Here is a 54568-nt window from a genome sequence, read left to right on the forward strand (position 1 = left end):
TCGTCGATTGCCCGAATTACTTTAACCGCGAAATCGGTGGCGACCTGACGGTGTTTACCGACATTGGAACCAAAGTGCCATTGCGCAGGCAATTTGATGCAGCGGTGGCCGCGCTCCCTGCGTCGGAAGGCAAGACCGCGCTGCAAAGTTGCATGAAGCTCGAAGCCAAAAAATAAAAAAAAAGCCCGCTGGTTAAAGCGGGCTTAAACTATTTTCTTGGAGGAGAATAGTGGAGACATGTGCAATTATGGTGCGCCGCCACATATTAGTCCAATTTTCGTTTTCGATAATCGTTATTCAGATTTCGTATAACTAATCTTTTACTGGTACAACGTAGTTCAGCGCCATGCGGCCACCATCAACGAAAAGCGTCTGTCCGGTCATATAGCTGGCATCGTCGCTAGCGAGGAAAGCGCATATCGAAGCGACCTCTTCCGGCTCACCGCAACGCCCCAAAGGAGTGCGCGACAAAATGGTGCGTTTTGCTTCCGGGCTGGCCAGGACCGCCTGTTTTGCCAGTTCGGTCAGGATGGTGCCGGGGCCGATGCCGTTGACACGGATGCCATAAGGCGCCAGGTTCAGCGACATGACCTTGGTCAACTGGTTCACGCCACCTTTGGACACCACGTAAGGCACCTGGTCCGGGATTGCCAGTTCCGAGTTCACGCTTGACATATTGATAATGCAGCCGCTCTGCTGCTTGACCATTTCGCGTGCCACTGCCTGGCCGCACAGGAACATGGATTTCAGGTTAATGCCAAGCACGCGGTCGAAATCGGCTTCTGCCAGGTCGAGGAAGCTGCATTTGTGGGTCACGCCGGCGTTATTGACCAGGATGTCGATGCGGCCGAAAGCAGCCAGGGTGGTAGCGACCAGCGCGTCCACGTCGGCTTTCTGGCTGACGTCAGCGGTGAAGAAGCGGGCCTGGTCGCCCAGGGCTTCGGCAGCCTGGGCTCCTTCCGGCTTGATGTCCACCAGCATGACCTTGGCCCCTTCGGTAATGAGGCGCTGGGCGCAGGCCAGGCCGATGCCCTGGGTTGCGCCGGTGACGATGGCTACTTTATTCGTTAATTTCATAGTGCTTCCGCGGTTCGGTTAGGAAGCTTATTTTAGAGGATGACCGCGTCGTTGGGCAGTTGGTTGGGGCGTGCGCCGTCGGCGGGATAGTGGCGTGCCAACAGTGTGTTGAGCTGCTCCAGTGCCGAAAGAGTGGGGGCGTGGTAGTCGCCCTGGGCGAAGCCGGTGGTCATGGTGCGGCAGATGGTTTGCCATTCGGTGTCGGCAACCAGTCTGCCGACATGGCGGTCGGCCACGATATCCACTTCGCGCGCGGCGAGGTTGATGTAGATGAGGACTCCGCAGTTTTCCTCGGTATCCCAGACGCCGTATTGCGCGAACAGGGCGCGGGCGCGCTGGCGGTTGCTGACGTTGTTGAAGGCTGAAAGGGCGTCCAGGCCCGGTTCCACGATCAGGCGCACTTCGGCGCGATGGCGTTGTTCGCCTTGCGTGATGGCTTGTTCGATCGCTTGCAGGGTGGCTGGTGGGAAGGCGCGCTTGCCCACGCTTGTGCCGCTAGTCATATGCCGCCAGGCGCGCTTGCAGCGGCCGAAGAAACTTGTCGCTTGGGTTGTCATCACCAGTCTCCCGAGGCGCCGCCGCCATCGAAGCTGCCGCCGCCGCCGCTGAAGCCACCTCCGCCGAAATCGCCGCCACCGCCCCAGCTTCCGCCGCCGCTACGGCTTGCCGCGGCACTCAGGGCATTGCCCAGCGCGGCGCCGATCAGCACGCCTGTTGCGTCCGAACCCCAGCCGCCGCGCCGCAATCCCCGGCGCGAACCGCCGCGCATCATCGGCAGGATGACGAAAACGCCAAACAGCAGCAGGGGGAAGAGCCAGCCGGCCGACCAGCCGCCGCCATCGCGCCCGCCACGTCCGCTATCGCCATCGCCCGCGTTGCGACGGCCGGCCTGGCCCGTGCCTTCATCCGGGCCGCCTGGTGACCGGGTCTCGCCAGCGCTGTCCGGAACTTTCGCGCCGCCGGTATCCGCTGCGCTGCGCGCCAAGCCCGATTCTCCGCTGCCTGGAATGCCGCCTGCCCCCGCTGCTGCCGCCATACCGGCCACGCCAGCGTTTCCAGCTGCAGCGCCGCCGGCCGCCGAGCTTTGCTGCGCGCCGCCCAGCGTAGCTCCTGGCGCTGACGCGGATGCGGTGCGCTGTCCTCCCGGCGGAGCAGGGAAGTGCTCCTTATCAAGCAAGGTCGCGATCGAGCTCACGCCGGCCGCCAGCCCACCGTAAAAATCCCCTTGTCGAAAATGCGGCGCTATCACATCCTGCAGGACGCGCTTGGACTGGGCATCCGTCAGCGTCCCCTGGACCCCGCGGCCAGCCTCTATCCTCAGCCTGCGCAGCGAAGACGGATTATCCTTGGCCACTACCAGCAGCACACCATCATCAACGCCCTTGCGTCCCAGCTTCCACGCCTCTGCCACGCGAATGCTGTACTGCTCGATCGCCTCCGGCGCCGTGGACGACACCAGCAGGATGGCAATCTGGCTGCCCGTCTTGCGCTCATAATCGGCCAACACCCCATCGAGGGACGAGCGTTGCTGGGCGGTCAACATGCCCGCCTGGTCGGTAACGCGGGCCGCGTGCGCCGGCACGGCGGCGAAGCCATCGGCCGCCTGTGCGCCGGTGACGACAAGCGCAAGCAGCGCCATGATCGCCAGCCCGATCACCACCCTCAGCCACGGCGAGCCAGGCAAGATGGTCCAGCGCCGCGCATGCTCCGCCAGCCCGCCAGTACGCCGCGCCAGGTCGCGATCGATGAGCGGATCGCTCAACCGATCCTCATCGCGGCTGGAAGCCTTGCCGCCGCCGCGGGTATGCCGAGGTGTAGTCGCCATTGCGACTCCTTACTTCTTGTTGAAGTCCACCGTGGGAGCAGTTGAAATGGATTTTTCGTTCTCGACGGTGAAGCTGGGCTTCACGTCGTAGCCGAACATCTTGGCCGTCAGGTTGGTCGGGAAGCGCCGTGCCAGGACGTTGAAGTCCTGCACCGAGGCGATATAGCGCTGGCGTGCCACGGTGATGCGGTTCTCCGTGCCTTCGAGCTGCGATTGAAGGTCGCGGAAACTGGCATCGGCCTTCAGCTCAGGGTATTTTTCAGCCACCACCATCAGCCGCGACAGGGCATTGGTCAACTCACCCTGGGCCTGCTGGAATTTCTGCAGGGCTCCCGGATTATTCAGTACTTCCGGCGTCACCTGCACACTGGTGGCCGAAGCACGGGCCCGGGTCACTGCCTCCAGCGTTTCGCGCTCGTGCGAGGCATAGCCCTTCACCGTGTTCACCAGGTTCGGGATCAGGTCGGCCCGCCGCTGGTACTGGTTGACCACCTCACCCCACTGGGCCTTGACCGCTTCGTCCTTGGCCTGGAACTCGTTGTAACCGCAGCCGGACAGCAACACCGTTGCCAGCACACCCATTGCCAAAAATTTTCGCATCATTCGCTCCTTGGAACGTATTATCGAAATATACACGCAATCAGCCGGCGGCCATGTGCGGCAATGCACACACCCGGCCCGTTATAATGTTGGGTTTGCAACGCAAAGAATAAAGAGGCCCGCTGTGACATTTATCGAAAAATTATCCGCTGCCTGGGCAGCCAACGATTCCCTGCTGTGCGTTGGCCTGGACCCGGATATGGCGCGCCTGCCTGCGCAATTCCAGAACAAGCCGCAAGGCATTGTCCAGTTCTGCACCGGGATCATCGACGCCACTGCCGACCTGGCATGTTCGTTCAAGCCGCAGATTGCCTATTTCGCGGCACTGGGCGCGGAAGACCAGCTTGAAAAAATCTGCGCTTATGCCAAGGAAAACTATCCCCACATTCCGTTGATCCTGGACGCCAAGCGCGGCGACATCGGCGCCACCGCCAAGCAGTATGCGCGCGAAGCGTTCGACCGCTATGGCGCGGATGCGGTGACCGTCAATCCGTACATGGGTTCCGACTCCGTTGAGCCTTACATGGAGTGGAGCGACCGTGGCGTGATCATCCTGTGCCGCACCTCGAATGCGGGCGGCTCGGACCTGCAGTTCCTGAAGGTGGATGGCAAGCCGCTGTACCAGCACGTGGCCAAGCTGGTGGCGGAGAAGTGGAACGCCAACGGCCAATGCGCGCTGGTGGTGGGGGCCACCTTCCCGGAAGAACTGGCGCAGGTGCGCGGGATTGTGGGCGATATGCCGCTGCTGGTGCCGGGGATTGGCGCGCAGGGCGGAGATATTGAGGCGACCGTCAAGGCGGGCCGTACTTACAACGGTACCGGCATGATGATCAATTCGTCGCGTGCGATTTTGTATGCGGCTCCGCAAGGCGCGGAAGATTTCGCGGCTGCGGCACGCCGCGTGGCGCTGGAGACGCGCGACGCGATCAATGCGCACCGCGCCTGAAACCGGCAAACCAATGTCAGACCCACAGGGTCTGACACTAGGTGTCTGACCCTGTGGGTCAGACAACGCCGTACCGGTTTCAGTAGCGCTCCGGCGCAATCATTTCTACGTATTCGTACAAAGCCCCCAGCACCTCCTGCCCCCGCTCATCGGCCTCCGCCCCCAGGCGATCCAGCTCCGAGAACAACTCATCGACAGTACGTGCCCCGCCCGCGCCCTCAAACAAGCGCGCCGCACGATGCTGCTCCCAATGCTCATGCTCCTCCTCGGACAAGGTCTGCGGGAAATTGCGCGCGCGATAGCGGAAGAACAGTTCGCCCAACCGGTCATCCTGGAAATGCGGTGACGCCGACGCCAGCTTGGCCGGATGCTCGCGCCGCAAGGATTCCAGCAAGCGCTTGTCGCCATTGCTGACAAAGCCGCCATACAAATCCTCATCGACATCCGCCGGCTCGCCGACAGGGCGCCAGAACACCTGTTCCCAGATCGCCGACATATCCGGCCCTGCCGCAGCACGCGCAGCATGGGCACGCGCCGCCTCCAGGTCCAGTCCCCAGCGCTCGGCCAGTTCCGGCCGCAGCGTCTTCAGGTTCGACACCAGCATTGGCGACTTGTTCAGGTGGATGCTCTTGATCGGCAGGCGCGTCATCCCCTCCGGCATGGCGTCGGCGCGGGTAAACATGCGGATGCGGATCGTCTCCGCATCCAGCGCAAACAGCTCCTGCGGGTCATAAGTGCAATCCCACACCAGCAGCTCATTCTTGTTGGAGGGGTGCGGCGCCAGCGGCCACACCAGCGCCAGGCAGCCGCGCTCCGCCGGGAACATGCCCGACACGTGCAGGAAAGGCTGGCGCAACTCGCGCGCCAGGTGCAGCCCGATCTCCTCGGAGACGCGGTCCTTCTTGTGCAAGGCCAGGCAGAAATCGAACAGCTTCGGATGTTTCTGGCGGATCAGGCGGGCCAGGGCAATCGTCGCGCGCACGTCGGACAAGGCATCGTGCGCGGCTTCGTGCACCAGGCCATTGGCCTTGGTCAAATGCTCAAGCTTGAAGCTCGGTTTGCCGCTATCATTAAGGGGCCACTCAATACCTTCGGGGCGCAGCGCATAGGTCATCCGCACCACATCCAGCAAATCCCAGCGCCCGCACTGGTTTTGCCACTCGCGAGCGTAGGGATCGATCAGGTTACGCCAGAACAAGAAGCGCGTCACTTCATCGTCAAAGCGGATAGTGTTGTAGCCTACGCCTATGGTGCCAGGCTCCGAAAAAGCCTTCTCGACGGTTGCCGCGAACCTGTGCTCCGGCACGCCCTGCTGCAAAGCTTGCTGTGGGGTAATGCCGGTAATCAGGCAGGCGACCGGGTCAGGCAGGTAATCGTTGGCTGGTTGGCAGAACAACATGATCGGCTCGCCGATTTCGTTCAGCTCTGCGTCCGTACGGATCGCAGCAAACTGGGCTGGGCGATCGCGGCGTGGCACGGCGCCGAAAGTTTCGTAGTCATGCCACAGGAAGGTATGGTTACTCATGGTGCAAATGTTGGTTCTCGTTATCGAATGCTGAGGCAAGGAGGACTGCTGTGTCAAATACCATTTCCGTCAATACCCGTGCCACGCCCGCCGCCGCGAGCAGCGACACGGCCATTTCGGCGTCCACCCGCGCCAAGATGCAACTGAACGTGTCGATCCTGCAGGAATCGGCCTCGGTTTCGCTGAATTCCGAAAATGATCCGCTGGCGCTGGTCTACAAATCGGCAATCACCTCGATCAACGAGCAGCTTGAGTCTGATTTCGGGCCGGATGCGATCCAGAACGCCACCGGGCAGGACAACTCGCCGGAAGGCACGGCGGGGCGCATTGTATCGCTATCGACGGCCTTCTTCAGCGCGTTCCAGCAACAGCACTCCGAGCTGGAGGGGGATGACGCCCTGAATCGCTTCATGGACACGATCAAGGGCGGCATTGAAAAAGGCTTCAAGGAAGCCCGCGATATCCTGAAAGGCCTGAAGGTGCTGGGCGGCGACATTGCCTCCAACATCGACAAGACCTACGAGCTGGTGCAGAAAGGCCTGGATGCCTTTGCTTCGAATCAAAGGCAAGCTTCCTCCACCGACGAGTCCCAAAGCGGCAAGGTGGCGTAATAAAAGTCGGGGTCAGGTCTGGCAATCCGCCATTGCGCGAAGCGCAAAGTTCCTCGAGAAGCCAGACCTGACCCCGACTTTTATTTTGCGACTTCAACGCGGTTGCGGCCGGAATCCTTGGCGCGGTAGAGGGCCGCATCGGCGGCGGCGATGAGGGCCGTTTCGTCCTGGCCGGGACCCAGTGCTGCGACGCCGAAGGAACTGGTGATGTGCGGCAGCGGCAGGCGCATGTCGCTGAAGACTATCGCGTCGCGCATGCGCTGGCACAGGCGGCCGGCCACGGCTTCGGCCACCTGCACATTCGTCTCGGGCAGCACCACCATCATTTCTTCACCTCCGTAGCGAACCGCGAAGTCGGTTGGCCGCAAGGCGCCGGTGAGCACTTGCGCGGCAGCGCGCAGGGCTTCGTCGCCTTGCAGGTGGCCGTGGCTGTCGTTGAATTTCTTGAAGTGGTCGATGTCGAGCATGATCAGCGACAGCGGCTGGCCGGTGCCCTGGGCGCTGGCGACCAGTTGCGGCAGGAAGTCGTTCAGCCAGGCGCGGTTATACAGGCCGGTCAGGCCGTCCACCATCGAGAGCTGGCGATAGAACTCGCCAAGTTTTTGGCGCTTGCGCATCTGCGCGTTGGCGGCGCGGATACGGAAGGAAAGCAGGCGTAACAGATTGCGCGCTACGCCGTTGGCGGCGTCGATCAGTTCCCACGCCAGTTCCGATTCGATCACCAGCAGTTCGCTTTGCTCCAGCGCGGTAATCGCGGCCTGGTTGGCTTCTTCGTCGAGCACAGCCTGTTCGCCGACGCTCTCGCCGGGCAGGACTTTGCTGATGGTGCCGTCGGACATGCCGGTACTCATATCGGCCGCCACCGACAAGGCGCCGCGCAGTACGATGTACAGGCGGGCGCGCTGCGGGTCTGAGACCACTTCGCCTTGTTCGACCTGCACGATCGGGCAGTCCTTCAACAATGGTGCGATGCGCAGGCTGTCGGCGCCGCGGAATAGTTGCAAGGCCTGGATCTGGTAAGCGGAAGTGCCGAAGGTGCCAATCGGTTTCAAGATGAACTTTCTTACTGCGGTATCAACAGGTGTTAATGATAGCCTAAGTGTGGTTCAATATCGGCCATGACTTTTACCGACATCCTGGGCCAGCAACATGCGGCCGCTCCAAACGCGCGCATCGTTTCGCTGGTGCCTTCGATTACCGAGCTTCTTTGCGACCTGGGCCTGGCGCCGCAACTGGTGGGCCGAACGGGTTTCTGCATCCATCCGGCGGACGTGGTGCGTAATATCCCGAAGGTCGGCGGCACCAAGGACGTCAACATCGAAAAGATCCGCAAACTGGCGCCGACCCACCTGGTGGTGAACATCGACGAAAACGAAAAGCCTACCGTCGACAAGCTTGCGGAATTCGTGCCGAATATCGTGGTCACGCATCCGATCGAGCCGCGCGATAACCTGGCGCTGTTGCAGCTGATGGGAGGCGTGTTCTGTGCGCAGGAGCGCGCGGATGCCTGGTGCGGCGAGTTCGAACGCGAACTGGCGCTAATGCAAAAAGGCCGTCCGCAGCGCGTGCTGTACTGCATCTGGAAGGACCCGTGGATGACGGTCTCGCGCGATACCTATATCGCCCGCATGCTGGCGCTGATCGGCTGGTCGGTTCCCGAGATCGGCGACGTGCGCTATCCAAGCTTCCAATGGAGCGATGCGCTGGTGCATGACGTGGACCAGGTGCTGCTGTCGTCCGAGCCTTACCGCTTTACGGAAGAACACGTGGACGCACTGGAGCGCCAGATCGGCAAGCCGGTGCAGTTGGTCGATGGGGAAATGATGTCCTGGTACGGCAGCCGTGCCCTGCAAGGTATCCGATACCTGAAAGGCCTGGCCGCCGCGGGCTAGGAATTACTCTTCAGCCTCTTCGAAGTTGGGCTGGGACGTGTGGCGTTTGCCATCGTTCAGGCGGCCCAACGCGCTGTCGATGGCTCGTTGCAGCTTGTCTGCTGCGCCGTTGATGGATTGATGCAGGGTTGCGTCGTGGTCGGTGACGGCAATCGGCTGGTAGCCGTTGACGCGCGCCTCGATCATGCAGCGGATATCTCCGTCAGAGGACTTCTGTGCATTGCCTTCGCTGAGGTGGACGTCGACGCGTCCGATGTGCTCGCCGAACCGGTGGAGTGCAGTCTTGACCACTTCTTTCACATGGTCTTCCAGGCCTGCAGTACGTTCGATGGTTTTGTCGGTGTTCACACTGATTTGCATATGCTGCTCCCGTTTGTTAACCAAAACGTGTTGCCACGCGATTTCATCATACGCCTACATCAGCGAAGCCGCCATATTCACAAATAAACCCAGGATAAGAAGATTGAAGAAGAAGCTCAGCACAGACTGGCCCAGCACCAGTTTGCGCATGGCGGGCGCTTGCACCGACACGTCCGAAGTCTGCGCGGCGACGGCAATCGTGAAGGAGAAGTACAGGAAATCCCAGTAATCGGGCTGGGTCTCGCCGCCGGGGAATGACAAGGGGCGCTGGCGCCCCTCGGCGTTGTAATACAGGTGGGCGTAATGGAAGCAGAACAAGGTGCCGACCAGGAACCAGGAGCCTACCAGCGTCACCACCACAAAGGCGTAATGCAGCCCGCGTTCATTGGCGGGCATGTCGCGCAGGCTGGCCAGTTCGCTGCTGATGGCGATCATGCTGGCGACCGTGGCGACCACCAGGCTAGCCAGGATGGTTGCTGCGCGTTCATCCTGGCGAGCGGCGATGCGCTTCACCTCGCGGTGGTCGGCGCGCATCATCATCCAGCCAACTGTGAACAGGTACATCCAGACCGAGATGTCCCAGGCAGACAGCACGCGCACCAGCGGTTTCCAGTGCGATGGCAGGAACACCCCCGCCAGTGCGCCGACCGCGATGGCGGCGCTCAGGTGCGGGCGGCTGCGAACGATGTGGTAGCGCATGCGGCCAATCTTACTACTTGTCGTGATGGGGGAAGCGGTCCATGCGCGACAGGACAGGGAAGCGCCAGGCCCAGATGCCCGTCACGGCCAGCGTGGCGACGCCGCCGAAGACCACGGCGCGCGTGAGTCCCAGCCAGCCGGCAGTGACGCCGGATTCGAATTCGCCGAGTTCGTTGGAAGCGCCAATGAACACTGCGTTCACGGCGCTGACCCGGCCACGGATTTCATCGGGCGTTTCGAACTGCACCAGCAAATGGCGGACGTAGACGCTGATCATGTCGCCGGCGCCCAGCAGCAACAGGCAGGCGAGGGCGAGCGTGAAGCTGGAGGTGGTGCCGAGGATCACGGTGCAAATGCCGTACACGGCGACGCCACCGAACATCCAGACGCCGACGCGGCGTGTAATCGGCCAGAAGGCCAGCGCAATCGAGCACAGTGCGGCGCCGGCGCCCGGCGCGGTGCGCAGCAGGCCAAGGCCGGAGGGGCCGGTGTGCAGCACGTCGTGCGCCAGCGCCGGCAGCAGGGCAGTGACGCCGCCAAACAGCACGGCGAACAGGTCGAGCGAAATTGCCCCCAGCATGATGGGGCGTGACCAGACGAAGCGCAGCCCTTCCAGCACGCTGTGCCAGGTGGCCGGCTCCTTGCGCGTGGCCTGCGGGGCGGGACGGGTCAGGCACATCAGCACCACGGCCATCAGCAGCATGACGGAAGTGACGGCGTACACCGTGGCCGGGCCATACACGTAGAGCAGGCCGCCCAGCGTCGGGCCGAGGATCACGGCGACCTGGAAGGTCGAGCTGTTCAGCGCCACTGCGCGGCTGAAGTCCTCGGTGGGGACCATGTTGACCAATACTGCCTGGCCGGCAGGGCTCGAGAAGGCGCGCGCGCTGCCGTACAGTACCAGCACCGCAAAGATAGGCCAGACGGATTCGAAGCCGCTGTGCGTGTAGCCCAGCAGCGCCAGCCCGCACACCAGTTGCGCGCCGAGGCAGGTGGCAATGATGTTGCGGCGGTTGTAGCGGTCGGCGGCATGGCCGGCGTACAGGATCAGCAGCAGGAAAGGCGCGAATTGCGCCAGGCCGATCATGCCCAGGTAGTACAGGTTCTTGGTCTGTGCATAGACTTGCCAGCCGATGGCGACGTTCTGCATTTGAACGGCGATGGTGCCGAGCAGGCGAGCTGACAAGTAGAAGGCGAAGTTGCGGTGACGGAGGACGGAGAAGCCGTTGGATGACATACGTTTGCGTGCTTGGGGAGCCGTGGAGCGCTGCGCGCCCCACGGCACGCAGCGCGGGGAAAATATCAAGGTTGCTGGAGATCCGCTTCGGACGTGAAGGCGTCTGCAAAGAACTCGTCTTCCGGCAGCTTGCAGTCCTTGACGAAATCGCGCTTGGCCGATTCAACCACGATCGGGGCGCCGCAGGCGTAGACCTGGTAGCCCGACATGTCCGGCAGGTCGTCGATCACTGCCTGGTGGACGAAGCCGGTGCGGCCGCTCCAGTTTTCTTCCGGCAGTGCATCGGAAACCACCGGCACGTACTTGAAGTGGGGCAGTTCTTGCGCCCATTGGCGGCACAGCGCGTCCATGTACAGGTCTTGGGGGCGGCGGCCGCCCCAGTACAGCGTCATCGGGCGCTTGGAGCCGCTGGCGCGTTCGTGTTCGACAATGGCCTTGATCGGCGCGAAGCCGGTGCCCGAGGCCAGCAGCACCATCGGCTTGTCGGAATCGTCGCGCACGAAGAAGGTGCCCAGCGGGCCTTCGAAGCGCAGGATATCGCGCTCCTTCATGGTGCTGAACACCTGGTCGGTGAACAGGCCTCCCGGCATGTGGCGGATGTGCAAGGTGATCGCGCCGCCTTCCGGTGCGGTGGCAATCGAGTAGGCGCGGCGCTTGCCGTCGCGCAGCAGGAATTCGAGGTACTGGCCGGCCTTGTACTGGAAGGTTTCGTTGGCAGGTAGCTGCAGCGTCAGCACCATCACGTCCGGCGCCATTTTCTCCAGAGCGTTGACGCGGGTCGGCATTTTCTTGATCGGGAATTCGCCGCTGCCGACCACTTCGCGCGCTTGCAGCACCAGGTCGGAATGCGGAATCGCACAGCAGAACAGGGACATGCCGGCTGCTTCTTCTTCCTCGCTCAGGGCGCGGCGCTGGTGCGCCTTGTGGCTGACGGAGCCCGACACCACCTTGCCCTTGCAGGAACTGCAGGCGCCATTCTTGCAGCCGTAGGGCAGGCCGACGCCGGCGCGCATGGCTGCGGCCAAAACGGTTTCATCGTCTTCGCAGGTGAATTGGTGGCCGCTAGGCTGAACAGTTATTTGGAAAGACATACAATCTTAAAAATGGAAATCAGTAAAAAATTCAACAAGCCGCGCCTGCTGGTCATTGGTTGCGGCGATGTGGGCATGCGTCTGCTGCCTTTGGTGCGCGCGCATTACCGTGTATTTGCCGTGACCAGCCAGCGCGAGCGTTTTGCCGAATTGCGTGCGGCGGGCGCCGTTCCCCTGCTGGCCAACCTGGACCAGCCCGAATCGCTGCGTCGCCTGGCCGGGCTGGCGCACCAGGTCGTGCACCTGGCTCCACCGCCGGGCGAGGGTGTGCTGGATCGGCGCACCCGCAATGTGACCGCCATTTTACCTGACCGGGCGCAAGTGGTTTATGTGAGCACCACCGGCGTGTACGGCGACCTGGGCGGGCGCTGGGCTGACGAAACCCAGACCGTTGCTCCTCGCAATACGCGGGCGCTGCGGCGGGTTGATGCGGAGCAGGTGCTGCGGGACTGGGCGTGCCGCGCGCAAGGGCGACTGGTAATCCTGCGCGTGCCGGGCATCTATGCTGCGGACCGTTTGCCAATCAAGCGCCTGGAGCAGGGAACGCCAGCGCTGCGTCCGGAAGATGACGTTTTCACCAACCATATCCACGCCGACGACCTGGCGCGTGTTGTTTTGGCGGCCTTGCGCAAAGGATTTTGTAACCGTGTGTATCACGCAGTGGATGACACGGAACTCAAAATGGGGGACTATTTCGACATGGTGGCCGATCATTTCGGCCTGCCGCGCCCTCCGCGCCTGGATCGGGCAGCACTGGCGCAGGCCGTGGCGCCAACCCTGTTGTCTTTCATGTCGGAATCGCGCAGGCTGGCGAACCGGCGCCTGAAAGAGGAGTTGCAGGTACGGCTGCAGTACCAGGATGTTGCAGCCGCCTTGAGATGCATCAAGCGCCCGTGATGCTGCCGGCGCTATCTTGTGCCAACGTCTGCCAAGGAGGGCGCCATGTATAGCCATCCCACCAAGGAACAAGTCCGTGCTTACCTGGCCCAGCGCGGCCACGCCCACCTGCCTCCGCCTTCACCCGAGGAAATCAGGCGCCGCCTTGACTGGCGTTCGGAGTACACTCCTATGCCGGCTGCCCTGATGTACCTTCCCCCCGCACTGGCCTGGATCACGTTTGCCTGGCTCTGCTTGCCGTTTACTTTAGCAATAAACGACCATCAGTAGTCTTTTTGTTAAACAAGATGAATTCCTAGCACAGCTTTGTGCGCTACAATCTATCAAAATCTCACGGCGTTAAGCGAACGGCAATAAATCGGTGTATGATACCGTCCGTGTGCCGAAAATTGCGTCAATAACGGCTTTTTCTGGCGCTCTTTGTCGAAAATTCCGCCAATAATTTTGTTGTGACCACGCAACACATTGAAAAAGTACCCAGTCATGAGCTCTCTGAAAGAAATTACTGCATCGTCGACCTACAATCCGAACCGCGTTCTGGACGCCATCATCGAAAAGCTGCAACTGAAAAATGACGCAGCCCTGTCCCGCGCGCTGGAAGTTGCTCCACCAGTGATCAGCAAGATCCGTCACAACACGCTGCCAATCGGCGCGACGATCCTGATCCGCATGCATGAAATCAGCGATTTCAGCATTCGCGAACTGCGCGAACTGATGGCGCACTGAGCTTTCGCCCGGATGTAAAAAACGGCCGCACCTGCTTGGCAGGTGGCGGCCGTTTTCATTTGCGCGCTCGATCGGGCTCAGGCAGCTGCCAGGCGAGGACGGGCGGTGTAGAACAGCGATTGCGATGCGGCCTGGGCTTCGGCGCTGACGCGGCCGGAATAGGCGGTTTTCGCTTCGGCGGCGACACGGCCGGAGTAAGCGGTTTGCGCTTCAGCCGCCACGCGGCCTGAGTAGGCCGTCTTCGCTTCGGCTGCCACGCGGCCTGAGTAAGCGACTTGCGGCGCTGCCCCCGATGCGACGCGTCCGGAGTATGCCACTTGAGGCGCGGCTTCAGCTGCCACGCGGCCCGAGTAGGCCACCGCGACACGGCCGGAGTAGGCGACCTTCGGTGCAGCTTCGGCAGCGACACGGCCCGAGTAAGCCACTTGCGGCGCGGTTTCAGCAGCGACGCGGCCGGAGTAAGCGACCTTTGGCGCCGCTTCGGCGGCGACGCGTCCCGAATAGGCGACTTGCGGCGCGGCATTCGCGGCGACACGACCCGAGTAAGCCACTTGCGGCGCGGTTTCAGCAGCGACGCGGCCGGAGTAAGCGACCTGCGGCGAAGCCTCGGCAGCGACACGGCCAGAATAGGCTACCTGCGGCGCGGCTTCAGCAGCCACACGGCCCGAATAGGCAACTTGCGGCGAAGCCTCGGCGGCGACGCGACCCGAGTAAGCGACTTGCGCGCCCGCTTCGGCAGCCACGCGGCCGGAGTAGGCCACCTGCTGGCCAGCTTCATCTGCCACGCGGCCCGAGTACGCAAGCTGGGCGCCATCCGCTGCAGCCTCGGTTGCGACACGGCCCGAATAAGCAACCGCGCTGCGGAAATAGTCTTCACCGAAGGTTTCTTCATACAGCTCCTTCATGCGGTTGCCCACGCGTTCATGCGCCTCTTCATCGTCTTCGCCGCGCAGGCCGATGTACGGGAAGTGGTGCAGGTAGTAGCCGAACACATTTTCGCAGTCGATGAAATACTTCATCGTGTCGAGGATGTGGTAGTGCCAGAAGATGTCCACGTCCATCAGCGGAGCGGTCTGCTCGTTGGGGAACATTTTCATCAGGTACAGGAAGCGACGGTATTCGAATTCGATTGCGTTAACCTTTTCCAGCGACCAGCCTTCGCCAGATTCCACATGCATCAGTTTCACCTTGATAGGTTCGAGGTCCAGGTCGGCAATAGCCTTGAAGCTTTCAGCAGAAATCATGAGTGACATCCCTTTATGGTGAGCGAATTTAAGACTGACTGAAGAGAGAGAAGACGCCGTTCTAGGGGGCTGGTGTTGTACTGCCTGGCATCTGAGGCGTTCGGAGTTGGGAACGCGTGTTGATGTAGATCAACTAGCTCAAGTATAGACATGGCCCCCGCTAATGCAAGTAACAATTCAAGCGTGCGCGGATTAAACAACACAGGAATGCTCCTTTCAAATCAATAGCTTGTCGCATCGCCAAATGTTACAAATGCATTTTTGCTGAGCTAGGGAAAGGGAGTTTGATTTGGATCAACGACGGCAGGCAAAATCCTACCGAGTGGTAAAAATGCCTAAGCGCTGAGGCGCATATCGTCGGCCGGCGCCACGCGGTAGCCGACGGGGACAGCAATGCTGACCGTGGTGCCGCCGTGTGCAAGGCTGGTGATCGAGCAGTTCCCGCCAAGCAGGCTGATGCGCTCCTCGATGCCGACCAGGCCGAACGAGCCGGCCTTGTGCCGGCTGGCCGTATTGATGCCGATGCCGTTGTCGCTGATGGTCATGCGCAGCATGCCATGCGACTGGTGCAGTTCAACGCGCACCATCGTGGCCGATGCATGCTGGTGGATATTGCTGAGCGATTCCTGCAGCACGCGGAAGAAGGCGGTTGCGCAATGATCGTCGACGCCATGATCGGCCACCGCGTCTTCAGTGAATTCGCACTTGATGCCGGAGCGCAGGCGGAACTGCGCGATCTGCCATTCCACGGCAGCCGACAGTCCGAGGTCCAGCACATTTGGCCGCAAATCGTTGATGATCTGGCGCACGCTGCGGATGGTATTGTCGATCTGGTGCAGCGTGGCGCGCGCCCGCGCATGCAATCGCGGATGGGTTTTTTCAGTGCGCGTGGCGAGGATATCGGCTTCAATGCGCAGGGCCAGCAGGTTCTGGCCCAGGTCATCGTGGATCTCGCGCGCGATACGCTTGCGCTCTTCTTCCTTGATGTGGTCCGCGTGCGCGGCCAGGCGGCGCAGGCGATGGTGCGACAGCTGCAGGCGCGCCTGGCTGTCGCGCAACTCGCGCGTCATGGCGCGCGCCAGCTTGACGGCGCGGCGGCGCGAAGAGGCCAGCGTGATAAACAATGCATAAATCAACACGCTTGCACCGAAACCCATGCTGCCTGCCAGCGCGGGCAGGTATTGATCGAAGTTCGAATACAGTGCGCGCTTCGGCACGCTGAACTGGGCATGCCACGTGCGGCCGTGGAATTGTATCGGCAGCTCGGTGACGAAATGGCCGCTGTCGGCGCCTGGCATATTGGGCTGGCTGTCGAACAGCAGGGTGGCCGCCCTGCCGATACTGCTGCTATCGCGCAGGACAACGCGCACAGCGCTTACCGGCATTTCACCGAGCGCGACGTCGACCAGGCGCGGCACGCTGAAGCCCAGGCCTACCGACCCGATGCAAGCAAGGCGCCGTTCCGCGACATTGGTAATCGGCATGCCGTTACGGTAAATGGGGATGCGCATTGCCATGCCTACGTGGCTTGGGGCGCTGCGCAAGGGGATGGGCTGGCCGGAGCTGCTCAAGGCGCCCTGGTCGCGTGCCGAGAACAGGGCGCCTGCAACGCCCGGCCGGGCTGCGATATCGAGCCCATAACGGTCGCCGAAGCCTTCGAGCGGTTCGATCAGTGTCAGCACCGCGTATTCAGGACGCTTCCCTTCAGGGTGCAGGCGGTAGGTGGGGTAGAGCTTGTCTGTGAGCTGGCGCTGGCGGGCTTCCGCCGCCGGACGTTGCTCATCCGTGTAGTACTCGGCGAAGTTGATGTTGTCGATGGCCGGGTAATTGTGTTCCAGGTCCAGGCCTTGCACGTAGCGGTGGAAGGTTTGCCTGGTGACTTCACCGCCGGCCTGGAAGTAGCTGGCCGCGGCTCGCAAGACATCGGTATATGCCTTGATACTGGTATTGATATTGAACTGCGTATTGCGGGCCTGGTTATGAAAGCGGGTGCGCGCTTCGCTCTCGACGGAGCGGGTGGCAACCGTAAACAGTCCGAGGCCGACGCCCAGCGATAGCGCAATGCCCAGCCACCACAAGGGTTTGGACGGAGAAAACAGGCTGAGCTGTAGGCGGGTCATTGCGCGACTATAAGAATTCCCACCATTCAAGGTCAAGTTGCAAAAACGCCACTTTGATTGAAATCAAACTAACAATAAAAAACCGCCCGAAGGCGGCTTTTTTGTCACAGTTCGGGTCAGTTATTTTGCCCAGCTATCTTTCAGTGTGACGATGCGGTTGAACACCGGCTTGCCTGGCTGCGACAGCACGCGGTCGGCCACGAAATAGCCGTGGCGCTCGAACTGGAAACGCTGCTCGGCGGTGGCGTCCTTCAGGCCCGGCTCCAGGTAGGCTCTGACGATTTCCAGCGCTTTCGGGTTCAGGAACTCCTTGAAGTCCTTGCCGCCGGCGTCCGGTTTCTCTTCTGTGAACAGGCGGTCGTACAGGCGCACTTCCGCTTCCAGGGCCGCTTCGGCGCTGACCCAGGTGATATTGCCCTTCACCTTGTAGGTGTCGGCGCCCGGGGTGCCGGACTTGGAGTCTTCGAAGTACTTCACGCGCACGGCGGTGACCTTGCCGCTTTCATCCTTGTCGTAGCCTGTGCATTCGGCCACGAAGCCGTACTTCAGGCGCACGCGGGCGCCTGGCTGGTCGCCGACCGGAGGGGTGAAGCGGAAGTAGCCCTTGGTCGGCACTTCCATGAAGTCTTCTTCTTCGATCCACAGTTCGCGGGTGAACGGGAAGGTGCGGTGACCCAGCTCAGGGTGGTGCGGGTGGACCGGCGAGGTGCACTCGACCGACTGGCCTTCCGGGAAGTTCTCGACGATCAGCTTCAGCGGGCGCAGTACGGCGATGGCTCGCGGGGCTTTCGGGTCCAGGTCTTCACGCACGGCGCCTTCCAGCACGCCGAAGTCGATCCAGCCGTCGGACTTGGTCACGCCGGTGCGCTCGCACATCAGCTGGATGCCCTCCGGGGTGAAGCCGCGGCGGCGCATGCCGGCCATGGTCGGCAGGCGCGGGTCGTCCCAGCCGTCCACGATGCCTTCTTCCACCATCTGGCGCAGCTTGCGCTTGGAGGTGACGATGTAGGTCAGGTTCAGGCGTGCGAATTCGTACTGGTGCGGCACCGGCTTCTTGAAAAAGCCACCCTCGGACAGGGTTTCCAGCAGCCAGTCGTAGAACGGGCGGTGATCCTGGAATTCCAGGGTGCAGATCGAGTGCGTGATGTTTTCCAGCGCGTCCGAAATCGGGTGCGTGTAGTCGTACATCGGGTAGATACACCAGTCGTCGCCCGTGCGGTGGTGGTGGGCGTGGCGGATGCGGTAGATCGCCGGGTCGCGCATGTTCATGTTCGGCGAGGACATCGCGTCTTCGCTGATCTTGGCGCGCAGTGCGTGCTCACCGTCCTTGTATTTGCCCGCCTTCATGTCGCGGAACAGTTGCAGGTTTTCTTCCACCGAACGGTTGCGGAACGGGGAATTGGTGCCGGCGACGCCGAAACCGCCGCGGGTATTTTTCATTTCCTCGGCGCTCTGGCTGTCCACGTAAGCCTTGCCGACCTTGATCAGGTATTCGGCCATTTCATACAACTTGTCGAAGTAGTCGGAGGCGTAATACAGGTGTTCGCCGGCGCCTACCGGGCCTTTGTAGTTCCAGTCGAAACCGAGCCAGCGCACGCTGTCGATGATGGAATCGACGTACTCCTGTTCTTCTTTTTCAGGATTGGTGTCGTCGAAACGCAGGTGGCAGCGGCCGCCGAAATCGCGCGCCAGGCCGAAGTTGGTGTAGATGGACTTGGCGTGGCCGACGTGCAGGTAGCCGTTTGGCTCTGGCGGGAAGCGGGTGATGACCGGCGGCAGGCCTTCGCGGGTATGCGCGCCGGAGGCCAGGTCGGCTTCAACGATATTGCGCAGGAAATTGGGCGCTGGGGCGTGGGTTTTGTCGTTGCTCATGTATGTTTTAGTCTTTAAAACCGGTAAACCAGGGTCTGACCCGCAGGGTCAGACCCTGTCAGCTCCACCGCCTGGGGCTTGGATTGAAACCCAACCCCCAGCCGTTGAACAGACAGGGTCAGACCCTTGGGTCTGACCCAGGTTTACCGGTTTTAGGGTGATATTCAGCGTAAACAGGGCATTTTATAGGATAATTCGACATTACGCGTTTAAAAACCGGCCCGGAGTTGCAATATGGAAAATTTATATAATGTGCTCGGTGTCGCGCCCAATGCCTCTGACGAGGAAATCAAGAAGGTCTATCGTTCCCTGGCGATGCGTTTCCACCCGGACCGCAACCAGGAACCGGGCGCCGACGCCCGCTTCAAGGCCATCGTCAAAGCTTATGAAGTGTTGTCCGACCCCGAAAAACGGGAAGAATACAACCAGAGTGTGCACCACCGCATCATCATCGACCCGGAAGCGGAGGCCTACCAACAGTGGCGTTCCATCTTCAGCGTCAACGGCGTGACGATCCCCGCCGCCTGAATCAACAGAAAGACAGCAGCAAATGAGAAAAGTACACCCAGAGTTCGCCTACCAGGCGCGCGAACTGGAAGGGCAGATCGAGGGCATCCTCGGCGATCCGCCTGACCACAAGAATTACAAGAAGATGGTCGAAGCCCTGCGCACCGAATACGTGAACGGCGGCGGCATCGACGATTTGAACATGATGGCTTTCGCCCTGGTGGACGTGATCGAATTCCACGACCCGAAGGCAGCTTTTGCCGACGCCGAGGATTTCGAATACGGCGATCCGGCCCGCGTGTTCGGCGCCGCCACCTGCCCGAAGGCGCAAGGCCTGCTGGAAGCGCTGGAAGAGAACCACCCGGACCTGGCGCGCCAGGCCATCATCACCGCGCTGCTGCACAAGCATCCGCGCATGTGGGACGACGAGGACACTTCGCTCGACCGCCTGGCTGAAGGCGACGAGGGCGATGATGAAGACGATTACGCGGATGATGTCGCAACCGACGACTTCACCGGCATCTTTGACCAGCAGGAGGATTGAGCATGACCGACAAGAATCTGCCAGCCATTCGCAAGCAGGTCACCGAACTCGTTCTGGCGGGCTCCCTGGAGCACGCCGAGCGCGCTTTTGCCGAAGCAGCGGATACCCACGGCGACCTGGCCGTGGTCGAAGTGCTGCAGGAGCTGCCGCCGCACGTGACGGCGCTGCACATGTCCGGCTTCGACGGCGGCAAGATGTCGCTGGCGACCCTGCTGGTGCCGCCGAAGCAGTGGGCCGAAAGCCTGGCCTACATCGCCGCCACCTGGCCGGACGACATGATCGAAGACGATCCAGAGCGTATCGCCGAATCGCTGTTCGCCCACATGCACGGCGTGATCTTCGGCACCGAAGATGAAGAGCGCCGTGCCGAACTGCTGAAAGAAGCGTCGGCTACCGACTGGGGCTGCACCGCGTTCGCGATCCTGTTCTCGCTGGCGCCGAAGGAGGTGCTGGAGGTTGCGGGCGAAGTGATCTCGAAAGGTGCCTACCTGACCGGCCAGACTTCGTCCGACAACGACATCGTTCCCGTTGCCGTCGCCCTGGCGCAAGCCAATGAAGACGGCTGGGACCGTGCGCTGTTCGAATTGTTCCCGGAATTCCGCCACAGCGCCGACCTGGCCGATGCGGAATTCAGCGACGATCCGGACGAAGAGCCCGAGCACCTGCAGCGCTCCACCAAGGAGCTGCTGTACCGCCTGCGCAAGCAAGTGCCGACCACCCGCAGTGGCACCGGCCGCGAACGCGCACGCCGCTCGATCGGTACGGGGATCTTCGGCTGATGCTGCCCGCACTCGTCAAAGAAAGCCTGCCGCGACTGACCCGCGCCATCAAACTGCTGCCAGGCGACGACCGCGAAGATGCGGCCAGCATCCTGGCGGAAGAGTTGAGCGGCATCACAGCCATGGTCGCGGACAAGTTCACCAACAACCGCACTGCGGAAGGCATCCAGAAGGCAGTCAACCTGACGGTTGGCGGCGTGTCGCTCGGCCTGGAGCAGGTGCTGACCGTCGATTCCGACGAGCTGGCGCTGGACTACCTGGTGGAGCAGGGCGCTGAGCTGGCCTTCCAGGCGGGCTTCCGCCAGTTGAAAGACCTGGCTGCGATGCCGGAAGATACGCTGATTGGAGAGTACGACAACGACCCGATGTATGCACAGCGCCGCCTGCGCGACCTGTTCTTCGACATCTGCTTCACCGAGCCCGGCGCCAACTGGGATGGACCATCCAAGTACCAGGCGCAGTTGAAGCAGCGCCAGGAAGTGCAAGCCGTGGTGCGCCTGGCGAACTGGCTGCGCCGCCACAACCTGGAAGGCGCAATCAAGGACCCGGACCTGAACGCGGAAGGCGTGATCGCGCTGGCGATCATCTTCGCGGTGGAAGGTGGTGGCCGCATCGTCGCCCGCACCGGCCAGAAGGAGTTCGAACGCTTCGTGAAGGCTGTGCGCAAGGCCAAGCCAGATTACGAAGCGGGCTGGCAAGCGCTGGTCGCAGCGGTGCCCGAGCAGCATCACCCGGTCCTGCTGCATCGCATCGACCTGTACCGCCGCACCTGCACCGTGCTGCAGAAGCTGCCGGGCCGCTACGCAATGAAGACGCTGTGGACCGAGCTGGAAAACTACGCCGGCTCCGAGCTCGACGCCGACTACGATTGATAAACTGGACCAGCGCCAGACGAGCATGCGTGTCTGACCCTGTGGGTCAGACACCGGTTTACCGGTTCTCCTCCAGCGCCACCCGGACAAACGCCTCCACCAACGCCCCGCCATCCCCCCGCCGCTGCGCCAATTGCAGCGAAGTGACCGCCCCCGCATCATCCAGCGGCCGGAACACCACTCCCTCCAGATGCATCGACTGGAACGGCGAAGGCAGCACCGACACCCCAATCCCCGCCGCAACCAGCCCGATAATGGTTGCCGCCTCGCCCGCTTCCATGGCCACCTGCGGCACGAAGCCCGCCGACCGGCACATGCCCAGAATGGCGTGATTGATGCCCACGCCAGACTCCTTCGGATACATTACCCACGGCAGCTCCGCCAGGTCAGCCACCTTGATCATGCGCTTGCGCGCCAATGGCGAATCGCTCGCAAGCACCAGCAACAGCGCATCGCGGCGCAGCGTCGTCAGCTCCAGGTGCTCCGGCAAAGCCACCTCCGGCGGCCGCACGAAACCAAGATCTATCTTGCGAGCCTCCAGGGCATCGATTTGATGCAGCGTCGTCATCTCATGCAAGGTAAGCGCCACGTCCGGATAAAGCTGGCGATAGCGGCGGATCGCGCGCGCAAACAGCGGCGTGAAAGGCGTGGAAAACGTAAAGCCCACACGCAGTTCGCCAGCCTCGCCACGCTGCGCCCGGCGCGCCCGCTTGGCCGCGCGCTCGGATTGCGCCAGGATGGCCCGCGCATCTTCAAGAAACAGCTTGCCGGCTTCGGTAAGGCGCACCCAGCGCTTGCTGCGATCGAAGAGGCGCGCCCCCACTTCCGCTTCCAGCGCCTGGATTTGTTGTGATAGGGGCGGCTGGCCGATATGCAGCCGCTCAGCCGCGCGAGTGAAGCTCAGTTCCTCGGCCACAGCCACGAAATAGCGCAGATGACGCAATTCCATAATATGTTGAAGCGATTAATAACGCCTTAAATATATATTGGACGGTAATACAGGGCAATCCTAAGATGAATTCACGATGAAAGCCCTCAGCCACCCCACCAATCGCGCCATGTTCTTTGGCGGCTTTTCCTGCTTCGCGCTGTTGTACTGCGTGCAACCCTTGATGCCGCTGCTATCCAGCGAATTTGCGCTGACGCCCGCGCAGAGCAGCCTGTCCTTGTCGCTGGCCACGGCGGCGATGGCAGTCTCGCTGCTCGCGTCGAGCGCCATTTCCGACCGCTTCGGCCGCAAGCCCCTGATGGTGGGAGCGCTCGCGATCTCCGCGATCATGACTTTGCTGTGCGCTCTGGCCGATGGATACGGCCAACTGCTTGTCGCGCGGGTTTTGCTCGGTGTGGCGCTGGGCGGCATGCCAGCCGTCGCCATGGCATACCTGGCAGAGGAGATCGAACCCGAATCCTTGGGGCTATCGATGGGTCTTTACATCAGCGGCAGTGCGTTCGGCGGGATGGTCGGGCGCATGGTGACATCGATACTGAGCGACTTTTTCTCCTGGCGCGTGGCGCTGGTGGCGATGGGCGCGGCCGGAGTATTGGCTGCAGTCGAATTCTGGCGCAGTCTGCCGGAGTCGCGCCGTTTCCACCCGTCGCCCGGAGGCTGGCGCGCGCTGCCAGAGAATGCGCTCCGCCACCTGCGCGATGACGGCCTGCCTTGGCTGTTCACCCTGGCCTTCCTGTTAATGGGTTGTATGGTCAGCGCCTACAACTACATCAGTTACCGCCTGCTGGCCGTGCCGTTCGAGCTGCGTCAAAGTGTGGTGGGTGGAGTTTCGTTTCTGTACCTGCTGGGGATTTTCAGTTCGGTCTGGGCAGGCAAGCTGGCGGACCGTTACGGCCGCAAGGGCGTGCTGTACCTGGTTCTCAGCTTAATGCTGACAGGCATTGTGTTGACCTTGTCGAGCTGCTTGCCGCTGGTAATCGCCGGGCTGGCCCTGTTCACCTTCGCTTTCTTTGCAGCGCATTCCATGACAAGCAGCTGGGTCGGCCGACGTGCTCGCGGGGCGGCATTGGCATCCGCGCTATACCTGTTCTTCTACTACCTCGGCTCCAGCGTGATTGGCTGGGCTGCAGGAATACTGTGGGGAAAGGCAGGATGGGCGGGCGTGGTGCTGTTGCTTGCAAGCTGCCTCGTCGCAGCTGTCGCGATCGCAATCCACCTGCGCCGGTTGACGCCAATCGCGCCAATGTTGAGCCAGATCAAAGCTGAGGCAGGGTGATTGAACCGCCGAGCGCGAACGGTCTCCAAGTCCCACCGGCACGCTGGGTGCCGTTTTGAGCGAGGAGATCATCATGATGCACGATCGAGAAATCCGTATCAGGCTCAGCAACATCCAAATGGCTGTCAGCCAGGCCGCGCAAGCCCTGTCGGCCGAGCGCCACCTGACCGGCGAGCTGCGCGATACGATCCAGAAGCTGGACCGCCGCTCCGACGACATCAGCGAAATGCTGGTGAGTGAAGACTACGCCAACGTACCCAAGTTGGTAGACGACATGGAAATGCTCGGCGCCCGGGCCCGGCGCGTCTGCGCCAGCGAGCGCATGCAAGTGACGCCCGAGATGAAAGCCGCAGTCAACTTCATGCATCGCGAACTATTCGACTTCAAGCAGCACCTGCACTAAAGGCGTACCAGCCGAGCCCGTGTCACACCATGGGGTCACACCCCAGGTGTGACACAGGCTCTTCCGCACTGCGGTTGGGCTCGTGTCACTCTCGGGGTGTGACCCCAAGGTGTGACACGGGCTCGGCCGTAACGCGTTACAGGATGCCTTTGGCGCGCAGGGAGGCGATGTCGGCCTCGCTGCGGCCGAGGACTTCGCGCAGCACTTCGTCGGTGTGCTGGCCAAGCAGGGGCGGGGCCATGTCGGTTTCTGCGGGACTGGCGCTCAGGCGCATTGGGTTGCGCACCAGTTTCACTTTGCCGGCGGTCGGGTGGGCTGTTTCAATCATCATGCCGCGCGCTTGCACTTGCGGGTTCTTGAATACGTCGTGCAGGTCGTTGATTGGGCCGCATGGCACGCCTACCGCTTCCAGCTGTTCGATCCACCAGTCGCGCGGTTGCGACTTCACCATGTCAGCCAGGATCGGCACCAGCTCGTCGCGGTTCTTCACGCGCAGTGGATTGGTGGCGTAGCGTTCGTGTGTGGCCAGGTCGGGGCGGCCGCCCACTTCCACGAATTTCTGATACTGGCCGTCGTTGCCGGTGGCGACGATGATGTAGCCGTCGGCGCAGGCGAAGGTCTGGTACGGCACGATGTTGGCGTGGGCGTTGCCCCAGCGCTTGGGCGCTTTGCCGCTATTCAGGTAGTTGGAGCCCATATTGGCCAACATCGCGACCTGCACGTCCAGCAGCGCCATGTCGATATATTGACCTTCGCCGGTCCGGTCGCGGTGGGTCAGGGCGGCCAAAATTGCGATGGTGGAGTACATGCCGGTCATCAGGTCGGTCAGGGCCACGCCGGCTTTCTGCGGGCCGCCGCCCGGCAGGTCGTCGCGCTCGCCGGTGACGGACATCAAACCGCCCATGCCCTGGATCAGGAAGTCGTAGCCGGCGCGGTGTGCGTAGGGGCCGTCCTGGCCAAAGCCGGTTACGGAGCAGTAGACCAGGTCCGGCTTGACGGCCTTCAGCGATTCATAATCCAGGCCATATTTTTTCAGCTGGCCGACCTTGTAGTTTTCCAGCACCACGTCGGCGTGCCTGGCCAGTTCGCGGATCAGGGCCTGGCCCTCCGGCTTGGAGATGTCGCAGGTGACCGAGCGCTTGCCGCGGTTGGCGGACAGGTAGTAGGCGGCTTCGGTGGTGTCGGCGCCGGAGGCGTCCTTGGCGTAGGGAGGACCCCAGGCGCGGGTGTCGTCGCCGCTGCCCGGCCGCTCGATCTTGATCACGTCCGCGCCCAGGTCGGCGAGGTTCTGCGAGCACCAGGGGCCGGCCAGCACGCGGCTTAAATCCAGTACGCGAATGTGTCCAAGGGCCTTCGGGGTCATGTTGTCTTCTTCCTACTGTTTTCAGGGAGCGTTAGCTTAACGCATCCAACCGTGTTAGTGTCTTAATCCTATGTGGCCCTACCCAAAAATCGTTGCGCATCGCGGAGGCGGCACGCTGGCTCCGGAAAACACCATCGCCGGCTTGCGTGCCGGCCTGGCTTATGGTTTCCGCGCGGTGGAATTCGACGTCATGCTGTCATCCGATGGCATTGGCGTGGTGATGCATGATCCGCACTTTGGCCGCACGATCTATGGCGATGGCTATGTGCCGAACTTTTCGGCAGCCGAATTGGCGAAGATGGATGCCGGGCGATGGTTCGGCCCTGAGTTCCGCGGTGAGCCAGTGCCTTTGTTCCTGGAGTGGGTCGACTACTGCAAAGAGCATAAGATCTGGATGAATATCGAGATCAAGCCGGCTGAAGGCCATGATGAGGCGACCGGCCGTTGGGTGGCGCAGACTGCGCGTGCCCGTTTCGCTGCCGAGGTGGCGGCCGGCGATCCGGCGTCAATGCCTTTGCTCTCGTCCTTCAGCATGCCGGCCTTGGCGGCGGCGCGCGATGCTGCGCCCGAACTACCGCGGGCTTGTCTGTTTGATAAAATTCCCCCCAATTGGCTGGAAACGGCGCGCGACCTTGGCGCGGTGGCGATCCATACCAACCACAAATACCTGACACCGGACCAGGCAAGAGCGGTGAAGGCAGCAGGCCTGGGCCTGTTTTGCTATACCGTCAATACGCCGGAACGAGCGCGGGAAATCCTCGCGCTCGGCGTAGACGCCTTCTGCACCGACCGCATCGACTTGATCGGGCCGGACTTCGCTTGATAAATGGGGACGCACCCCATCTAGAGGAAATTTCCCTCTAAATGGGATACGTCCCCATTTATCAGGCGAACTGTTCACGTATAATCAACCCTTTGCACCAGCCTGCAACCTACCTTTTACGACATGAAATCTGCTGAAATTCGCGAAAAGTTCCTGAAATTCTTCGAATCCAAGGGCCATACGATTGTCCGTTCCAGCCCGCTGGTGCCAGGCAACGACCCGACCCTGCTGTTGACCAACTCCGGCATGGTGCAGTTCAAGGATGTGTTCCTGGGCCAGGATGTGCGCCCGTATTCCCGTGCCACCACCGTGCAGCGCTGCGTGCGCGCCGGCGGCAAGCATAACGACCTGGAAAACGTCGGCTACACCGCGCGTCACCACACCTTCTTCGAAATGCTGGGCAATTTCAGCTTCGGCGACTATTTCAAGCGCGATGCCATCCAATACGCGTGGGAGCTGCTGACCAAGGTCTATGGCCTGCCGCCTGAGAAGCTGACCGTCACCGTCTACATCGAGGACGACGAAGCCTACGATATCTGGGCCAACGAAATCGGCGTGCCGAAAGAGCGCATCATCCGCATCGGCGACAACAAGGGTTCGCGTTACGCGTCGGACAACTTCTGGCAGATGGCCGACACCGGCCCATGCGGTCCTTGCACCGAGATCTTCTACGACCACGGCGCCGACATCTGGGGCGGTCCTCCGGGCTCGGACCAGGAAGACGGCGACCGCTTCATCGAAATCTGGAACCTGGTGTTCATGCAGTTCAACCGCGACGAAGCGGGCGTGATGCACAAGCTGCCGAAGCCTTGCGTGGATACCGGCATGGGCATGGAGCGCCTGGCTGCCGTCCTGCAGCACGTGCACTCGAACTATGAGATCGATTCCTTCCAGGCCCTGATCAAGGCTGCCGCCCGCGAAACCGGCGCGACCGACCTGGAAAACAAATCGCTGCGCGTGATCGCCGACCACATCCGCGCTGCCGCTTTCATGATCGTCGACGGCATCATCCCTGGCCCTGAAGGCCACGGCTATGTCCTGCGCCGCATCATCCGCCGCGCACTGCGTCACGGCCACAAACTGGGCCAGACCAAAGCCTTCTTCTACAAGCTGGTGGCAGACCTGAACACCGAAATGGGCGTTGCCTATCCTGAGCTGGCGGAAGCCAAGGACCGCGTGGCCCAGGTGCTGAAGGCGGAAGAGGAGCGTTTCGGCGAGACCCTGGAAAACGGCATGAAGATCCTGGAAGCCCAACTGGCCAAGGATCCGAAGAACCTGGATGGTGCTACCGCCTTCACCCTGTACGACACCTACGGCTTCCCACTGGACCTGACCGCCGACATTTGCCGCGAACGCGAAGTGACGCTGGACGAAGCAGGCTTCAACGTCGCCATGGAAGCACAGAAGCAGAAGGCGCGCGAAGGCGGCAAGTTCAAGAAGATGGCTGCCAACGTTGAATACTCCGGCGAGAAGAACAAGTTCGTCGGCTATGACCAGCTGCTGCATGACTCGAAAGTGATCGCCCTGTACGCCAACGGCGCGCCGGTGCAGGAACTGAAGACCGGCGAGCAGGGCATCGTCGTGCTGGATACCACCCCGTTCTACGCCGAATCCGGCGGCCAGGTGGGCGACCAGGGCCTGATCACCGGCGCCACCGGTCGCTTCGACGTGGAAGACACGCTGAAGATCCAGGCGGATGTGTTCGGCCACCACGGCGTGGTGGCACAGGGTTCGCTGAAAGTGGGCGACGCTGTCGGCGCTGCTGTGGACCAGCATTCGCGCGGCCGCACCATCCGTAACCACTCGGCGACCCACCTGATGCACAAGGCCCTGCGCGAAGTGCTGGGCTCCCACGTGGCGCAGAAAGGCTCGCTGGTTGATCCGGACAAGGCGCGTTTCGACTTCTCCCACACCCAGCCGATGACCGCCGAGGAAATCGCCAAGGTGGAAGCCATCGTCAACGCCGAGATCCTGGCCAATGCTGCGACCCAGTCGCACCACATGTCCTTCGACGACGCCGTGAAGCATGGCGCCATGGCGCTGTTCGGCGAGAAGTACGGCGACGAAGTGCGCGTGATGGACATCGGTTCCTCGAAAGAGCTGTGCGGCGGCGTGCACGTGCACCGCACCGGCGATATCGGCCTGTTCAAGATCGTATCGGAAGGCGGCGTTGCTGCCGGTATCCGCCGCGTGGAAGCCGTGACCGGCGAAGGCGCCTTGGCGCTGGTGCAGGGCATGGCTCGCAAGCTGAACGAAGCTGCTGCCGCGCTTAAGTCGAACCCGGAAGAACTGACTTCCAAGATCGCCGCCGTGCAAGACCAGGTGAAGTCGCTGGAAAAAGAACTGGCTGCGTTGAAGTCCAAGCTGGCTTCCGGCCAGGGCGACGAACTGGTCAACAAGGCGGTCGACGTCAAGGGCCTGAAGGTGCTGGCTGCAACCATGGAAGGCGCCGACGTGACCGCGCTGCGCGAAACCATGGACAAGCTGAAAGACAAGCTGAAGTCCGCTGCCATCGTGCTGGCTTCCGTCAATGACGGCAAGGTCAGCCTGATCGCCGGCGTGACGGCGGACTCGATCGGCAAGGTCAAGGCCGGCGAGCTGGTCAACTTCGTTGCACAACAAGTGGGCGGCAAGGGCGGTGGACGTCCTGACATGGCGCAAGCCGGCGGCACCAATCCGGATGCACTGCCAGGTGCTCTCGGTGGCGTTGCAGCATGGGTGGAGTCGCGTATCTAAAAGCTGCCAGGGGCCCGCGCTTCCTAGTGCGGGCCTTTCCGACATTGCAAGGTCGTTGTGATTTTGCAACGCAACATTAACTATTTTGGTGCAGTGCGTCAGACGCACAAAATTGGAGTAGTATGTCGGAACCAGTTGTACAGAAGCGAGATATTGATGAGCGAAACTCTTACTCTCGAGTCCGAGACCATGGAATTTCATAAGGACCTCGACGCCCGCGGCCTGAATTGCCCGCTGCCTATTCTGAAAGCCAAGAAAGCCTTGGCGGAATTGGAAAGCGGCCAGGTGTTGCGTATCGTGGCTACCGATCCAGGGTCAGTGCGTGACTTCCAGGCCTTTGCCAAGCAGACTGGCAATGCACTCTTGTCCTACGTCCAGCAGGGCACTGAATTTACGTTTTTGATGCGCCGCAAGTAAAAACTGCGGTATGCTACCGGTTGCTGATTTTCGGCGCCGGATTGTACTTAAAAAACGCACGACCGTGCTTTTATTCGATAAGTGATATCGAATTCCAATATAATCTAGCCCACTAATTTTACTTATCTCTTTTTCAAAGGCACACCTATGAAAGTCCTGGTACCTGTCAAGCGCGTCGTCGACTTCAACGTGAAAGTGCGCGTCAAATCCGACGGCACTGGCGTAGATATCGCCAACGTCAAAATGTCGATGAACCCGTTCGACGAGATTGCACTGGAAGAAGCGACCCGCCTGAAAGAAGCTGGCAAAGTAACCGAGGTGGTTGCCGTGTCCGCCGGCGTGGCGCAGTGCCAGGAAACCCTGCGCACCGGCATGGCGATCGGCGCCGACCGCGGCATCCTGATCGAAACCGGCGTTGAACTGGAGCCGCTGGCAGTGGCCAAGCTGCTGAAGGCCGTTGCCGACAAAGAGCAACCGCAACTGATCATCCTGGGCAAGCAGGCTATCGACGACGACTCCAACCAGGTTGGCCAGATGCTGGCAGCGCTGCTGGGCTGGCCGCAAGCGACCTTCGCTTCGAAGGTTGAGCTGGGCGACGGCAAAGTCACCGTGACCCGCGAAGTGGACGGCGGCCTGGAAACCCTGGCGCTGCAACTGCCAGCCATCGTGACCACCGACCTGCGCCTGAACGAGCCGCGCTATGTGACCCTGCCTAACATCATGAAGGCGAAGAAGAAGCCGCTGGATACCGTCAAGCCGGAAGACCTGGGCGTCGACGTGACCCCGCGCCTGAAAACCCTGAAAGTGGCCGAGCCTGCCAAGCGTTCCGCTGGTATCAAAGTGCCTGACGTAGCGACCCTGGTGTCCAAGCTGCGCACCGAAGCTAAAGTCATCTAATTATTTGCTAAAACCGGAACTGCAGGTGTCTGACCCATTGGGTCAGACACCGGTCTGCCGGTTTTCACTCAAGGAAAAAATATCATGGTCGCACTCGTAATCGCAGAACACGACAACGCATCCCTGAAGGGCAGCACCCTCCACACCGTTACCGCCGCCGCCAAATGCGCAGGCGAAGTGCACGTGCTGGTCGCTGGCTCGAACGCCGGCGCCGCTGCTGCCGCCGCTGCCAGGATCGCCGGCGTCACCAAAGTGCTGCACGCAGACGCAGCTTACTTCGCTGACGGCCTGGCCGAAAACGTCTCCGAGCAGATCCTGGCGATCGCTGGTGGCTACACCCACATCCTGGCTCCGGCAACCGCTTACGGCAAGAACATCCTGCCGCGCGTTGCCGCCAAGCTGGACGTGGCTCAGATCTCCGAAATCACCAAGGTTGACGCGCCTGATACCTTCGAGCGCCCAATCTACGCCGGTAATGCGATCGCCTACGTGCAATCGTCGGACAAGGTCAAGGTGATCACCGTACGTAGCACCGGCTTCGACGCTGCCGCTGCCGAAGGCGGTTCCGCTGCTGTGGAAACCGTGGCTGCAGCAGCTGATTTCGGCAAGTCCGCTTTCGTTGGCCGCGAAGTGGCCAAGTCGGACCGTCCGGAACTGACCGCTGCCAAGATCATCGTTTCCGGTGGCCGCGGCATGGGCTCCGCTGACGCCTTCAAGATCCTGGAACCACTGGCCGACAAGCTGAACGCCGCCATGGGCGCATCGCGCGCTGCGGTGGACGCAGGTTTCGTGCCGAACGACTGGCAGGTTGGCCAGACCGGCAAGATCGTTGCTCCTTCCCTCTACATCGCCGTCGGTATCTCCGGCGCGATCCAGCACCTGGCTGGCATGAAGGACTCCAAGGTCATCGTGGCTGTGAACAAAGACCCTGAAGCTCCAATCTTCTCCGTTGCCGACTACGGCATCGTGGGCGACCTGTTCGAGGTTGTGCCTCAACTGGTCAAGGAACTGGGTTAAACCGGTAAAGCAGTGTCAGACCCTCAGGGTCTGACACTGGGTCGCGACGGCCGCCTGATCGGGGTCTGACCCTTGGGTCAGACCCCGTTTTTCAGGTTTCTGGAGATTTTTGGAGACATCAATGAGCTATCAAGCCCCAATGAAAGACATGCTGTTCGTGATGAACGAACTGGCAAACCTGGCTGGCGTGTCCGCGCTGCCAGGCTGTGAAGATGCAAACGCGGAAACCGCGGAAGCCGTGCTGGAAGAAAACGCGAAGTTCGTGAGCGGCGTGATCGCCCCGCTGAACCACGCGGCTGACAAGGAACCAAGCTCCTGGGCCGACGGCAAGGTAACCACCTCGAAAGGCTTCAAGGAAGCCTTCAAGCAGTTCGCGGAGGCCGGCTGGCAAGGCCTGCAGCACCCGACGGAATTCGGCGGCCAGGGCCTGCCGAAGCTGATCGGCACCCCGTGCGTGGAAATGCTGCACGGCTCGAACCTGTCGTTCGCGCTGGTGGCGCTGCTGTCCGACGGCGCGATCGAAGCGCTGCTGACCGCCGGTTCCGACGAGCAGAAGGCGACCTACCTGGAGCCGCTGGTGACCGGCAAGTGGACCGGCACCATGAACCTGACCGAGCCGCAGGCCGGCTCCGACCTGGCTGCCGTGCGCACCCGCGCCGTGCCGCAGGGCGACGGCACCTACAAAGTATTCGGCACCAAGATCTTCATCACCTACGGTGAGCACGACATGGCCGAGAACATCATTCACCTGGTGCTGGCGCGTACTCCTGATGCGCCTCCGGGCGTGAAGGGCATCTCGCTGTTCATCGTGCCGAAGTTCATGGTCAACGCCGACGGTTCGCTGGGCGAGCGCAACGACGCGCACTGCGTGTCGATCGAGCACAAGCTGGGCATCAAGGCTTCCCCGACCGCCGTGCTGCAATTCGGCGACAATGGCGGCGCCGTTGGCTACCTGGTGGGCGAAGAGAACCGCGGCCTGGAATACATGTTCATCATGATGAACGCGGCCCGCTTCGGCGTCGGCATGCAGGGCGTGGGCCTGGCGGAACGCGCTTACCAGCAGGCTGTGACTTTCGCCAAGGACCGCGTGCAATCCCGCGACCTGAACGGCTCTCCAGCCGGCGTGGCGATCATCAACCATCCGGACGTGCGCCGCATGCTGATGTCGATGCGCGCCCAGACCGAAGCGGCGCGTGCGCTGGCTTACGTGGCTGCCGGCATTCACGACGTGGCTCATCACCACGCCGATGCGGAAGTCCGCGCTGCGAACCAGGCTGTCTACGAATACCTGGTGCCGATCGTGAAGGGTTGGTCGACCGAGATGTCCGAGAACGTGACCCGCGACGGCGTGCAGGTGCACGGTGGCATGGGCTTCATCGAAGAAACCGGCGCGGCGCAGCACTACCGCGACGCCAAGATCCTGACCATCTATGAAGGCACCACCGCGATCCAGGCCAATGACCTGATCGGCCGCAAGACCGTGCGCGATGGCGGCGCTTTGGCCAAGTCGATCATTGCCCAGGTGCGTGCGACTGCCGAAGAACTGGCTGGCGTGAACAGTCCTGACTTCGCGGCGATCCGCAAGCACCTGGTGCAGGGCGCCGACGACCTGGAAGCAGTGGTGGACTTCGTCGTCAACCACGCCAAGTCGGATATCAAGGGCGTGTTCTCCGGCTCCGTGATGTACCTGAAGCTGGCCGGTATCGTGTTCGGCGGCTGGCAGATGGGCCGTGCTGCGCTGATCGCGCAGTCCAAGCTGTCGGCAGGGGAGGGCGATGCTTCGTTCTTCCACGCCAAGATCGTGACCGCGCGTTTCTTCGCGGACCACATCCTGTCCGGTTCCACCGGCATGCGCACCGCCATTGTTGATGGCAGCGCCGGTGTGCTGGGCCTGGACGTCGAGCAGTTCTAAGCCAGAACCATGGTGTCTGACCCAATGGGTCAGACACCGCTTTGCCGGTTCTGCAGTTCATGCGCAAGGAGCCACTCCTTGCGCGCCAATCCCCCTCCGTATCCCGTCAGCGAACCATCCTTGCCGATAATCCGGTGGCAGGGAATGATGATCGCAATCCGGTTCGCCCCATTCGCTCCAGCTACCGCCCGCACCGAGTTGGGTGCACCCAGGCGCGCTGCCAGGTCGGCATAATGCGTCACTTCCCCGAACTTCATTGCGCGCAAGGCATCCCAGACGCCGCGCTGGAAATCGCTGCCCGGTGCGTCCAGCGCCACGCTGAACTGCTGACGTTTGCCTTCGAAGTATTCCGCGATCTGGGTCTCGGCTTCTCGCGTGTGTGCGTTTTCTCCGGCCAGGATGCGCGCCTTGAACAGGCGCTGCAAATCGCGGAACTCGGTTTCCAGCATGCGTCGGTCGGTGAATTCCAGTAAGCACACGCCGTTCTCGCTGGCGCAGACAAACATTGGCCCAAGCGGCGTCGCAAAGCGGTGCAGCACTAGTTGCTGTGCGCCCTGGCTGGGCGCATTGCCGGTCATCTTCTTGTAGGTATAGGCGAAGCCGCTGAGCGATTCGTAACCGCTGTCGAGCGCTACTTCGGTGGCGCTGCGACCCTCCTTCAGTTCCGTCATGGCCAGGTTGATGCGCAACATGCGCTGGTAGGCCTGGAAGCTGAAACCGTGGTGTTTCTTGAACCAGCGCCGCACCAGTTCCGGGCTGATGCCCAGTTCGCGCAGTTCGGCATCCTGGATGCGCCGCTTGGGATGTTCCCGCACCAGCGCGACTGCGCGGGCGACTTGCGGCGGCACGTCGGGTGCATTTTCGGTCGGGCGGCACACCTTGCAGGGGCGGAAGCCAAGCGCCAGCGGCTCCTTGATGTCGGAGAAAAAGTCGACATTTTCCGCCTTCGGTTTGCGCGCGCGGCAGGTCGGCAGGCAGAAGATGCCGGTGGTCTTGACCGCTGCATAAAAAGCGCCGACATGCTCGGGCGAGCGCGCGACCAGGGCCTGGTAGCAGCGCTGGATGTCGGCGGGATCAGTGAATTTCATCGGCGAACAGGGGCGAGAAGGATTGCTGGTGGCGGGTCGACTCAAGCATGGCCTGCAGTTGCCGCGTCATGGCGCCGTGCACGAAGTTGCCCATGCTGAAACGGGCGGCAGCATACGCGCGGCCACGGGCAACGGTTTCCTCAAGCGCCGCGGCGCGCCAGGCAAAGAAAAATAGAGGCATGAAATGGATTCCGGTTGCAGTGATGGCTGGAGCTTAGCGAGGCTCCAGCTTTGGCGACAACCGAAAAACAGACGACTATTTTTATGCCGGGCGTTACAGTCCTTTCTTTGCCAGTTCGGCGATTTCGTAATCGCCGTCATCGACCAGGCGCTCCCCTCCAGGCGTCAAACCCAATCCCAGGGTGCGCCCCAGCGACAGCAACTGGCTCTGTCCTGCGGCCTTGCGCACCGGCTCCAGCATGTAGACCGGATCGGCAAACGCTTCCGCCGGCGTGATGATCTTCCAGCCCATTTCCTTGAACTGTGCCAGCACGTCGTCCAGCCACAGCGCGTTGAGCAGGTTGTGGTGCAGCAGCAGGACTTGCGAAATATCGCGCCCCTGCAGTTGCTGCGACAGCTCGCGGTAAGCCAGCGCGCGTTGCCTGACGTGGGTCAGGTAAGCGGTCCGGATAGCGCTGATGTCGGCATTTGGATCCTTCTTCAGTACTTGCTCCAGCTTTTCGTTAAGGCGCCAATCGCTGGTGTCCAGGCTCACGCGAGCGTTGCGGTAACCATGGTCGCGCAGGAAGGTGCGCATGCCGTCGATCTTTTCAGGCGTGTTCCCCTCGCGCAGGTAAGTGAAGCGCAGCCATTTCTGGTAGCCGGGCTGGGTGCTGATCAAGCGGTCGCATTCCATCACCTGGCGCTGGTACTCGGCCAGTGGGATTCTTTCCAGGTCCGGATGGGTCACGGTGTGATTGCCGATGGCATGGCCCGCCTTGCTCCAGGCTTGCAGCAGCGGCAGGCCTTGCGGCGTGTTGGCGCCGAAGCCGGAGGTGACGAACAGCGCGGCCTGCACGCGGTGCTTGGCCAGCGCATCCAGAATGGCCTGGTTGCGTTCCGGGGCCGACATGCGGGGCGTGCTGCCTGCGTTCGGACCATCATCGATCGTGATGGCTACCGATTGCGCTTGCGCTGCGCTGGCAGCGGCCAGTGCAGCGGCGGCGAGAAGGCGGCGCATCATGCGGCACCCAATGCGTCAATGACGGCCTGGTAGACGCGTACGGGTTCCTCAGAGATGCGGTTCAATACGTACAGGAAGTACTCCTTTCCAAAAACTGCGTATTCACGCGTCGGAAATCCGGCGTCGCGCAGGTGGGCGATGTTCTGCTCGCCCAAGCCTATCAGGGATTCGAATTCATAGGGGCCTGCGGCGATGCCTTCTGCGCGGATCATCGCCGTCAGCTCATCCTGGATCGCCCGGTCATGCGTGGCAATCGAACATTTGTGGCCGCTGCGCAGCAACAGTGCGGCATAGCGGCGATAGGCCAATGCCAGTTCGGGACTATTGCGGGGATAAGCAATTTCCACCGGTTCGAACATCGCGCCTTTGACCAGGCGGATGCGGCCGGGATGGCGCAGCAGCGCGGGGAGATCGTTGGCGGTGCGATGCAGCTTGGCCGGTACCGTGATGCCGACGTTCGACAGGCCATCCTTTTCGTGCAGGCGGCCGTAGATCTCGTAAATGCCGGACGTGCGGTCCGAGGCCTCCATCGAGATCATCACTTCCTGCCCGATTTCACTGGCGGCGCGCGCGATGCGGCGCGCGTTCTGGTAGCCCAGTTCGGGATCGACCAGCGAGCCGACGTGGGACAAGTCGAAGGAGATCGAGCAATCAAGACGCTGCTCGCCGATGGCCTGGACCAGCTGCAAGAAGACGCCAGTCTCCGCATTGGCGAAGGCTTCGTTACGCACGCTCTCGCCCATGTATTCGGCGGAAGCGCGGTGCCCGTTCTGGTTGATCATGGCAGCGCGCACGATCGCGTCCGACACGGTGCTGCCGGCAACGTAGCGCTGCGACACGCGGTCCATGTAAGGGCGCAGCAGCGGGTCTTCGAGGAATCGGGCCTTGGCATCTTCATTGACGGCCAGTTCGCGCAAGGCGCTGGCCGCCCGGTCGACCAGGGGTTGCCACTGGGGCGGGAAATGCGGCGTGGTATTGTCTGTCACGGTGTCTCCTTGCGCGTTTGGACGTTGTATATTAGCTAAAATTTCAATATGGAGCCGGCCATGGATGCTTCAACCCTCATGCTGTTCGTGCCTGCCTGTTTTGCGCTGAACATGGCGCCGGGGCCGAACAACCTGCTATCGGTCAGCAATGCCACGCGCTATGGCTTTCGGCGCTCCTGCCTGGCTGGTGCCGGGCGACTGGTGGCATTTGCGGGAATGATCGCCTTGGCATCGGCAGGGCTGGCAGCGGTGCTGCATACTTCGGAGCTGCTGTTCTACGGGATCAAGACCGTCGGCGCGATCTACTTGTTATACCTGGCCTGGCAATTGTGGCGCGCGCAGCCGGGCGTGCAGGTGGACAACGCTGCGTCGGCGCCAGGCTGGTGGCAATTGGCGCGGCAGGAGTTTTTTGTCGCATCGGGCAATCCGAAAGCGATCCTGATCTTCACGGCGTTCTTGCCGCAGTTCGTCGATCCCGCCGGGCCGGTAGGCGCACAGTTCTTTGTGCTCGGGGTGTTGTTCCTGCTGCTGGAAGTGGTGGCGCTGGCAGCTTACGCCTGGATGGGCGCACGCCTGCAGAGGTGGTTTGCGCAACCGCGCGGGAAGAGGGTATTCAACCGGATTTGCGCCGGCCTGCTGGCCGGCGCGGGGATGGGCTTACTGCTGTCGCGAAGGACTTAGATGCGGTTCAGGCCGCCGTGCTCGCGCTTGACGTGGTCGCCGTTACGCAGGTTTGGATCGTTCTTCAGGACGACGGTGCCGACCTTGCCGGTTTCGTAGCGGACAGTCACGTGCCATTCCTTGACCTTGTTCATCTTGCCTTCGATCTTCTTGCCAGCGTAAGCGCCGCCTGCAGCGCCAGCAACGGTGGCCAGGGTCTTGCCGGTGCCGCCGCCAACCTGGTGGCCCAGCAGGCCGCCAGCAATACCGCCGGCAACGATGCCGGCTGCGCTGCCTTCGCCGTCTTTTTCGATCATTTTCACTGCGGTCACAGTGCCGCATTCAGCGCAAACAGCGCGCTTTGGCTGTGCGTAAGCGCCAGTCACCGTTACGGCCAGGATGGCTGGCAAGAGGAATTTAATTACTTTCATATGGGTTCTCCAAAAGCGTTGTGGTGTTGGTGAGTATAGGCCATTAGTTTCCTTCTGGAATGCTAATTTGTGACAAGGCGTTGCAGAGGCTAGTTTGAAGGAGCGGCTATAATTGCGGATTGTTAATGCTTTTCATTGATTTCCACCATGATTGGCCAATCATCCGCGCGAATCGCAATTCTTGTGCCTTGTTACAATCGGGCGCTTTTCATGGGATGGCGCACCTTGATGACCATCTTGCGCCTGATTAAGTCGGTGCGTCCGTTGGCATTTTTTGGCTTACCCGGCCCATGGAAACTAAGGGCGTGAGCCAGTTCCTGCGCTTTGGCATCAATGGAGTTGCCGGTGCGGGGGCCGACATGGGCGCTTTGTACCTGGCGCTGGCGTTGGGTTCGGGGCCGTACCTGGGGCGCCTGCTGTCTTTTCTGTTTGCGGTCTGGGTCACCTGGCGGCTGAACCGGCGGTTTACTTTCCGTGCCACGGAATCGGTTTGGCGTGAGTGGTGGCGCTATTTGATGGTCATGCTTGGCGGCGGCGTGATCAACCTGGGCACCTATATGGTGCTGTTGCAGTTTTTGCCTGAAGCGCGCTGGGCACCGGCCGTTGGCGTGGTGGCTGGCTCGCTGGCCGGCATGACTTTCAACTTCATTTCCGCAAAATATTTCGTATTTCGTGAGCTCCATGATTAATAAACTCGTCTACACGCTATCGCATTATTTCGCCTTACTGATCTTCCTGGGGGCATGCTGGGGAGTTGGCCGCGCCATGCTTTGCCGCTGGGCGTCGGAGGTAATCCAGCAGGAACCCGAAGAAGCCCTGCAATGGCATGCCATTGCAGCCACGCTCGGCATGGGACTGTACATATGCGTACTGCAATGGCTGGCTATCGCCGGACAGTTGCGCATGATTCCACTGGTATTGGTGCTGGTGCTCGGCCTCGGTCTATGCCTGGCTGAATGGCGTGCGCTGCAGGGCCGCTGGTGGGCCGCCATGGTTCCGCAATGGCGTGAAGCAAACTGGCCTGCGCGCGGCACCGCCTTGCTGATTGCCTTGATGGTTTTCCCGACCCTCGTCGCTCCTTTGTGTCCGCCAATAGTATGGGATGAGGTGATGTACCACCTGCCGCACGCTCAGGAATGGGCTCGGAGCGGCAGGCTGACTGTCAATGACTGGCTGCGATATCCGTGGTTTCCCTATAATGCAAACCTGCTGTTTGCCGGAGCCATGATCGCCTATGACGATGTGATGACCCACCTGATCAGCGCACTGATGGCGTGGCTTACCACCGTTTTGGTATATGTCACCGGCAAACGTTACGCTGGCCAAGGTGTCGCCAGCATCGCCACCCTTATCTACCTGTATTTGACGCGCAGCCTGTACGATAACGCGATGGTCGATGCCGCCGTCACGCTATTCATTTTTGCGGGCTGCCTGGTCTTCTATCGTTGGCAGCAGCAACCTCAGCGGCGCGCATTGCTGGCGATGGCTTGCTTCTTGTTGGGCGTTGCCGTCGGCATCAAGTACCAGGCGTTGCAGTTACTCCCCGTGCCGGCGATCGTTTTGTTGGTGCGGACACGTTCCCCGCGAGACTGGCTCATCGCGGCGGTCGCGCTGCTCCTGCCTTGCGCATACTGGTACGCCCGGAATTATGTGCTGACCGGTGACCCAGTCAATCCAATCGGTGGCAAGCTATTTGGTTTTAGCGATTGGAACCTGGGGGATTTCCAGCATCAATTCGAAGATCTCAAACGCAACGAGGGGTGGCCGGTGTGGTTTATCTGGCCAGCATTGTTGGCGCCTGTGATCGCCAGCGTGCGCCGCTTGCCAGGCGTGCGTGCCGGAAGCATGCTGGCGGCTCTCAGCATTACGTTGTGGTTGCTGAGCTCGCATTACCCGCGCTACCTGATGCCGCTCTATCCTGTCCTGGCACTGTTGGCGGCTGCAGTCTGGTACTGGCTTTTTGTCGCCGTATGGAAGCTGCTGGCCCGTGGGGAAACGTCGAAGCTGCAAAGCAAGGCGGTCGCAGTTTGTGTCGCCTTGGGGCTCCTGGCCGTTCTGCCAGGTGCACTTAAAACCGTACACAGGACCTGGAAGCTTGTTTCGCCGACAACTGCTGCCCGCGAGGCGGTTTTGCAGCAGAGGATTACCGGCTATCCAATGCTGGTCTATCTGCGCGAGCATCCGATGGGCCGTACCTACCAGTTTGGCCTGGAGGACTCAATCTATTACGCTCCACCGCGAACGGGCGGTGACCATTTTGGCCCGGGGCGCTATCGCGATCACGCCGATCTGCCTCCTGCTGACCTGGCCAAAGCCTTGCGTCGTTCCGGTTACGCCAGCCTGTTGATCCATACGGTGCGTTGGCCGGGCATCGAGACCAAGCCGGGATTCGCGCAGTTCTTTACGCTGGTACATCGGGACGGCCCGGTTTCCTTGTACCGGATTGCAGAACCTGCGCCGAGCGCCGCGCCGGCCAATTAACCGTAGATGCCGCCGGTGTAGAGCAGGTCGAACAGGCGTGCGATGGCGGCGATCAGGCCGAAGGCGCCAAACATCAGGGCGGCGACCAGCACGATCGCCAGCGGCCAGCGCGAGTTCGATTGCTTGCCGCTGCCAGCGTTGAAGGTGGCGTCCCACTTCTCGTCGGGCATCAGGCCCAGCACGAGGGCTTCGAGGACGCCGGCCAGGATCGACAGGATCAACGGCAGCAGCAGGAAGTAGGGATCGGCTTTCGGCCATAATGCAAACACGGCTGCGACGCCGAGCAGGCTGGCGGCGTGCAGCCAGCCCCATTTGTCAGCCAGGCCGCGCAGGTAGAAGCGGTGCAGGCCGATGCCGCCGGCAACAGCGGCGAGCAGGGTGGCGAATGTTTTGTTCTTGTGTAAAACAGACATGATTGCAGCCGAGAAGTCCGAAAAACCGGCAGTATCGCACAACAAAGCTGTTGCCGACGAGGCCAGTTCAGGGGATAATCCCGGATTGTCCAATTCCCCACCAATTTGATTAATCTTGCCGGTTGGAGTTAAAGCGCGCTATAATTTGCGGCTTTTTCCGACTCAGCACACTTTTTTGGAATTATTATGGTCGTTATTCGTTTAGCTCGTGGTGGCGCCAAGAAGCGTCCTTTCTACAACATCGTTGCAACCGATTCCCGCAATCGTCGTGACGGCCGTTTCGTAGAGCGTATCGGCTTCTTCAACCCAATGGCTACCGGCCAAGCAGAAACCTTCCGCGTTGCTGCTGACCGTCTGGCTTACTGGCAAGGCGTTGGCGCTCAGCTGTCCCCAGCTGTTGCCAAGCTGGTTGCTGGCCAGAAGGCTGCTTAATAGTAGCTTCAAGTTTTGAGCAGCAAGACCGCATCTGGGGCGCAAGCCCCGGCTGACCTGGTTCAGGTTGGCTTTGTTTCTGGTGCCTACGGCATCACCGGCGGGGTCCGTGTCCGACCCTTCTCCACCGAAGCAGATGCGCTGCTGCATGCCACCACCTGGTGGCTCGACAAGCCAAGCCTGCGTGACGTTGAAGTCAAGCGGGCTAAGCTGCATGGTGGCGACGTGGTCACCACGATCGTCGGGATGACGGACCGTAACGAAGCAGAAGCGCTGAAGGGTGCATCGGTGTTCGTGTCGCGCGCCGATTTCCCGCAGCTGGAAGACGATGAATACTACTGGGGCGACCTGATCGGCCTGGCAGTTCAGAATCAACAAGGCGAGAGCCTTGGCACGGTCGCGGACATGATGAGCAACGGACCTCAGTCCATCCTGCGCGTCGAGTACGAGGCCGAAGGTAAGGCGCAAGAGCGCCTGATCCCGTTTGTAAGCCAGTTTGTTATCAAGGTGGACAAGGACGCGAAGCAGATCATCGTGGACTGGGGCCTGGATTACTAATCCGGAACCGCACAATGCAATTCGACGTCATTACCCTGTTCCCTGAGATGTTCGCTGCCTTGACGCAGTCCGGCGTGACCCGCCGCGCGTTCGAGCAGAAGCGCTGGGGCCTGTCGTTGTGGAATCCGCGCGATTTCACCACCGACAACCACCGCACCGTGGATGACCGCCCATACGGCGGCGGCCCGGGGATGGTGATGCTGGCCAAGCCGCTGGAACACACCATCGCGGCCGCGAAGCAGCGCCAGGTGGTTTCCGGCCTGCCGGCGCCGCGCGTGGTGTACATGTCGCCGCAAGGCAAGCAGCTGACGCACGAACGCGTGATGCAGCTGAAGCAGGAGCCCGGCCTCGTGATCCTGTGCGGCCGTTACGAAGCGGTGGACCAGCGTTTGCTGGACCGCTGCGTCGATGAAGAAATCAGCCTCGGCGATTTCGTGCTGTCCGGCGGCGAGCTGCCTGCCATGGCCCTGATGGATGCCGTGGTGCGCCAGCTGCCAGGCGTGCTGAATACCGATGCCTCCGCAGTCGAAGACTCCTTCGTCAACGGCTTGCTGGATTCGCCGCACTATACGCGGCCAGAAATTTATGAAGGCGAGGCCGTGCCGCCCGTGCTGTTGGGCGGTAACCACGCCGAGATCGAGAAGTGGCGCCGCGAGCGCATGCTGGAGGCGACGGCGCGCAAGCGTCCCGACCTGCTGGTGAAGGCCCGCGAAGCCGGCCTGCTCTCGAAGAAGGACGAAAAGTTTTTGACGGGTTTATAAAAACCCGTTGTAGTACCGTGGCAGGCATGTTGCCTGCCGTGTTTCAACCCCATCCTCTACCGGGCATCTTTTTGGCGCCGGCAAGATGGTAATAGGAGTTTTAAAATGAACCTGATCCAGCAACTGGAACAAGAAGAAATCGCTCGCCTGGGCAAGAACATCCCTGAGTTCGCCCCTGGCGATACCGTGGTTGTCAACGTGAACGTAGTCGAAGGCACCCGCAAGCGCGCCCAGGCTTACGAAGGCGTTGTTATCGCCCGTCGTAACCGTGGCCTGAACTCGAACTTCATCGTTCGTAAAATCTCGTCCGGCGAAGGCGTTGAGCGTACCTTCCAGCTGTACTCCCCACTGATCGCTTCGATCGAAGTGAAGCGTCGTGGTGACGTTCGCCGCGCCAAGCTGTACTACCTGCGTGAGCGTTCGGGCAAGTCCGCACGTATCAAGGAAAAACTGCCAAACCGCAAAGTTGCGGCAACCGCAGCGTAATCCATACCCCGGTATCGGATTCGGAAAGGACGCCTTCGGGCGTCCTTTTTTTTCAGCTTGGTACAATGCCGCCTATGCCAAAAACACCTTTCGACCCGACTCAGCTACCGATTGAAGCGATTGCCGGCGAAGCCGCGGTGCTGCTGGAGCATCTTGCGCCGGATTGGCTGCGCCAGCGTTTTGCGCAGCCGCCGGAATGGACGCCCGAACCATCCGAGCCGCCGCTTGGCCTGCATCGCGGCGAGCCGACACCGGCTTCCGTGCTGGTGCCCTTGGTGCTGCGCGAGGACGGCGTCTACCTGCTGCTGACGATGCGCACGGCGCATTTGAACGATCATGCAGGGCAGGTGGCGTTTCCCGGCGGCCGTGCCGAGCCTGCCGATGCGGATGCGATCGACACGGCGCTGCGCGAAACCGAGGAGGAGATTGGCCTGGATCGCCGCCATATCGACGTGATCGGCACGCTGCCCTTGTATTACACCGGCACCGGCTATGCAGTGACCCCGGTGGTGGGGCTGGTGACGCCGCCGTTCGAACTGAAGGCCGATCCGTTCGAGGTGGCGGAGATCTTCGAGGTGCCGTTCCAGTTCCTGATGGATGGCGCCAACCACCAGCGCCTGGCGGCCGAACTTCCGAATGGCCGCCGCACTTTTTACGCAATGCCATACCAGAACTATTTTATCTGGGGCGCAACGGCCGGCATGCTGCGCAACCTGTTTCATTTCTTGCGCGCATAAGCTATCGTAGCGGGCATTGTGGTACTGCTAATCAAAGGATTTAGATGACTTTTCTCTCCATTCTCGTGGCCTTGCTGTTTGAGCAACTGAAGCCCCTGCGAGCGGACAACCCGATCTGGGCTGAATTCAAGCGCCTGGCCGTACGCATGGAGCAGTGGTTCAATGCCGGGCATGCGAGCCACGGCCGCATAGGCTGGTTCCTGCTGGTTGGCGCGCTGACGCTGCCGGCCGGCCTGGTGTACTGGCTGTTGCTGCGCTATAACCTGATACTGGCTGCCTTTGCCTGGAATGTGCTGATTGTTTACCTGACACTGGGCTTTCGCCATTACAGCCATTACTTCACGTCGATCCAGCTCGCGCTGAACGCGGGCGACGAGAGCCAGGCGCGTGCGCTGCTCGCAGAGTGGTGCAAGATCGACACCGTCGGCATGGAGCTGACCGAGATTTCCCGCATCGCCGTGGAAAAAGCGCTGGTCACTACCCACCGCAATGTATTCGGCGTGTTCTTCTGGTTCCTGATGCCGCTCGGTCCTTGCGGCGCCATCCTGTACCGCGTATCCGAATACCTGGCGCGCGCCTGGAACGAGCCGGAACACATGCGCCAGGAAGCTTTCGGCATCTTTGCCGCCAAGGCCTTCTACTGGATCGACTGGGTCCCGGCGCGCCTGACTGCCGTAGCTTTCGCCGTGGTCGGCAATTTTGAAGACGCGATCTACGCCTGGCGCAATTTCGCCCACCGCTGGAAGGATGAGGCGATCGGCATCATCCTGTCGGCCGGCGGCGGCGCCATGGGGGTGCGCCTCGGTACCCCGAATGAAAATGCGGCCAAGATCATCCCGTCCGATGCGGCGACCGTGGATATCAGCGACATGGAAGTGGACCAGCTGCCGGGCGACGAGCCGGGCGTGCGCGCCCTGCAAAGCACGGTCGGCCTGGTATGGCGCGCGTTGTTGCTGTGGATGATGCTGCTGCTGTTGCTGTCCGGAGCGGTGTGGCTCGGCTAAAATGACCTGAACCCGGAGCCCCGTTCAAGTCTTCTATAAGATATAATACTGGGGTTCCTTACAGCAACCGGGTTTCAGGTATATGGCCAGCGAGTTCTTCATTCTTGGGCTTACGACCGACGGCAAACAATTCCGTCCAAGCGACTGGGCGGAACGACTGGCCGGCGTGCTGGCGTGCTTCCGCCCGGAAGGCTCTGGCGGCCGCCACGCCCACCTGCAGTTCTCGCCTTACGTCACGCCGACCGTCGTCAATGGCATCAAGGCCGTCGTCGTCAACGAAGGCCTGCGCGAAATCCAGCCGATGGCTTATAACTTCGTTAAGGAATTCGCCAAGGATAACAAGCTGCAGGTCGTCGAGGCTTGTCTGATACCTGACGAAAAAGCTTAAGTGTCGTAGGATAGGGTTTTGCCAACATGAGCAGAACCCCATGCAAATCAAATACGTCGCAGCGCTGCTGCTGACCGCTTCTTCAGCTTTCGCCCAGACCTTGCCCGCCGGTGTCGCCAAAGGCCCTTCGGTCGAAGGCATCACCGAATACCGCCTGCCCAACGGGCTCAAAGTCCTGCTGTTCCCCGATGCATCGAAACCGACGGTGACCGTCAACGTTACCTACCTGGTCGGCTCGCGCCATGAGAACTATGGCGAGACCGGCATGGCGCACTTGCTGGAGCACCTGATGTTCAAGGGCGCGCCTAACCATCGCAATATCCCGCAGCAGTTCTCCGAACGCGGCATGGAATTCAACGGCACCACTTCGCTGGACCGCACCAACTACTACGAAGTATTCCAGGCCAGCCCGGAAAACCTGAAGTGGGCGCTGGACATGGAAGCTGAGCGCATGACCAAATCCTTCATCGCCAAGAAGGACCTGGATTCGGAAATGACCGTGGTGCGCAACGAGTACGAGAGCGGCGAGAACAGCCCGTTCGAAGTGCTGTACAAGCGCCTGGAAAGCATTGCTTACGACTGGCATAGCTACGGTCGTTCCACCATCGGCAACCGCAGCGATATCGAGAACGTCAAGATCGAGAACCTGCAAGCCTTCTATCGCACCTACTACCAGCCGGATAACGCGGTGCTGCTGGTGGCAGGCAAGTTCGATCCTTCGCAAACGCTGGCCTGGATCAGCAAGACTTTCGGCGCGATCCCGAAGCCGAAGCGCAAGCTGCCGCAATTCTGGACCGTGGAGCCGACCCAGGACGGCGAGCGCCAGTACGCAGTGCACCGCAAGGGCGACGTGCAGATCGTCCTGGTGGGCTACAAGATTCCATCGGGCCTGCATAACGACGCCGATCCGCTGGCCTTCATGGGCCAGGTGCTGGGCGACACGCCAAACGGCCGCCTGCACAAGCAGCTGGTCGAAACCGGCAAGGCGGCACAGGTGTTTGCCATGACCCAGCCCGGCATTGCGCCAAGCCTCCAAGTGTTCGGCGCCGTGGTGAAGATGGGGCAGCCGATCGGGTCGGTGCGCGATGAGCTGATTGCCGCAGTGGAGGGCTTTGCCAAGGCGCCGCCGACCGAAGAGGAAATGGAGCGCACGCGCCGCGAATACAGCAACTCGATTGAAAAGGCGCTGAACAATCCGCAGCAGGTGGGCGTGGCCCTGAGCGACCATATTGCTCTGGGAGACTGGCGGCTGCTGTTCCAGGGCCGCGATGGACTCGCGTCCATCACTTCGGCGCAGGTCGCAGAAGCGGCAGGGCGCTACATGAAGCGCGATAACCGCACTGTCGGTACCTTCGTTCCTGACGACGCGCCTCAGCGCGCGGAAATCGGCGCGGCGCCGACGGCGGCCGAACTGCTCAAGGACTACAAGGGCAAGGCTAGCGCACTGACGTCCGAGAATTTCGATCCGAGCCAGGACAACATCATGGCGCGCACGGAGCTCAAGGAAATCGGCAATCTGAAGCTGGCGCTGCTGCCGAAGAAGAATCGCGGCGAGACCGTGGCGTTGGACATGCGACTCCATTGGGGCGACGAAAAGAACCAGTTCGGCAAGCAGATGCTGTCGGCGGCAGCGGACCAGATGCTGGCGCGCGGCACCAGCAAATATTCGCGTGCGCAACTGGCCGATGCGATGTCGAAGCTGAAGATGAGCGGTTCGCTGTACCACTTTGAAACGACGCGCGAGCACCTGCCTGCCGCGCTGCGCCTGGTGGCGCATGTGCTGAAAGACGCTTCATTCCCCGAGACGGAGTTCGAGCAGATGCGCCAGCAATGGATCGTCGGCATCGAGGCTTCGCGCAACGACCCGCAGGCGATGGCCGGCAGGAAGCTGGCCGAATACTTCGACCATTGGCCGAAAGGCGATCCGCGCAGCGTGATGACGCTCGACGAACAGGTCGAGGCGGTCAAGGCGATGAAGCTGGCCGATGTGAAGGCTTACCACGCCGAGTTCTACGGCACCTCGCGCGGCGAGCTGTCGGTGGTAGGGGATTTCGACAAGGCTGAACTGGTCAAGGTGGCGAGCGAGGAACTGGCGGGCTGGCAAAGCAAGGCCGCTTACACGCCGATCCTGGACAAGCATGTCGAGAAGGCGCCGACCCGCATCACGCTGGATGCACCGGACAAGGAAAACGGCATGTTCGCGGCGCGCATCAACATCCCGCTGCGCACGGATGACCCGGACTACGCCGCACTGGAGGTGGCGAACTACATCTTCGGCAATGGCGGCCTGAAGTCGCGCCTGATGGACCGGATTCGCCAGAAGGAAGGCTTGTCCTACGGCGGCGGCTCGTCCCTCGATGCGGGCGACCGCGACGATGCGGGCGGCTTGACCATTGAAGCGATCGCAGCGCCGCAGAACATGGTCAAGCTGGAAGCTGCCGTTCGCCAGGAACTGGAGCGCGCCGTGAAGAGCGGCTTCACCGCTGCCGAAGTGGCAGGCGCCAAATCGGGCCTGATGCAGCAGCGCGTGCAGAACCGTTCGAAGGATGACGTGGTGGCTGGCGCCTGGTCGCACTTCCGCTACCTGGATCGCACTTTCGTGTGGAGCAAGGAGTATGAGGCGAAGCTGAAGGTGTTGACTGCGGAGCAGGTGAGCGCGGCCTTCCGCAAGCATATCGATCCTGCCAAGCTGTCGGTGGTGATCGCCAGCGACGCATCGAAAGCCAAGCGATGAAAAGGGCGCTTGCATTGATACTGGCGCTGGCGGCGGGCACTGCGCTGGCCGGTCCTCCGAACCAGTTATACCTGATCAAGCCGGACGGAAACGCTGCGCCGCTTGCGCGCATCGTTTCCGGCGGTTTCGAGTCCCTGAGCCTGGGCGACGACGAAACGGGCAAGCCGCCGCGCTCACTGCATGTCTATCTCGGCGCCCGGCATGCGGGCAAGGTCAAGGTCGGGGCGGCAGCAAGCCCTGACGACAGCGGCTGCAGCGATGGCGAAAGCCTGGCCCTCGCGCCACTGGCCGGCAGTGAGGTGCCGGGCAGCGGCCTGGCCACATCGCGGCCATTGACCTTGCGGCCGGCACGTCCTGAAATTGCCTTGACGCCGACAGACCTGCGAGGGCTTTCCCAGCTTGCCAGTGCGTGGATGGAAAAGCACGGCGTCAAGCGCAAAGATCGTATTGCCGCATTAAAGACACTGGAGGCGAACGACGCCGGCCAGGCCGTGGCGGTATCGATCAACTACGACAATATCGATGCGAACCAGATGGTGACCCTGTTCTTCCTGGCTGAAAAGCGGGCGGGCGGGGAATTTTCAATGGTGTATGAAGACTCTTACGTCGGTCCTCATGGCGAGGCGGAAAAGGCGAACAAGAAGTACCTGGAACACCTGGACCTTGATGCGGATGGCGTGGATGAAGTCGTGATTTCCGGCAGCGCTTATGAGTCCTGGTTCTACAGCATACTGAAACGGCAGGGCGGCAAATGGGTGGCGGTTCACTCCCAGGACGGCGGCGGTTGCTGAGCATCAGGGCGTGCTGAGCTCCGCCACGAAATCGTACATATCGCCGCGGAAGATCGAGCGGCAGAATTCCACTGCGCGGCCATCGCGCAGGAAGCCAAGGCGTTCGACGGCCAGGCCGGCGTCGCCTTCCTTGGCCTGCAGCAGCTTGGCCTGTTCGCCTGTCAGCAACAGGGCGGACAGGCGCTGCAGCGCGCGTACCGGCCTGTGGCCCGCCGCTTCCAGCGCCTCGTACATCGACACATCCACTGATTCCAGCGACGGCAGCGCATCGGCAACGATGGTCGCGTACTCGACGCACATCGGCACTTCGTCCGCAAAGCGGATGCGGTGATAGCGGTAGACCGGTGCGCCCGGGCTAAGCCGCAGGCGCAGCGCCTCTTCCGGCGTTACCGTGCCTTCCGATTTCTTCAGCCACACGCTGCGCGGGGTACGGCCGCGCGAACGCATATCCTCCGAGAAGGACGTCAGCTTGGCGAAGTTCTTTTCAATGCGGGTGTTGATGAAATTGCCGGAACCTGGCCGCCGCACGAGCAAGCCTTCGTCCACCAGGCCGTCGATGGCCTTGCGTACTGTGATGCGGGAGATATTCAGGTCGGCCGCCAGCACACGTTCGGCAGGCAGGGCCTCGTCGGGGCCGAACACATGCAGGTTGATCGCTTCACGCAAGGCGCGTTGCAGAAGCTGGTAAAGCGGCTGGCTACTGGTCTGCACCAGGTCTTGCATGATCTGCGCGAGCGATGCCATTTAGTCTCCCTTTGTGTGCGGCTGATAATACCAAAAAAAGACCTTATGACCAGCGGTATGCTGCCACCTGCATCCGGCTCCCTCCTTGGATAGCGCTAACAGCAGGGCTTTCTGGCCAAAGTGGTATGTCTTTTCAGTACAACATATGAAAAAAATATGCAAATTGGTAGTGTTCTGGTATTCAATCGGGGTATATTGGCGTCCAATTGGTTTGAACGTGGTTTTAGAAACTGGTAACAACAGACCGGGCTTTGAGACAGCCCATACTTAGGGGGAGTAAATGAACCGCAATATGACACCGATCGCGACTGCAGTCGCCATCCTGACCGCCACCACCGGCATGGCGCAAGCACAGCAGGCTGCTCCGGCCGAGCAGAACGTCGTGATCGTGACCGGCGTGCGTGCCGCACTGGCACAATCGATCAACCAGAAGCGCAACGCCGACTCGCTGGTTGAAGTGATTACCGCTGAAGACGTGGGCAAGATGCCGGACAAGAGCGTGGCCGACTCGCTGCAGCGCGTGCCGGGCGTATCGGTTGCCACGGCCGGCGGTTCGGAAGGCGGCTTCGGCGAGAACGACCGCGTCAGCCTGAAGGGCACTCCCTCCAACCTGGCGCTGACCACCCTGAATGGCCACACCGTGTCGAGCGGCGACTGGTACATCTCCAACATCACCAATGGTGGCCGCTCCGTCAGCTACTCGATGTTCCCATCGGAGCTGATCGGCCGCGTGACCGTGCACAAATCTTCGCAGGCCAACCTGATCGAAGGCGGCGCATCCGGCAACGTCGACATTGAAACCCGCAAGCCTCTGAGCTTCAAGGATCCGCTGACCCTGATGGGCGCCGTGACCGGCGTGTACAGCGAAGGCTCCAAGAAGACCGATGCGCAGTTCAGCGCTCTGGGCAACTGGAAAAATGAACAGAACAACGTGGGCGTGCTGGTCCAGCTGTTCGATGAAAAGCGTACCCTGCGCCGCATCGGCCAGGAATTCCTGTGGTGGGACAAGCTGAGCGCAGGCTATGCGCCGCAGTGGGTGGCCGCCAATCCTGAAGTGGAAGGCAAGTACATCTCCCTGCTGACCGGTACCGCCATGTTCAACCAGGAGCGCGAGCGCAAGGGCGGCATGATCGACGTGCAGGTCAAGGTCAACAAGGAGTTTGACTTCGACATCAACGGCTTCTACACCCGCCTGGATGCGGACAATATCAACGCCAACTTCATGCTGGCGCCATACCAGCCGCTGACCAACAACTGGTCCGGCGTGGGCGGCGTGATTCCTTCCAAGTGGACCGTCACCGGCGACACCATCACTTCGATCACCTTCCCAAGCACCTGCCCGGTGGCGGACTGCTCGAAGATGGGCCCGTCGGTGCAAGACATCATTGCCCGTCCTGGCTCCTATAGCGATTCGAAGTTCGTCAACTTCGACTTCAACTACCGTCCTACCCAGGACCTGAAATTCAAGGGCCAGATCGGCACCACCCGCGGCACCGGCTACGCCCGCGACTACGGCTACGAAGCCTGGCTGGCTTATTCGGGCAGCAGCCTGACCACCCACGGCCTGGATTCGCCAGCCACCGTGACCGTGGATAACGCCGGCACCTTCAACCCGCGTACCGGCGCCGACTTCTTCGGTGGCTGGGCTTCCGACGTGACCGCGAAAGACAAGGAAACCTACGGCCAGATCGACGGCCAGTACAAGACCCAGTGGAATGGCGTGCCAACCCTGCATTTCGGCGTGCGCAACGCGAACCACGAGCGCTCCCTGACCTGGCTGGGCGGTACCGTTGCAGCTGCAGGTTCGCAGCTGGCCAACCGTCCTACCGGCTTGACCAGCTTCCCGAGCAGCCCTCTGCCTAACCTGCTGAGCAATGCGTGGACCTTCGATGCCGAGTCGATGAAGGCCTGGGGCGACAAGTATGTCAGCTTCGCCAACCACGCCTATCAGAGCGAATTCCTGATCAAGGAAAAGGCCACGGCAGCCTACGTGATGGGTGACCTGGAGTTCGGCAACTTCGGCGGTAACGTCGGCGTGCGCTTCGTGAAGACCAAGATCGACGTCGACAACGGTTCGCCGAACAATGTGTGGAACCCGACCCACAGCTCCAACACCTATAACGACTTCCTGCCAAGCATCAACCTGTACACCAACCTGACGCCGGACCTGAAACTGCGCGGTGCCGCCAGCCGTACCCTGGCTCGTCCAGACTTCGGTTCGCTGGGTGCACTGAGCCTGAACGACCTGACCTTCTCCGGTTCCGGCGGCAACCCGAACCTGCGCCCGATCATGTCGAACAACGTCGATGTGGGCCTGGAATGGTACTTCATGCCGAAGTCCCTGCTGGGCATGAACATCTACAACATGAACATGGGTTCTTACGTGACCTTCGGTTCCTCGAAGGCTGACTTCTTCAACCAGTCGGTTGGCAAGATCACCACCTACAACATGAGCTCCGCAGTGAACACCAAGGCCCGTGTACGTGGCGTGGAACTGCAGTATGTACAGGACCTGGGCAACGGTTTCGGCCTGAACGCGAACTACACCTATGCCGACGGCAAGGAAACCGCCGCAGCGCCGAAATCGGCCTGTGCCGACCTGGGTGACTGCAGCATGATCGGCACTTCGAAGAACTCCTATAACCTGGGCGTGTTCTACGAGACCAGCAAGTTCAGCGCGCGCATCAACTACAGCTACCGTTCGGCTTTCCTGAATGGCCTGGACCGCAACAGCGCAATCTACCAGGATGACGTAGGCACCCTGTCCGCAGCCCTGAACTACAACCTGACCGACAACATCACGCTGTCGTTGGAAGGCAAGGACTTGAACGATCCGACCCTGAAGTCCTACGCAACGTCCCGTGACCAGCCACGCGCGTTCTACAAGAACGGCAAGCAGATCTTCTTCGGCGTGCGCGGCAAGATGTAAATGATCCCGATGTGAGAGTGTTATGGCAGGGTTCCTCCGGGGCCCTGCCTTTTTTGTATCCGGAGTTCGAATGCGTAAAGTAATGCTGGCGGTGCTCGCCGCCTTCTCGACTGTTGCCGTCGCGGCGCCGGCAGTCGTCCATAGCCCCTATAAATACCTGTCGCCGTGGGATCCTGCGCAGGGCGTCCAGACCTGGGCCTTCGCAAGCGGCGAATGCGGCGAAGAGCGTTGGGGCGAGGTTGACGGCGCCGCTGTCGCAGCAGCCAACGTGTCGCGCTTCGTCCAGGCTGGCGTTGGCTATATCGTTTCGACAGGAGGGCAGGGCAATATCTTCACCTGCGCCACTGACGAGGGCATGGAGCTGTTCGTGTCGCGCTATATGTCGCCACAGCTGATTGGCTTTGATTTCGATATCGAACATGGCCAGACGGCCGCGCAAATCGATTCGCTGGTGGCGCGCATCGCCCTGGCGCAGAGGGCGCATCCGCAACTGCGGTTCAGTTTCACCATTGCCACCCATGCCGCTTCGGACGGCAGCGCGCGCAGCCTGAATGAAACGGGAGAACAGGTGCTGGCCGCCTTGCGCACGCATGGCGTGCAGGATTACGTGCTGAACCTGATGGTGATGGATTTCGGGCCGGCCAGCCGTAGAGTATGCGTAGTGCGGCGTGCCCGCTGCGATATGGCCGCTTCCGCCATCCAGGCCGCGCAAAATGTACATCACAAGTACAAAGTGCCGTTCGCACAGATTGAACTGACACCCATGATTGGTGTGAACGATGTGGCGGAAAATGTCTACACCCTGGACGATGCGCGCGCCACAGTTACTGCCGTGCGCAAGATGGGCATGGCGGGAGTCCATTTCTGGTCGCTTGACCGCGACCAGCCTTGCGGCAAGCCGTCCAAGGGGGCGGAAGCGAATTGCAGCTCGATGGCGAACGTAGCGGCGGGCTCCTACCGGCGCATCCTGGCGCCGGCTGCGGCAATTCCGCGGGAGGCTTCACAATGACTGCCGCAGCCCGTTACCAGTCTCTGGACGTCCTGCGCGGCCTGACGGTCGCGTTGATGATTATCGTGAATACGCCGGGTGACTGGAGCCACGTCTACTCTCCCTTGTTGCATGCGCCCTGGCACGGGTTCACGCTGACTGATTGGGTATTTCCGAGTTTCCTGTTCGTCGTTGGTAACGCGCTTGCGTTCACGCTTCCGCGCTATGAAGGCATGGGTGGCGCGGCCGTGCTGGCCAGGATTGCCAAGAGGACCATTACCATCGTTGCCCTCGGCCTGCTGCTATGCCTATTGCCCAAGCTGGGCGGGCCTTTAAGCGAGGTGCGCCTGCCGGGCGTGTTGCAGCGCATAGGCCTGTGCTTCGGCATCGCCGCGCTGGTGCTGCATTATCTCGGCGAGCGTGGTGCAGTGGTGTTCAGTGTCGTCGCTTTGCTCGGCCACTGGCTGGTCATGGCGCTGTTTGGTGACTATAGCCTCGAAGGCAATGCAGGCCGGGCTGTCGACCTTTGGATATTTGGCGCAGGCCACCTGTACCAAGGGGAGGGCCTTCCCTTCGATCCGGAAGGCCTGCTCGGAACTTTGCCCGCCACGGTAAATGTCATCGGGGGATATTTCGCAGGCCGCTACCTGCGCGGGCATGGCGCGACCGTGCGAACGCTCGGTGTGCTGGCCGGCGCTGGCGTCGTGCTGTCGGTATTGGCGCTGTGCTGGGCTCCGCTGCTGCCGATCAATAAGAAACTGTGGACTGGCAGTTACGTGCTTCTGTCGACCGGTACCGCGCTGCTCGTGCTGGTGGCGCTAGCGTGGATCATCGAAGTACGCGGCGCCAGGCGCTGGACCTACTTCTTCGAAGTGTTCGGCAAAAACACGCTGTTCATCTACATGCTGTCGCAAGTGGCTGTGGTAGCACTGGACAAAACCGGCACTTACGCGCCCTTGGCCGCAGCGCTGGAGCCGGTCGGCAGCCCTAGAGCCGCCTCGCTGGCGTTTGCGCTGCTTTTCATGCTTGCCTGCTGGCTGGTGGGCTATTGGCTGGACAAACGGAAAATCTACATCAAGGTGTAGTTTTCACGAACTCGAGGCGATTGTTTTCATATTTCCATTCGTTGTACGGTCCGAAGACTCGCAAGTTTTCCGGACTAACGGAAATCTGCTGCGCGCGCTTCAGTCGCCTGGACAGCGTTCCATCGCTTGGCGGGCCACTGGCCGGCCTGAACGAATCAAGCTTATACAGGCGTTGTCCATCAACGCTCACCATGGCCAGGGCGATCTCGCGCGGCGCTGGACTGAAGTAAATGCGCCTGACAGTCGTGTTTCGGTCCTGCAGATAGACACCGTCGTTGTGCCACTTTGCAAAAAAATAGTCGTCACATGCAGCCTTCGGCGTGTGCTTCCATTCACAGGCGAGCAGGATTTTCACATGGCGGTCATCCAGCCTTTTGATGGAGATGTGCGCCTTGTTATAGCCCCATTTGTCTGGTGACGAATGAAGGCTGTATTCGCCTTCCAGCTCCTGCAATGGGGAGCGTGGCGCGTT

The 54568-nt window shown here is 61.3% G+C and carries 57 protein-coding genes (2 of these 57 only partly in view); 34 read left to right on the forward strand and 23 right to left on the reverse strand.

Annotation, left to right across the window (positions count from 1 at the left end; genetic code table 11):
• Positions 1 to 176, forward strand: the end of a protein-coding gene (locus ACN9MW_RS09300; protein ID WP_426170135.1) for a hypothetical protein. The gene continues 262 nt to the left of window position 1, outside the view; 176 of the gene's 438 nt are visible here — the last part of the coding sequence; the start codon falls outside the window, past its left edge; its stop codon occupies positions 174 to 176.
• Between the two features lie 136 nt (positions 177 to 312).
• Here the strand turns inward: ACN9MW_RS09300 and ACN9MW_RS09305 are convergent, their stop codons facing one another.
• The 4 genes from ACN9MW_RS09305 to ACN9MW_RS09320 are packed head-to-tail and all read right to left on the reverse strand — an operon-like array spanning position 313 to position 3505.
• Positions 313 to 1077, reverse strand: coding sequence for an SDR family NAD(P)-dependent oxidoreductase (locus ACN9MW_RS09305; RefSeq protein WP_426170138.1), 765 nt, complete (start codon positions 1075 to 1077; stop codon positions 313 to 315).
• A gap of 32 nt (positions 1078 to 1109) precedes the next feature.
• On the reverse strand, positions 1110 to 1634 hold the full coding sequence (locus ACN9MW_RS09310) for a TPM domain-containing protein (RefSeq protein ID WP_426170141.1): 525 nt from the start codon (positions 1632 to 1634) through the stop codon (positions 1110 to 1112).
• Positions 1634 to 2902 (reverse strand): TPM domain-containing protein, encoded by a 1269-nt coding sequence (locus tag ACN9MW_RS09315; RefSeq protein ID WP_426170143.1) that lies wholly within the window; start codon positions 2900 to 2902, stop codon positions 1634 to 1636. The genes ACN9MW_RS09310 and ACN9MW_RS09315 overlap by 1 nt, the downstream gene beginning before the upstream one ends.
• A gap of 9 nt (positions 2903 to 2911) precedes the next feature.
• Positions 2912 to 3505 (reverse strand): LemA family protein, encoded by a 594-nt coding sequence (locus tag ACN9MW_RS09320; RefSeq protein WP_426170145.1) that lies wholly within the window; start codon positions 3503 to 3505, stop codon positions 2912 to 2914.
• 121 nt (positions 3506 to 3626) lie between these two features.
• Here ACN9MW_RS09320 and pyrF point away from each other — a divergent pair, with 121 nt between their 5' ends.
• The gene (gene pyrF, locus ACN9MW_RS09325; RefSeq protein WP_426170149.1) at positions 3627 to 4448 is read left to right on the forward strand and encodes an orotidine-5'-phosphate decarboxylase; all 822 of its coding nucleotides are present in this window, start codon (positions 3627 to 3629) and stop codon (positions 4446 to 4448) included.
• A gap of 79 nt (positions 4449 to 4527) precedes the next feature.
• Here pyrF and sbcB read toward each other — a convergent pair whose 3' ends face one another.
• Complete coding sequence (gene sbcB, locus ACN9MW_RS09330; protein ID WP_426170152.1) at positions 4528 to 5973, reverse strand: exodeoxyribonuclease I; 1446 nt, start codon at positions 5971 to 5973, stop codon at positions 4528 to 4530.
• A gap of 50 nt (positions 5974 to 6023) precedes the next feature.
• On the opposite strand from sbcB, the gene ACN9MW_RS09335 reads away from it, so the two are divergent.
• Entirely contained in the window at positions 6024 to 6584 is a 561-nt protein-coding gene (locus tag ACN9MW_RS09335) for a DUF5610 domain-containing protein (RefSeq protein ID WP_426170155.1), read from the forward strand.
• An 80-nt stretch (positions 6585 to 6664) separates the two neighbouring features.
• Here ACN9MW_RS09335 and ACN9MW_RS09340 read toward each other — a convergent pair whose 3' ends face one another.
• Complete coding sequence (locus tag ACN9MW_RS09340; protein ID WP_426170157.1) at positions 6665 to 7636, reverse strand: diguanylate cyclase; 972 nt, start codon at positions 7634 to 7636, stop codon at positions 6665 to 6667.
• Between the two features lie 66 nt (positions 7637 to 7702).
• Between ACN9MW_RS09340 and ACN9MW_RS09345 the strand changes: the two genes are divergently transcribed.
• Positions 7703 to 8476 carry a helical backbone metal receptor gene (locus ACN9MW_RS09345; protein ID WP_426170159.1) on the forward strand — a complete coding sequence of 258 codons (774 nt, stop codon included), beginning with the start codon at positions 7703 to 7705 and terminating at the stop codon, positions 8474 to 8476.
• A 3-nt stretch (positions 8477 to 8479) separates the two neighbouring features.
• Here the strand turns inward: ACN9MW_RS09345 and ACN9MW_RS09350 are convergent, their stop codons facing one another.
• From ACN9MW_RS09350 to ACN9MW_RS09365, 4 genes are all read right to left on the reverse strand, one after another.
• Positions 8480 to 8836, reverse strand: coding sequence for an HPF/RaiA family ribosome-associated protein (locus ACN9MW_RS09350; protein ID WP_426170162.1), 357 nt, complete (start codon positions 8834 to 8836; stop codon positions 8480 to 8482).
• A 54-nt stretch (positions 8837 to 8890) separates the two neighbouring features.
• Positions 8891 to 9535, reverse strand: a complete 645-nt coding sequence (locus tag ACN9MW_RS09355) for a DUF1345 domain-containing protein (protein WP_426170165.1) — start codon at positions 9533 to 9535, stop codon at positions 8891 to 8893.
• Positions 9536 to 9548: 13 nt separating this feature from the next.
• Entirely contained in the window at positions 9549 to 10772 is a 1224-nt protein-coding gene (locus ACN9MW_RS09360; RefSeq protein ID WP_426170167.1) for an MFS transporter, read from the reverse strand.
• A gap of 65 nt (positions 10773 to 10837) precedes the next feature.
• A complete protein-coding gene (locus tag ACN9MW_RS09365) occupies positions 10838 to 11863 on the reverse strand; it encodes a CDP-6-deoxy-delta-3,4-glucoseen reductase (RefSeq protein WP_426170170.1) in 1026 nt (341 codons plus the stop codon).
• A 12-nt stretch (positions 11864 to 11875) separates the two neighbouring features.
• Between ACN9MW_RS09365 and ACN9MW_RS09370 the strand changes: the two genes are divergently transcribed.
• The 3 genes from ACN9MW_RS09370 to ACN9MW_RS09380 all read left to right on the forward strand — a co-directional run bounded on the left by ACN9MW_RS09370 (position 11876) and on the right by ACN9MW_RS09380 (position 13486).
• Positions 11876 to 12760 carry an SDR family oxidoreductase gene (locus ACN9MW_RS09370; protein ID WP_426170173.1) on the forward strand — a complete coding sequence of 295 codons (885 nt, stop codon included), beginning with the start codon at positions 11876 to 11878 and terminating at the stop codon, positions 12758 to 12760.
• A 45-nt stretch (positions 12761 to 12805) separates the two neighbouring features.
• The gene (locus ACN9MW_RS09375) at positions 12806 to 13030 is read left to right on the forward strand and encodes a hypothetical protein (RefSeq protein ID WP_426170175.1); all 225 of its coding nucleotides are present in this window, start codon (positions 12806 to 12808) and stop codon (positions 13028 to 13030) included.
• A 213-nt stretch (positions 13031 to 13243) separates the two neighbouring features.
• Positions 13244 to 13486, forward strand: a complete 243-nt coding sequence (locus ACN9MW_RS09380; RefSeq protein WP_130315086.1) for a hypothetical protein — start codon at positions 13244 to 13246, stop codon at positions 13484 to 13486.
• Positions 13487 to 13563: 77 nt separating this feature from the next.
• On the opposite strand, the gene ACN9MW_RS09385 is transcribed toward ACN9MW_RS09380, so the two are convergent.
• The 3 genes from ACN9MW_RS09385 to ACN9MW_RS09395 all read right to left on the reverse strand — a co-directional run bounded on the left by ACN9MW_RS09385 (position 13564) and on the right by ACN9MW_RS09395 (position 18722).
• On the reverse strand, positions 13564 to 14730 hold the full coding sequence (locus tag ACN9MW_RS09385; protein WP_426170178.1) for a glycine-rich domain-containing protein-like: 1167 nt from the start codon (positions 14728 to 14730) through the stop codon (positions 13564 to 13566).
• 335 nt (positions 14731 to 15065) lie between these two features.
• The gene (locus tag ACN9MW_RS09390) at positions 15066 to 16850 is read right to left on the reverse strand and encodes a CHASE domain-containing protein (RefSeq protein WP_426170181.1); all 1785 of its coding nucleotides are present in this window, start codon (positions 16848 to 16850) and stop codon (positions 15066 to 15068) included.
• 120 nt (positions 16851 to 16970) lie between these two features.
• Positions 16971 to 18722 (reverse strand): glutamine--tRNA ligase/YqeY domain fusion protein, encoded by a 1752-nt coding sequence (locus ACN9MW_RS09395; protein ID WP_426170183.1) that lies wholly within the window; start codon positions 18720 to 18722, stop codon positions 16971 to 16973.
• A gap of 234 nt (positions 18723 to 18956) precedes the next feature.
• On the opposite strand from ACN9MW_RS09395, the gene ACN9MW_RS09400 reads away from it, so the two are divergent.
• Genes ACN9MW_RS09400 through ACN9MW_RS09415 form a run of 4 tightly spaced genes read left to right on the forward strand, consistent with a single transcriptional unit; the run spans position 18957 to position 21424 of the window.
• The gene (locus tag ACN9MW_RS09400; RefSeq protein ID WP_426170185.1) at positions 18957 to 19250 is read left to right on the forward strand and encodes a DnaJ domain-containing protein; all 294 of its coding nucleotides are present in this window, start codon (positions 18957 to 18959) and stop codon (positions 19248 to 19250) included.
• A gap of 22 nt (positions 19251 to 19272) precedes the next feature.
• Positions 19273 to 19773, forward strand: coding sequence for a hypothetical protein (locus ACN9MW_RS09405; RefSeq protein WP_426170186.1), 501 nt, complete (start codon positions 19273 to 19275; stop codon positions 19771 to 19773).
• A 2-nt stretch (positions 19774 to 19775) separates the two neighbouring features.
• A complete protein-coding gene (locus ACN9MW_RS09410) occupies positions 19776 to 20552 on the forward strand; it encodes a hypothetical protein (protein WP_426170189.1) in 777 nt (258 codons plus the stop codon).
• The gene (locus ACN9MW_RS09415; protein ID WP_426170191.1) at positions 20552 to 21424 is read left to right on the forward strand and encodes a hypothetical protein; all 873 of its coding nucleotides are present in this window, start codon (positions 20552 to 20554) and stop codon (positions 21422 to 21424) included. Before ACN9MW_RS09410 ends, ACN9MW_RS09415 begins: the two co-directional genes overlap by 1 nt.
• A 58-nt stretch (positions 21425 to 21482) precedes the next feature.
• On the opposite strand, the gene ACN9MW_RS09420 is transcribed toward ACN9MW_RS09415, so the two are convergent.
• Entirely contained in the window at positions 21483 to 22373 is an 891-nt protein-coding gene (locus ACN9MW_RS09420) for a LysR family transcriptional regulator (RefSeq protein ID WP_426170194.1), read from the reverse strand.
• Positions 22374 to 22449: 76 nt separating this feature from the next.
• Here ACN9MW_RS09420 and ACN9MW_RS09425 point away from each other — a divergent pair, with 76 nt between their 5' ends.
• Positions 22450 to 23649, forward strand: a complete 1200-nt coding sequence (locus tag ACN9MW_RS09425) for an MFS transporter (protein WP_426170196.1) — start codon at positions 22450 to 22452, stop codon at positions 23647 to 23649.
• 73 nt (positions 23650 to 23722) lie between these two features.
• Positions 23723 to 24052: a hypothetical protein gene (locus tag ACN9MW_RS09430; protein ID WP_130315077.1), complete on the forward strand. Its 330-nt coding sequence runs from the start codon at positions 23723 to 23725 to the stop codon at positions 24050 to 24052.
• A 136-nt stretch (positions 24053 to 24188) separates the two neighbouring features.
• Here the strand turns inward: ACN9MW_RS09430 and ACN9MW_RS09435 are convergent, their stop codons facing one another.
• On the reverse strand, positions 24189 to 25415 hold the full coding sequence (locus ACN9MW_RS09435) for a CaiB/BaiF CoA transferase family protein (RefSeq protein WP_426170199.1): 1227 nt from the start codon (positions 25413 to 25415) through the stop codon (positions 24189 to 24191).
• Between the two features lie 70 nt (positions 25416 to 25485).
• Here ACN9MW_RS09435 and ugpQ point away from each other — a divergent pair, with 70 nt between their 5' ends.
• From ugpQ to ACN9MW_RS09465, 6 genes are all read left to right on the forward strand, one after another.
• Entirely contained in the window at positions 25486 to 26238 is a 753-nt protein-coding gene (ugpQ, locus tag ACN9MW_RS09440) for a glycerophosphodiester phosphodiesterase (RefSeq protein WP_426170202.1), read from the forward strand.
• 123 nt (positions 26239 to 26361) lie between these two features.
• Positions 26362 to 28974 (forward strand): alanine--tRNA ligase, encoded by a 2613-nt coding sequence (alaS, locus tag ACN9MW_RS09445; protein ID WP_426170204.1) that lies wholly within the window; start codon positions 26362 to 26364, stop codon positions 28972 to 28974.
• Positions 28975 to 29163: 189 nt separating this feature from the next.
• Positions 29164 to 29391 carry a sulfurtransferase TusA family protein gene (locus tag ACN9MW_RS09450; protein WP_426172164.1) on the forward strand — a complete coding sequence of 76 codons (228 nt, stop codon included), beginning with the start codon at positions 29164 to 29166 and terminating at the stop codon, positions 29389 to 29391.
• A 147-nt stretch (positions 29392 to 29538) separates the two neighbouring features.
• Positions 29539 to 30288: an electron transfer flavoprotein subunit beta/FixA family protein gene (locus ACN9MW_RS09455; protein WP_426170206.1), complete on the forward strand. Its 750-nt coding sequence runs from the start codon at positions 29539 to 29541 to the stop codon at positions 30286 to 30288.
• 84 nt (positions 30289 to 30372) lie between these two features.
• A complete protein-coding gene (locus ACN9MW_RS09460) occupies positions 30373 to 31305 on the forward strand; it encodes an electron transfer flavoprotein subunit alpha/FixB family protein (RefSeq protein WP_426170209.1) in 933 nt (310 codons plus the stop codon).
• A gap of 121 nt (positions 31306 to 31426) precedes the next feature.
• Positions 31427 to 33217 (forward strand): acyl-CoA dehydrogenase, encoded by a 1791-nt coding sequence (locus ACN9MW_RS09465; RefSeq protein ID WP_426170211.1) that lies wholly within the window; start codon positions 31427 to 31429, stop codon positions 33215 to 33217.
• 29 nt (positions 33218 to 33246) lie between these two features.
• On the opposite strand, the gene ACN9MW_RS09470 is transcribed toward ACN9MW_RS09465, so the two are convergent.
• The 4 genes from ACN9MW_RS09470 to ACN9MW_RS09485 form a co-directional block, all read right to left on the reverse strand.
• A complete protein-coding gene (locus ACN9MW_RS09470; protein ID WP_426170214.1) occupies positions 33247 to 34305 on the reverse strand; it encodes a bifunctional transcriptional activator/DNA repair enzyme AdaA in 1059 nt (352 codons plus the stop codon).
• Positions 34292 to 34486, reverse strand: coding sequence for a hypothetical protein (locus tag ACN9MW_RS09475; RefSeq protein ID WP_426170216.1), 195 nt, complete (start codon positions 34484 to 34486; stop codon positions 34292 to 34294). The genes ACN9MW_RS09470 and ACN9MW_RS09475 overlap by 14 nt, the downstream gene beginning before the upstream one ends.
• A gap of 93 nt (positions 34487 to 34579) precedes the next feature.
• Positions 34580 to 35488, reverse strand: a complete 909-nt coding sequence (locus tag ACN9MW_RS09480) for a polysaccharide deacetylase family protein (RefSeq protein ID WP_426170219.1) — start codon at positions 35486 to 35488, stop codon at positions 34580 to 34582.
• A complete protein-coding gene (locus tag ACN9MW_RS09485) occupies positions 35485 to 36474 on the reverse strand; it encodes a proline dehydrogenase family protein (protein WP_426170222.1) in 990 nt (329 codons plus the stop codon). Before ACN9MW_RS09485 ends, ACN9MW_RS09480 begins: the two co-directional genes overlap by 4 nt.
• A 60-nt stretch (positions 36475 to 36534) precedes the next feature.
• Between ACN9MW_RS09485 and ACN9MW_RS09490 the strand changes: the two genes are divergently transcribed.
• The gene (locus ACN9MW_RS09490; protein ID WP_426170224.1) at positions 36535 to 37155 is read left to right on the forward strand and encodes a LysE family translocator; all 621 of its coding nucleotides are present in this window, start codon (positions 36535 to 36537) and stop codon (positions 37153 to 37155) included.
• On the opposite strand, the gene ACN9MW_RS09495 is transcribed toward ACN9MW_RS09490, so the two are convergent.
• Positions 37152 to 37565 carry a glycine zipper 2TM domain-containing protein gene (locus tag ACN9MW_RS09495; protein ID WP_426170227.1) on the reverse strand — a complete coding sequence of 138 codons (414 nt, stop codon included), beginning with the start codon at positions 37563 to 37565 and terminating at the stop codon, positions 37152 to 37154. The two genes, ACN9MW_RS09490 and ACN9MW_RS09495, sit on opposite strands and share 4 nt — an antisense overlap.
• Before the next feature lie 305 nt (positions 37566 to 37870).
• Here ACN9MW_RS09495 and ACN9MW_RS09500 point away from each other — a divergent pair, with 305 nt between their 5' ends.
• Entirely contained in the window at positions 37871 to 38254 is a 384-nt protein-coding gene (locus ACN9MW_RS09500; RefSeq protein WP_426170230.1) for a GtrA family protein, read from the forward strand.
• Positions 38247 to 40046: an ArnT family glycosyltransferase gene (locus ACN9MW_RS09505; RefSeq protein WP_426170232.1), complete on the forward strand. Its 1800-nt coding sequence runs from the start codon at positions 38247 to 38249 to the stop codon at positions 40044 to 40046. The genes ACN9MW_RS09500 and ACN9MW_RS09505 overlap by 8 nt, the downstream gene beginning before the upstream one ends.
• Here the strand turns inward: ACN9MW_RS09505 and ACN9MW_RS09510 are convergent.
• Entirely contained in the window at positions 40043 to 40459 is a 417-nt protein-coding gene (locus ACN9MW_RS09510; protein WP_426170235.1) for a hypothetical protein, read from the reverse strand. The genes ACN9MW_RS09505 and ACN9MW_RS09510 overlap by 4 nt on opposite strands.
• Before the next feature lie 186 nt (positions 40460 to 40645).
• On the opposite strand from ACN9MW_RS09510, the gene rpsP reads away from it, so the two are divergent.
• The 9 genes from rpsP (at position 40646) to ACN9MW_RS09555 (ending at position 48350) form a co-directional block, all read left to right on the forward strand.
• The gene (gene rpsP, locus ACN9MW_RS09515) at positions 40646 to 40891 is read left to right on the forward strand and encodes a 30S ribosomal protein S16 (RefSeq protein ID WP_057261569.1); all 246 of its coding nucleotides are present in this window, start codon (positions 40646 to 40648) and stop codon (positions 40889 to 40891) included.
• A gap of 15 nt (positions 40892 to 40906) precedes the next feature.
• Positions 40907 to 41449 (forward strand): ribosome maturation factor RimM, encoded by a 543-nt coding sequence (rimM, locus tag ACN9MW_RS09520; RefSeq protein WP_426170238.1) that lies wholly within the window; start codon positions 40907 to 40909, stop codon positions 41447 to 41449.
• 14 nt (positions 41450 to 41463) lie between these two features.
• Positions 41464 to 42210 (forward strand): tRNA (guanosine(37)-N1)-methyltransferase TrmD, encoded by a 747-nt coding sequence (trmD, locus tag ACN9MW_RS09525; protein ID WP_426170241.1) that lies wholly within the window; start codon positions 41464 to 41466, stop codon positions 42208 to 42210.
• Positions 42211 to 42315: 105 nt separating this feature from the next.
• Entirely contained in the window at positions 42316 to 42696 is a 381-nt protein-coding gene (rplS, locus tag ACN9MW_RS09530) for a 50S ribosomal protein L19 (RefSeq protein ID WP_426170243.1), read from the forward strand.
• A gap of 74 nt (positions 42697 to 42770) precedes the next feature.
• On the forward strand, positions 42771 to 43433 hold the full coding sequence (locus ACN9MW_RS09535; RefSeq protein WP_426170246.1) for a CoA pyrophosphatase: 663 nt from the start codon (positions 42771 to 42773) through the stop codon (positions 43431 to 43433).
• A gap of 44 nt (positions 43434 to 43477) precedes the next feature.
• Complete coding sequence (locus ACN9MW_RS09540; protein WP_426170248.1) at positions 43478 to 44437, forward strand: CobD/CbiB family protein; 960 nt, start codon at positions 43478 to 43480, stop codon at positions 44435 to 44437.
• An 82-nt stretch (positions 44438 to 44519) separates the two neighbouring features.
• On the forward strand, positions 44520 to 44825 hold the full coding sequence (locus tag ACN9MW_RS09545; protein WP_055936782.1) for a DUF3579 domain-containing protein: 306 nt from the start codon (positions 44520 to 44522) through the stop codon (positions 44823 to 44825).
• Positions 44826 to 44865: 40 nt separating this feature from the next.
• Positions 44866 to 47559 carry a M16 family metallopeptidase gene (locus ACN9MW_RS09550; protein WP_426170251.1) on the forward strand — a complete coding sequence of 898 codons (2694 nt, stop codon included), beginning with the start codon at positions 44866 to 44868 and terminating at the stop codon, positions 47557 to 47559.
• Positions 47556 to 48350 (forward strand): hypothetical protein, encoded by a 795-nt coding sequence (locus tag ACN9MW_RS09555; protein ID WP_426170253.1) that lies wholly within the window; start codon positions 47556 to 47558, stop codon positions 48348 to 48350. Before ACN9MW_RS09550 ends, ACN9MW_RS09555 begins: the two co-directional genes overlap by 4 nt.
• A gap of 3 nt (positions 48351 to 48353) precedes the next feature.
• Here the strand turns inward: ACN9MW_RS09555 and ACN9MW_RS09560 are convergent, their stop codons facing one another.
• Entirely contained in the window at positions 48354 to 49094 is a 741-nt protein-coding gene (locus tag ACN9MW_RS09560; protein ID WP_426170256.1) for a GntR family transcriptional regulator, read from the reverse strand.
• Between the two features lie 280 nt (positions 49095 to 49374).
• Between ACN9MW_RS09560 and ACN9MW_RS09565 the strand changes: the two genes are divergently transcribed.
• The 3 genes from ACN9MW_RS09565 (at position 49375) to ACN9MW_RS09575 (ending at position 54096) form a co-directional block, all read left to right on the forward strand.
• Positions 49375 to 52023 carry a TonB-dependent receptor gene (locus tag ACN9MW_RS09565; protein ID WP_426170258.1) on the forward strand — a complete coding sequence of 883 codons (2649 nt, stop codon included), beginning with the start codon at positions 49375 to 49377 and terminating at the stop codon, positions 52021 to 52023.
• Positions 52024 to 52093: 70 nt separating this feature from the next.
• Positions 52094 to 53032 (forward strand): glycosyl hydrolase, encoded by a 939-nt coding sequence (locus ACN9MW_RS09570; RefSeq protein WP_426170261.1) that lies wholly within the window; start codon positions 52094 to 52096, stop codon positions 53030 to 53032.
• Complete coding sequence (locus ACN9MW_RS09575) at positions 53029 to 54096, forward strand: acyltransferase family protein (RefSeq protein WP_426170263.1); 1068 nt, start codon at positions 53029 to 53031, stop codon at positions 54094 to 54096. The genes ACN9MW_RS09570 and ACN9MW_RS09575 overlap by 4 nt, the downstream gene beginning before the upstream one ends.
• Here the strand turns inward: ACN9MW_RS09575 and ACN9MW_RS09580 are convergent.
• Positions 54086 to 54568, reverse strand: partial view of a M949_RS01915 family surface polysaccharide biosynthesis protein gene (locus tag ACN9MW_RS09580; RefSeq protein ID WP_426170265.1) — the 3' end only. Its footprint extends 582 nt past the window's final position; 483 of the gene's 1065 nt are visible here — the last part of the coding sequence; its start codon lies off the right edge, out of view — the gene reads right to left on this strand; the stop codon is at positions 54086 to 54088. The genes ACN9MW_RS09575 and ACN9MW_RS09580 overlap by 11 nt on opposite strands.

The sequence above is a fragment of the Pseudoduganella sp. R-34 genome, assembly GCF_049904655.1.
GTDB lineage: Bacteria > Pseudomonadota > Gammaproteobacteria > Burkholderiales > Burkholderiaceae_D > Rugamonas.

Excerpts from the sequence above, each read along its gene's own strand:
- ACN9MW_RS09305 (WP_426170138.1), bottom strand. The coding sequence starts at position 1,077 with ATGAAATTAACGAATAAAGTAGCCATCGTCACCGGCGCAACCCAGGGC.
- ACN9MW_RS09310 (WP_426170141.1), bottom strand. The coding sequence starts at position 1,634 with ATGACAACCCAAGCGACAAGTTTCTTCGGCCGCTGCAAGCGCGCCTGG.
- ACN9MW_RS09315 (WP_426170143.1), bottom strand. The coding sequence starts at position 2,902 with ATGGCGACTACACCTCGGCATACCCGCGGCGGCGGCAAGGCTTCCAGC.
- ACN9MW_RS09320 (WP_426170145.1), bottom strand. The coding sequence starts at position 3,505 with ATGATGCGAAAATTTTTGGCAATGGGTGTGCTGGCAACGGTGTTGCTG.
- sbcB (WP_426170152.1), bottom strand. The coding sequence starts at position 5,973 with ATGAGTAACCATACCTTCCTGTGGCATGACTACGAAACTTTCGGCGCC.
- ACN9MW_RS09345 (WP_426170159.1), top strand. The coding sequence starts at position 7,703 with ATGACTTTTACCGACATCCTGGGCCAGCAACATGCGGCCGCTCCAAAC.
- ACN9MW_RS09350 (WP_426170162.1), bottom strand. The coding sequence starts at position 8,836 with ATGCAAATCAGTGTGAACACCGACAAAACCATCGAACGTACTGCAGGC.
- ACN9MW_RS09355 (WP_426170165.1), bottom strand. The coding sequence starts at position 9,535 with ATGCGCTACCACATCGTTCGCAGCCGCCCGCACCTGAGCGCCGCCATC.
- ACN9MW_RS09360 (WP_426170167.1), bottom strand. The coding sequence starts at position 10,772 with ATGTCATCCAACGGCTTCTCCGTCCTCCGTCACCGCAACTTCGCCTTC.
- ACN9MW_RS09365 (WP_426170170.1), bottom strand. The coding sequence starts at position 11,863 with ATGTCTTTCCAAATAACTGTTCAGCCTAGCGGCCACCAATTCACCTGC.
- ACN9MW_RS09370 (WP_426170173.1), top strand. The coding sequence starts at position 11,876 with ATGGAAATCAGTAAAAAATTCAACAAGCCGCGCCTGCTGGTCATTGGT.
- ACN9MW_RS09375 (WP_426170175.1), top strand. The coding sequence starts at position 12,806 with ATGTATAGCCATCCCACCAAGGAACAAGTCCGTGCTTACCTGGCCCAG.
- ACN9MW_RS09380 (WP_130315086.1), top strand. The coding sequence starts at position 13,244 with ATGAGCTCTCTGAAAGAAATTACTGCATCGTCGACCTACAATCCGAAC.
- ACN9MW_RS09385 (WP_426170178.1), bottom strand. The coding sequence starts at position 14,730 with ATGATTTCTGCTGAAAGCTTCAAGGCTATTGCCGACCTGGACCTCGAA.
- ACN9MW_RS09390 (WP_426170181.1), bottom strand. The coding sequence starts at position 16,850 with ATGACCCGCCTACAGCTCAGCCTGTTTTCTCCGTCCAAACCCTTGTGG.
- ACN9MW_RS09395 (WP_426170183.1), bottom strand. The coding sequence starts at position 18,722 with ATGAGCAACGACAAAACCCACGCCCCAGCGCCCAATTTCCTGCGCAAT.
- ACN9MW_RS09400 (WP_426170185.1), top strand. The coding sequence starts at position 18,957 with ATGGAAAATTTATATAATGTGCTCGGTGTCGCGCCCAATGCCTCTGAC.
- ACN9MW_RS09405 (WP_426170186.1), top strand. The coding sequence starts at position 19,273 with ATGAGAAAAGTACACCCAGAGTTCGCCTACCAGGCGCGCGAACTGGAA.
- ACN9MW_RS09410 (WP_426170189.1), top strand. The coding sequence starts at position 19,776 with ATGACCGACAAGAATCTGCCAGCCATTCGCAAGCAGGTCACCGAACTC.
- ACN9MW_RS09415 (WP_426170191.1), top strand. The coding sequence starts at position 20,552 with ATGCTGCCCGCACTCGTCAAAGAAAGCCTGCCGCGACTGACCCGCGCC.
- ACN9MW_RS09420 (WP_426170194.1), bottom strand. The coding sequence starts at position 22,373 with ATGGAATTGCGTCATCTGCGCTATTTCGTGGCTGTGGCCGAGGAACTG.
- ACN9MW_RS09425 (WP_426170196.1), top strand. The coding sequence starts at position 22,450 with ATGAAAGCCCTCAGCCACCCCACCAATCGCGCCATGTTCTTTGGCGGC.
- ACN9MW_RS09430 (WP_130315077.1), top strand. The coding sequence starts at position 23,723 with ATGATGCACGATCGAGAAATCCGTATCAGGCTCAGCAACATCCAAATG.
- ACN9MW_RS09435 (WP_426170199.1), bottom strand. The coding sequence starts at position 25,415 with ATGACCCCGAAGGCCCTTGGACACATTCGCGTACTGGATTTAAGCCGC.
- ugpQ (WP_426170202.1), top strand. The coding sequence starts at position 25,486 with ATGTGGCCCTACCCAAAAATCGTTGCGCATCGCGGAGGCGGCACGCTG.
- alaS (WP_426170204.1), top strand. The coding sequence starts at position 26,362 with ATGAAATCTGCTGAAATTCGCGAAAAGTTCCTGAAATTCTTCGAATCC.
- ACN9MW_RS09450 (WP_426172164.1), top strand. The coding sequence starts at position 29,164 with ATGGAATTTCATAAGGACCTCGACGCCCGCGGCCTGAATTGCCCGCTG.
- ACN9MW_RS09455 (WP_426170206.1), top strand. The coding sequence starts at position 29,539 with ATGAAAGTCCTGGTACCTGTCAAGCGCGTCGTCGACTTCAACGTGAAA.
- ACN9MW_RS09460 (WP_426170209.1), top strand. The coding sequence starts at position 30,373 with ATGGTCGCACTCGTAATCGCAGAACACGACAACGCATCCCTGAAGGGC.
- ACN9MW_RS09465 (WP_426170211.1), top strand. The coding sequence starts at position 31,427 with ATGAGCTATCAAGCCCCAATGAAAGACATGCTGTTCGTGATGAACGAA.
- ACN9MW_RS09470 (WP_426170214.1), bottom strand. The coding sequence starts at position 34,305 with ATGAAATTCACTGATCCCGCCGACATCCAGCGCTGCTACCAGGCCCTG.
- ACN9MW_RS09475 (WP_426170216.1), bottom strand. The coding sequence starts at position 34,486 with ATGCCTCTATTTTTCTTTGCCTGGCGCGCCGCGGCGCTTGAGGAAACC.
- ACN9MW_RS09480 (WP_426170219.1), bottom strand. The coding sequence starts at position 35,488 with ATGATGCGCCGCCTTCTCGCCGCCGCTGCACTGGCCGCTGCCAGCGCA.
- ACN9MW_RS09490 (WP_426170224.1), top strand. The coding sequence starts at position 36,535 with ATGGATGCTTCAACCCTCATGCTGTTCGTGCCTGCCTGTTTTGCGCTG.
- ACN9MW_RS09495 (WP_426170227.1), bottom strand. The coding sequence starts at position 37,565 with ATGAAAGTAATTAAATTCCTCTTGCCAGCCATCCTGGCCGTAACGGTG.
- ACN9MW_RS09505 (WP_426170232.1), top strand. The coding sequence starts at position 38,247 with ATGATTAATAAACTCGTCTACACGCTATCGCATTATTTCGCCTTACTG.
- ACN9MW_RS09510 (WP_426170235.1), bottom strand. The coding sequence starts at position 40,459 with ATGTCTGTTTTACACAAGAACAAAACATTCGCCACCCTGCTCGCCGCT.
- rpsP (WP_057261569.1), top strand. The coding sequence starts at position 40,646 with ATGGTCGTTATTCGTTTAGCTCGTGGTGGCGCCAAGAAGCGTCCTTTC.
- trmD (WP_426170241.1), top strand. The coding sequence starts at position 41,464 with ATGCAATTCGACGTCATTACCCTGTTCCCTGAGATGTTCGCTGCCTTG.
- rplS (WP_426170243.1), top strand. The coding sequence starts at position 42,316 with ATGAACCTGATCCAGCAACTGGAACAAGAAGAAATCGCTCGCCTGGGC.
- ACN9MW_RS09535 (WP_426170246.1), top strand. The coding sequence starts at position 42,771 with ATGCCAAAAACACCTTTCGACCCGACTCAGCTACCGATTGAAGCGATT.
- ACN9MW_RS09540 (WP_426170248.1), top strand. The coding sequence starts at position 43,478 with ATGACTTTTCTCTCCATTCTCGTGGCCTTGCTGTTTGAGCAACTGAAG.
- ACN9MW_RS09545 (WP_055936782.1), top strand. The coding sequence starts at position 44,520 with ATGGCCAGCGAGTTCTTCATTCTTGGGCTTACGACCGACGGCAAACAA.
- ACN9MW_RS09550 (WP_426170251.1), top strand. The coding sequence starts at position 44,866 with ATGCAAATCAAATACGTCGCAGCGCTGCTGCTGACCGCTTCTTCAGCT.
- ACN9MW_RS09555 (WP_426170253.1), top strand. The coding sequence starts at position 47,556 with ATGAAAAGGGCGCTTGCATTGATACTGGCGCTGGCGGCGGGCACTGCG.
- ACN9MW_RS09560 (WP_426170256.1), bottom strand. The coding sequence starts at position 49,094 with ATGGCATCGCTCGCGCAGATCATGCAAGACCTGGTGCAGACCAGTAGC.
- ACN9MW_RS09565 (WP_426170258.1), top strand. The coding sequence starts at position 49,375 with ATGAACCGCAATATGACACCGATCGCGACTGCAGTCGCCATCCTGACC.
- ACN9MW_RS09570 (WP_426170261.1), top strand. The coding sequence starts at position 52,094 with ATGCGTAAAGTAATGCTGGCGGTGCTCGCCGCCTTCTCGACTGTTGCC.
- ACN9MW_RS09575 (WP_426170263.1), top strand. The coding sequence starts at position 53,029 with ATGACTGCCGCAGCCCGTTACCAGTCTCTGGACGTCCTGCGCGGCCTG.